This is a genomic window from Helicobacter pylori (assembly GCF_015904775.1).
GTDB lineage: Bacteria > Campylobacterota > Campylobacteria > Campylobacterales > Helicobacteraceae > Helicobacter > Helicobacter pylori_DM.
In genome coordinates this window covers 1-41,765 of sequence record NZ_JADZNC010000013.1, presented here as the reverse complement: position 1 = coordinate 41,765, position 41,765 = coordinate 1, and the positions used below count along the sequence as shown (strand labels likewise).

The 41,765-nt window shown below is 36.4% G+C and carries 40 protein-coding genes and 2 pseudogenes; 32 read left to right on the top strand and 10 right to left on the bottom strand.

The window, feature by feature from the left end; all coding sequences use genetic code 11:
* A partial coding sequence (locus tag I6852_RS06585) for a DUF1542 domain-containing protein (protein WP_231626150.1) occupies positions 1–613 on the top strand: 613 nt, incomplete at its 5' end.
* Positions 614–828: 215 nt separating this feature from the next.
* Here I6852_RS06585 and I6852_RS06580 read toward each other — a convergent pair.
* The 3 genes from I6852_RS06580 to I6852_RS06570 all read right to left on the bottom strand — a co-directional run bounded on the left by I6852_RS06580 (position 829) and on the right by I6852_RS06570 (position 3,276).
* Entirely contained in the window at positions 829–1,965 is a 1,137-nt protein-coding gene (locus I6852_RS06580; RefSeq protein ID WP_000462009.1) for a potassium channel family protein, read from the bottom strand.
* Between the two features lie 186 nt (positions 1,966–2,151).
* On the bottom strand, positions 2,152–2,340 hold the full coding sequence (rpmB, locus tag I6852_RS06575) for a 50S ribosomal protein L28 (RefSeq protein ID WP_001119000.1): 189 nt from the start codon (positions 2,338–2,340) through the stop codon (positions 2,152–2,154).
* A 99-nt stretch (positions 2,341–2,439) separates the two neighbouring features.
* Positions 2,440–3,276 (bottom strand): HpaA family protein, encoded by an 837-nt coding sequence (locus I6852_RS06570; RefSeq protein ID WP_197291851.1) that lies wholly within the window; start codon positions 3,274–3,276, stop codon positions 2,440–2,442.
* Between the two features lie 128 nt (positions 3,277–3,404).
* Between I6852_RS06570 and mraY the strand changes: the two genes are divergently transcribed.
* Together mraY and murD are read left to right on the top strand one after the other, a co-directional pair.
* A complete protein-coding gene (gene mraY / locus I6852_RS06565; RefSeq protein WP_120958523.1) occupies positions 3,405–4,466 on the top strand; it encodes a phospho-N-acetylmuramoyl-pentapeptide-transferase in 1,062 nt (353 codons plus the stop codon).
* Complete coding sequence (gene murD, locus I6852_RS06560; protein ID WP_197291850.1) at positions 4,467–5,735, top strand: UDP-N-acetylmuramoyl-L-alanine--D-glutamate ligase; 1,269 nt, start codon at positions 4,467–4,469, stop codon at positions 5,733–5,735.
* Here murD and I6852_RS06555 read toward each other — a convergent pair.
* Both I6852_RS06555 and ybgC read right to left on the bottom strand, forming a co-directional pair.
* Positions 5,732–5,992, bottom strand: coding sequence for an HP0495 family protein (locus tag I6852_RS06555; RefSeq protein WP_197291849.1), 261 nt, complete (start codon positions 5,990–5,992; stop codon positions 5,732–5,734). The two genes, murD and I6852_RS06555, sit on opposite strands and share 4 nt — an antisense overlap.
* Positions 5,982–6,383 (bottom strand): acyl-CoA thioesterase YbgC, encoded by a 402-nt coding sequence (gene ybgC / locus I6852_RS06550; protein ID WP_001203796.1) that lies wholly within the window; start codon positions 6,381–6,383, stop codon positions 5,982–5,984. Before ybgC ends, I6852_RS06555 begins: the two co-directional genes overlap by 11 nt.
* 230 nt (positions 6,384–6,613) lie before the next feature.
* Between ybgC and I6852_RS06545 the strand changes: the two genes are divergently transcribed.
* The 18 genes and pseudogenes from I6852_RS06545 (at position 6,614) to cagG (ending at position 27,312) form a co-directional block, all read left to right on the top strand.
* Positions 6,614–7,942: a sodium-dependent transporter gene (locus tag I6852_RS06545; RefSeq protein WP_077654791.1), complete on the top strand. Its 1,329-nt coding sequence runs from the start codon at positions 6,614–6,616 to the stop codon at positions 7,940–7,942.
* A 10-nt stretch (positions 7,943–7,952) separates the two neighbouring features.
* Entirely contained in the window at positions 7,953–9,281 is a 1,329-nt protein-coding gene (locus tag I6852_RS06540) for a sodium-dependent transporter (protein ID WP_197291848.1), read from the top strand.
* 14 nt (positions 9,282–9,295) lie between these two features.
* A complete protein-coding gene (locus tag I6852_RS06535) occupies positions 9,296–10,360 on the top strand; it encodes a phospholipase A (RefSeq protein ID WP_197291847.1) in 1,065 nt (354 codons plus the stop codon).
* Positions 10,361–10,415: 55 nt separating this feature from the next.
* Positions 10,416–11,540: a DNA polymerase III subunit beta gene (gene dnaN / locus I6852_RS06530; RefSeq protein ID WP_197291846.1), complete on the top strand. Its 1,125-nt coding sequence runs from the start codon at positions 10,416–10,418 to the stop codon at positions 11,538–11,540.
* 12 nt (positions 11,541–11,552) lie between these two features.
* Positions 11,553–13,874 carry a DNA topoisomerase (ATP-hydrolyzing) subunit B gene (gene gyrB, locus I6852_RS06525; RefSeq protein WP_197291845.1) on the top strand — a complete coding sequence of 774 codons (2,322 nt, stop codon included), beginning with the start codon at positions 11,553–11,555 and terminating at the stop codon, positions 13,872–13,874.
* A 45-nt stretch (positions 13,875–13,919) separates the two neighbouring features.
* Positions 13,920–14,912, top strand: a complete 993-nt coding sequence (locus I6852_RS06520) for an adenine methyltransferase (RefSeq protein ID WP_197291852.1) — start codon at positions 13,920–13,922, stop codon at positions 14,910–14,912.
* A 421-nt stretch (positions 14,913–15,333) separates the two neighbouring features.
* Positions 15,334–15,649: pseudogene (locus I6852_RS08040) on the top strand (R.Pab1 family restriction endonuclease).
* A 215-nt stretch (positions 15,650–15,864) separates the two neighbouring features.
* The gene (csd3, locus tag I6852_RS06510; protein ID WP_197291844.1) at positions 15,865–17,085 is read left to right on the top strand and encodes a peptidoglycan DD-metalloendopeptidase Csd3; all 1,221 of its coding nucleotides are present in this window, start codon (positions 15,865–15,867) and stop codon (positions 17,083–17,085) included.
* A complete protein-coding gene (locus I6852_RS06505) occupies positions 17,085–17,723 on the top strand; it encodes an NUDIX hydrolase (protein WP_197291843.1) in 639 nt (212 codons plus the stop codon). The genes csd3 and I6852_RS06505 overlap by 1 nt, the downstream gene beginning before the upstream one ends.
* A 10-nt stretch (positions 17,724–17,733) precedes the next feature.
* On the top strand, positions 17,734–19,092 hold the full coding sequence (pgbA, locus tag I6852_RS06500; protein WP_197291842.1) for a plasminogen-binding protein PgbA: 1,359 nt from the start codon (positions 17,734–17,736) through the stop codon (positions 19,090–19,092).
* Position 19,093: 1 nt separating this feature from the next.
* Complete coding sequence (glcD, locus tag I6852_RS06495; RefSeq protein ID WP_197291841.1) at positions 19,094–20,473, top strand: glycolate oxidase subunit GlcD; 1,380 nt, start codon at positions 19,094–19,096, stop codon at positions 20,471–20,473.
* Between the two features lie 21 nt (positions 20,474–20,494).
* The gene (gene dapB, locus I6852_RS06490; RefSeq protein WP_197291840.1) at positions 20,495–21,259 is read left to right on the top strand and encodes a 4-hydroxy-tetrahydrodipicolinate reductase; all 765 of its coding nucleotides are present in this window, start codon (positions 20,495–20,497) and stop codon (positions 21,257–21,259) included.
* A 458-nt stretch (positions 21,260–21,717) separates the two neighbouring features.
* Positions 21,718–21,945 carry a cag pathogenicity island protein B gene (gene cagB / locus I6852_RS06485; RefSeq protein ID WP_140479629.1) on the top strand — a complete coding sequence of 76 codons (228 nt, stop codon included), beginning with the start codon at positions 21,718–21,720 and terminating at the stop codon, positions 21,943–21,945.
* Between the two features lie 143 nt (positions 21,946–22,088).
* Positions 22,089–22,436: a cag pathogenicity island type IV secretion system protein CagC gene (gene cagC / locus I6852_RS06480; protein WP_197291839.1), complete on the top strand. Its 348-nt coding sequence runs from the start codon at positions 22,089–22,091 to the stop codon at positions 22,434–22,436.
* Position 22,437: 1 nt separating this feature from the next.
* Positions 22,438–23,061, top strand: coding sequence for a cag pathogenicity island type IV secretion system protein CagD (gene cagD / locus I6852_RS06475; protein ID WP_187884699.1), 624 nt, complete (start codon positions 22,438–22,440; stop codon positions 23,059–23,061).
* 8 nt (positions 23,062–23,069) lie between these two features.
* Entirely contained in the window at positions 23,070–26,021 is a 2,952-nt protein-coding gene (gene cagE / locus I6852_RS06470) for a cag pathogenicity island type IV secretion system ATPase CagE (RefSeq protein ID WP_197291838.1), read from the top strand.
* 1 nt (position 26,022) lies between these two features.
* Positions 26,023–26,829 carry a type IV secretion system chaperone CagF gene (gene cagF / locus I6852_RS06465; RefSeq protein WP_197291837.1) on the top strand — a complete coding sequence of 269 codons (807 nt, stop codon included), beginning with the start codon at positions 26,023–26,025 and terminating at the stop codon, positions 26,827–26,829.
* A 54-nt stretch (positions 26,830–26,883) separates the two neighbouring features.
* Complete coding sequence (gene cagG / locus I6852_RS06460; protein ID WP_197291836.1) at positions 26,884–27,312, top strand: cag pathogenicity island type IV secretion system translocation protein CagG; 429 nt, start codon at positions 26,884–26,886, stop codon at positions 27,310–27,312.
* Here cagG and I6852_RS08225 read toward each other — a convergent pair whose 3' ends face one another.
* Positions 27,313–27,510 (bottom strand): hypothetical protein, encoded by a 198-nt coding sequence (locus I6852_RS08225; RefSeq protein ID WP_001865862.1) that lies wholly within the window; start codon positions 27,508–27,510, stop codon positions 27,313–27,315.
* Here I6852_RS08225 and I6852_RS06455 point away from each other — a divergent pair.
* From I6852_RS06455 to cagL, 3 genes are read left to right on the top strand one after another with little or no spacing between them, the layout of a single operon-like run.
* The gene (locus tag I6852_RS06455; protein WP_033601444.1) at positions 27,497–28,441 is read left to right on the top strand and encodes a hypothetical protein; all 945 of its coding nucleotides are present in this window, start codon (positions 27,497–27,499) and stop codon (positions 28,439–28,441) included. The two genes, I6852_RS08225 and I6852_RS06455, sit on opposite strands and share 14 nt — an antisense overlap.
* Before the next feature lie 10 nt (positions 28,442–28,451).
* The gene (cagI, locus tag I6852_RS06450; protein ID WP_197291835.1) at positions 28,452–29,597 is read left to right on the top strand and encodes a cag pathogenicity island type IV secretion system translocation protein CagI; all 1,146 of its coding nucleotides are present in this window, start codon (positions 28,452–28,454) and stop codon (positions 29,595–29,597) included.
* A complete protein-coding gene (gene cagL / locus I6852_RS06445) occupies positions 29,594–30,307 on the top strand; it encodes a cag pathogenicity island VirB5 family T4SS-associated adhesin CagL (protein WP_165525738.1) in 714 nt (237 codons plus the stop codon). The genes cagI and cagL overlap by 4 nt, the downstream gene beginning before the upstream one ends.
* 80 nt (positions 30,308–30,387) lie before the next feature.
* Here cagL and cagN read toward each other — a convergent pair whose 3' ends face one another.
* Both cagN and cagM read right to left on the bottom strand, forming a co-directional pair.
* The gene (gene cagN, locus I6852_RS06440; protein WP_197291834.1) at positions 30,388–31,308 is read right to left on the bottom strand and encodes a cag pathogenicity island type IV secretion system protein CagN; all 921 of its coding nucleotides are present in this window, start codon (positions 31,306–31,308) and stop codon (positions 30,388–30,390) included.
* 14 nt (positions 31,309–31,322) lie between these two features.
* On the bottom strand, positions 31,323–32,453 hold the full coding sequence (gene cagM / locus I6852_RS06435; RefSeq protein WP_150199571.1) for a type IV secretion system apparatus protein CagM: 1,131 nt from the start codon (positions 32,451–32,453) through the stop codon (positions 31,323–31,325).
* Positions 32,454–32,887: 434 nt separating this feature from the next.
* Here cagM and cagP point away from each other — a divergent pair, with 434 nt between their 5' ends.
* The 4 genes from cagP (at position 32,888) to cagS (ending at position 35,064) form a co-directional block, all read left to right on the top strand.
* The gene (cagP, locus tag I6852_RS06430; RefSeq protein ID WP_000828387.1) at positions 32,888–33,232 is read left to right on the top strand and encodes a cag pathogenicity island protein CagP; all 345 of its coding nucleotides are present in this window, start codon (positions 32,888–32,890) and stop codon (positions 33,230–33,232) included.
* 310 nt (positions 33,233–33,542) lie between these two features.
* A complete protein-coding gene (locus tag I6852_RS08035) occupies positions 33,543–33,722 on the top strand; it encodes a hypothetical protein (RefSeq protein WP_078296781.1) in 180 nt (59 codons plus the stop codon).
* Positions 33,659–34,039 (top strand): cag pathogenicity island type IV secretion system protein CagQ, encoded by a 381-nt coding sequence (cagQ, locus tag I6852_RS06425; RefSeq protein WP_077387071.1) that lies wholly within the window; start codon positions 33,659–33,661, stop codon positions 34,037–34,039. Before I6852_RS08035 ends, cagQ begins: the two co-directional genes overlap by 64 nt.
* A 425-nt stretch (positions 34,040–34,464) precedes the next feature.
* Positions 34,465–35,064: a cag pathogenicity island protein CagS gene (cagS, locus tag I6852_RS06420; RefSeq protein WP_197291833.1), complete on the top strand. Its 600-nt coding sequence runs from the start codon at positions 34,465–34,467 to the stop codon at positions 35,062–35,064.
* Positions 35,065–35,263: 199 nt separating this feature from the next.
* Here cagS and cagT read toward each other — a convergent pair whose 3' ends face one another.
* Positions 35,264–36,106, bottom strand: coding sequence for a type IV secretion system apparatus protein CagT (cagT, locus tag I6852_RS06415; RefSeq protein WP_150245032.1), 843 nt, complete (start codon positions 36,104–36,106; stop codon positions 35,264–35,266).
* Positions 36,107–36,141: 35 nt separating this feature from the next.
* Positions 36,142–36,798, bottom strand: a complete 657-nt coding sequence (gene cagU, locus I6852_RS06410; RefSeq protein WP_001925951.1) for a cag pathogenicity island translocation protein CagU — start codon at positions 36,796–36,798, stop codon at positions 36,142–36,144.
* Between the two features lie 380 nt (positions 36,799–37,178).
* On the opposite strand from cagU, the gene cagV reads away from it, so the two are divergent.
* The 4 genes and pseudogenes from cagV to I6852_RS06390 form a co-directional block, all read left to right on the top strand.
* Positions 37,179–37,937, top strand: a complete 759-nt coding sequence (gene cagV, locus I6852_RS06405; protein ID WP_079374337.1) for a cag pathogenicity island type IV secretion system protein CagV — start codon at positions 37,179–37,181, stop codon at positions 37,935–37,937.
* Positions 37,938–37,941: 4 nt separating this feature from the next.
* Positions 37,942–39,549, top strand: coding sequence for a cag pathogenicity island VirB6 family T4SS protein CagW (cagW, locus tag I6852_RS06400; RefSeq protein ID WP_197291832.1), 1,608 nt, complete (start codon positions 37,942–37,944; stop codon positions 39,547–39,549).
* A 51-nt stretch (positions 39,550–39,600) separates the two neighbouring features.
* On the top strand, positions 39,601–41,169 hold the full coding sequence (gene cagX, locus I6852_RS06395; RefSeq protein WP_197291831.1) for a type IV secretion system apparatus protein CagX: 1,569 nt from the start codon (positions 39,601–39,603) through the stop codon (positions 41,167–41,169).
* Positions 41,170–41,183: 14 nt separating this feature from the next.
* A pseudogene (locus tag I6852_RS06390) lies at positions 41,184–41,765 on the top strand (cag pathogenicity island protein); the annotation flags it as partial.

The window sequence follows — 41,765 nt, the reverse complement described above, 5'->3', positions numbered from 1 at the left end:
CTTTTTAAACCAAGCGAAAGAAAGCGCTACAAATCAAATTAACACCAACAAAACCGCAAGCCTTGAAGCAATAACACTTGCTAAAGAAAGCGCACAGGCGCAAATAAACACGAATAAACAAGAAGCTTTAAACAATATCACGCAAGAAAAGCAACAAGCCACAAGCGAGATAACCGAAGCGAAAAAAACCGCATTTAACGAACTTTTAGAAACCCTAAAGCCGAAGTTTAGCGGCTTGTTTGTGGGCGCGTATTATATTCGCAATGTGATCTATATCCAAGGTGGATGGGAGCAGAAAGTTAAGGATTTGAGCGATTACACGCTAGAAAAAAGCAAAAAATACGAAATAGAGGTATTTTTTCAATTTGTGAGCGCGAAAATTGTAGAAAAAGATCCAGTTTTTGGACTGAAAACGAACGAAGGCTTTTTAAAAGAAAGCATTCAAAAATTCACGCATAAGTATGTATCGCAGATTTATTATACAAAGCTTTTAGTGGAGAGCGTGAGCGGTATTTTAAGTTTGTATCATGGCTATTTTTACGGCAATATCAATTATTTCAATGAAACGATTATAACGATTATATCAACAAAGAGGGCTTTAAAAAGGTTATAATTAACTCTCATTGAGAGCGTATGGGTGTGAGAAAAATAAGCCTCAAATCCGTTTAAATCTTGGATCGGTTCTCATTAAACATGAATAGCTAAAACTTTTTGACTAACGCCAAGCTCTTTGCTATTAATTATAAAAAATGTTTTTAGCATTTTAGATTTTATTATCCATATTCGATGAGAGCCAAGCTTTTTTATTTTATAAAAAGGCTGTATCAATCACAATGAAATGTAATCCACTTCTTTGGGTCTTTGATGGTTAGCGATGAGTTGCTTACAGGTCGCAACGCCTTCTGAAGTGCCAACCATTAATAGCTTGGATTCGCTTGCAATGATTGTTTCTCCATCGGGCATGGGGATGTATTTGCCATCTTTTTGAGTGATACCAATCACAAACGCTTTAGCGATCTCTCTAAAATGGGCTTCTTTTAATTTCCTTAACACAAGCCAGCTGGTTTTAGGGACAATCACTTCCTCTAAGTCTAAAAGCGTGTCTTTTTTATTGATAAAACGCTCTAAGATATTTTCCATATCCGGACGCACCGCCATAGCACTCACTCTCTGCGCCATGAGTTTTGTGGGGGAAACCACCATATCAGCCCCTAATTTTTTTAATTTTTCTAAGCCTTCATCGCTATGCGCGCTCGCAATGATGTAGTAAGGTTTGCGTTTTAATTCCTTTTCAAACAAGCGCACGCTCACCATTAACGCCACATTCACCGGTAAAATCTTAGACAACGCCACAACGCCCCTAGCGCTGCTTAAGTGGGTTTTTAGCATGGCTAAATTGGTGTGCGGATCGCCTATGATATAGTAGGGGTATTTGTGCTTAATGGCTTCTTCTTCAAAACTAGGGTCATTATCCACAACCACAAAAGGGATTTGAGCGGAGCGGAACTGCTTGCTCAATTCAATGGTGTATTCGTTGTGGTAACAAATCACGTAATGATCCTTAAGGCGTGCGATTTTATAAATCATACCTTTCTCCTTAATCAATCTGGTAAGCGTGCCTTTATTGACCACGCTAACTAAAATAGCCACGCTAAAGGCAATAATTCCTGCCCCAAAAAACATTAAAATGGAAGTTAAAAAAATACTTATAGGCCCAAACTGGCTTTCATTTAAAGCGCCAAACCCTGTGGCTGTCATGGTGTAAGTCGTTTGGAAGAAAGCTTGCATAAGGCTATAATTTTCTAGGGCGAAGTATCCCAGAGTGCCTAAAAGCACAAGCAATTGGATTAAAATAAGCGGGAGTCTAAAGACCTTAAATTGTTCATAGATTTCAGAATTTAAATTGACTTCTGGCTGATTTTCATCGTCTTTTTTGATTTTAAAAAATTTCAACTTTTCAAACAAAACCAATTCCTAGATCAAAATAAATTCTTTTGAAAGCGTTTGCCTCTAAATCTAATCAAAACGCTAAACCTAATCTAGGCCGTGTTTTAATCTCAAAAAGAAGTTTAGTTTTAAGGGGAGTTTTAAAAAGGTTATCAAAAACATCAAAACCACCCCTACAATCAAAACGGACAGAAATTCTAAAAACTAAGCCCCTTTACGCATGGTTCTTAAAGTGGAAGCAGCCACCTTAATACGTTTAGTCGTGCCATCGTCTAATTGGATCTTAATCGATCGCAAGTTAGGGAGTAAGCGGCGTTTGTTTTTGTTGTTCGCATGACTGACATGATTGCCTACCATAGGCCCTTTAAAAGTTAAAGCGCATCTTTTTGCCATTGTGTATCCTTAAATATTGAAATAAACTTTGCATTATACTTAAAATAGCCTTTAAAAAGACTGATTTTAAGGCTAATTTTTAAATGGTTCGTTTAAGAACTACTTTTTTTGAGGCATAGAACTTTTAAAGCCTTTCATTCTATCAATAGCGTCTCTGTATTTGGCGATATTTTCTTCTGTAAGTTCTGTTACAGCTTTTCTCATGACAACCGCATACATTCTGTTTAAAATCTTATGTATCGCGTCTTCTTTATTCTTTTCCAAATCTTCATGGATAATGCTGTTTGAAGAATTAAGCCCTCCAGAATTACTATGTTTGTAAGTATAAGTCATTGCCTGAAAAGTTCCCACTTCCACAGCAAAATTATGAACTACACGATTGCTTTCTGGCTCATAAAAATTGAACCATACAGAGCCTGAGCTTTGATCCACTAGCGTGTCTAAATTAGGATTATTGGGATCTTTTAAATTCATTTTCAAATCTTCTAAGATCCCTACCCACCCTTTCAAATCCAAAACGGAAAAAATCTTTCTCTTATCTTGCGCGTTCAAAGCTTTTTCATCTTGAAAACGCAACACTTGATAGCCTCTTTTTTCAAAAATAGTTTGGATTTGATTGACTAAAGCGTCTTGAAACTTATCAATATAGGGTTTTAGATTATCGCTCACTTGAATGCGTGGCATTAAAATACCTACAACATGATGGTTTTGTGGGGCTTGAACAATATGTATCGGATAATTAAAATCTAGCGGCGTAACATATTCAGAGCTTGTTTGTATTCTTTCATGAGTTTGAACTTGATTTTTGGCGTCATTTGGTGTTTTTGTCTCAGCGCTTGGATTCATCGCACAACCGATTAACACGCTTGAAAGCCCTAAAGCCACTAACATTTTAGAATAAATTCTAACTTTTTTAAAAATAAGCGAACGCTCCATAAAAGATTCCTAAAAATTAAAATAAACCCCAATCATACCTTATCCATGCTATTTTTAAGTAAATCAATTTGCGCTACAATTTTCTTTTTTCTAAATTTCAAGCATGCATGGCGATTTTAGGGGATTTTATGCTCTATTCTTTACTATATGGCTATTTTAATATCAATCTTTTCCAATACTTGACTTTTAGAGCAGGGTTAGGGTTTTTCATAGCCTTTTTCCTCACGCTTTTTTTAATGCCTAAATTCATTCTATGGGCCAAGGCTAAAAAGGCTAACCAGCCCATTTCTAGCTTCGTGCCAAGCCACCAGAATAAAAAGGATACCCCTACGATGGGGGGGATTGTGTTTGTTTTTGCAACCATTGTTGCGAGCGTGTTGTGCGCGTCTTTGGGCAATCTTTATGTGTTGTTAGGGATAATCGTGTTAGTGGGTTTTAGTTTTGTGGGTTTTAGAGACGATTACACTAAAATCAACCAACAAAGCAATGCCGGGATGAGCGCGAAAATGAAATTTGGCATGCTGTTTGTCCTTTCGCTTGTGGTGTCTGTTTTATTGAGCCTTAAAGGGTTAGACACTTTTTTATACGCGCCTTTTTTGAAAAACCCTTTGTTTGAAATGCCCACGATGTTAGCGGTTGGTTTTTGGGTGTTGGTTTTTTTATCTACGAGCAATGCGGTGAATTTAACCGATGGGTTAGACGGCTTAGCGAGCGTGCCTAGCATTTTCACCCTTTTAAGCCTTTCTATCTTTGTGTATGTGGCAGGGAATGCGGAATTTTCTAAATACTTGCTCTATCCTAAAGTCATAGATGTGGGGGAATTGTTTGTTGTCTCGCTGGCGTTAGTGGGATCGCTCTTTGGCTTTTTGTGGTATAACTGCAACCCAGCAAGCGTGTTTATGGGCGATAGCGGGAGTTTGGCTTTAGGAGGGTTTATCGCTTATAACGCTATTGTTTCGCATAATGAAATCTTACTCGTTTTAATGGGATCTATTTTTGTAATAGAAACTCTGTCTGTGATCTTGCAAGTAGGGAGTTATAAAACCCGTAAAAAACGCCTTTTTTTAATGGCGCCCATCCATCATCATTTTGAGCAAAAGGGTTGGGCAGAAAATAAGGTGATCGTGCGTTTTTGGATCATTTCTATGCTGAGTAATTTAGTCGCTCTTTTAAGCTTGAAGGTGCGTTAAATGAAAATCTCTTTATTGGGGCATGGCAAAACCACTCTAGCCTTAGGGCGTTTTTTTAGAAAAAACCATAACGAAGTCAAATTTTTTGATGATAAATTCTCTTCATTTCATAAGGATAGAGAGGGTTTTCTTTGCTACCCTAGTAAGGATTTCAACCCTAATGATTCCCAACTAGAGATAGTTAGCCCTGGCATTAGTTTCACGCACCCTTTAGTGATAAAAGCCAAGCATTTAGTGAGCGAATACGATTATATTGATAGCTTGTTTGATTCTGTTTTTACGCCTACGATGATAAGTATTAGCGGCACTAATGGTAAAACCACCACGACAGAAATGCTCACCATGCTTTTAGAAGATTTTAAGGCTGTGAGTGGGGGGAATATCGGCACGCCCTTGATTGAATTGTTTGAAAAGCAATCGCCCTTGTGGGTGTTAGAAACAAGCTCCTTTTCTTTGCATTACACCAATAAGGCTTACCCTTTAATCTACTTGCTCATCAATGTGGAAGCTGATCATTTGACTTGGCATTGCAATTTTGAAAATTATTTGAACGCTAAACTCAAGGTTTTAACATTGATGCCTAAAACTTCGCTCGCTATCCTCCCTTTAAAATTCAAAGAACACCCCATTATTCAAAACTCGCAAGCGCAAAAAATCTTTTTTGATCACAGCGAAGAGATTTTAAAACATTTAGAAATCCCTTCTAACGCCCTTTTTTTTAAGGGAGCGTTTTTATTAGACGCGGCTTTAGCCCTTTTAGTTTATGAGCAATTTTTAAAAATGAAGAATTTAAAATGGCAAGATTATAGAGAAAACGCCCTTAAAAGACTGAACGCTTTTAAAATCGGCTCGCATAAAATGGAGGAATTTAGGGATAAAGAAGGGCGTTTGTGGGTAGATGACAGCAAGGCCACGAACATTGATGCCACCTTACAAGCCCTAAAAACCTTTAAAAACCAAAAAATCCATTTGATTTTAGGGGGCGATATTAAAGGGGTCAATTTAACCCCCCTTTTTGAAGAGTTTAAAAACTATAAAATAAGCCTTTATGCCATAGGATCAAGCGCTTCTATCATCCAAGCTTTAGCGTTAGAATTTAATGTTTCTTGTCGGGTTTGTTTGGAGTTAGAAAAAGCGGTTCAAGAAATTAAAAGCGTTTTATCGCAAAATGAAATCGCTTTGCTTTCGCCTAGTGCAGCCAGTTTGGATCAATTTTCTTCGTATAAAGAAAGGGGTGAAAAATTTAAAGCGTTTGTTTTAAAAGATTAAAGCGCATGTGCTACAACATCTAATTGTGAAATTTTTTGAAAAATCTCGTTCCGTTCTGCTTCGTTTGAAACTTCCATAGAAACATTAAAGCTATAAAATTTAGCGTTTTTAGAAGTGTTTTTGAATTCCAATTTAAAGGGGCGTTGGTAGGTTTCTAAAAGTTCTTTTAACATGCTTGTATCGTTAGTGGTCATAATCACCCTATAATCCCAAAAGCAAGGGTAAATAATGGTGGGTTTTTTTGAATCAGACGGCATTGAACAGCTCCTTAAACAATTTAGGAATGGCAATAGGGCTGTATGTAGAGCGATTGACAAAGCCAAACTTGATTTCTGAAGCAAAGACTTTAAAAGGCTTCATAGGCTCTAAAGAAGCGTTTTGGATACAATAAATTTCTTGAAAAAGCACCACAAAAACCTTTCTTAATTCTTTAATTTGCGTTCTTATCTCTAAGACTTGTCCTAAACTCGCAGGGGTGAAAAAATCCGCTTTGATAGAGCGGATGACAAACACGCCTTCTTCATTTTCGGGCAAGACATTTTGTTTAAAAAAAAACTCGCTCCTAGCCCTTTCGCAATATTTCAAATAATTCGCATGATAGACCACGCCTTCAGAGTCGGTATCTTCGTAATATACCCTACAGCGCATTAATTCCCCTTACTTAAATAATGAAATTTTCTTAAAATTATACAATATGTAACTTAACTATAGTATAATCTAGGGGCGTTGCTCTATATTTTTTAGGTATTTTTAAAGTGGGTTTTTTCTTAAATCTTAAGATCTCTAAAGATTTCAAAAAATTAATACAGCAATAGTTGGACGATTAAGGACATAGCTCTTTAATTTTAATCATTCACAAGGAGTTTGGTAGTTAAGATATGGGTAATCATTTTTCTAAATTAGGATTTGTTTTAGCGGCTTTAGGGAGCGCGATAGGTTTAGGGCATATTTGGCGCTTTCCTTACATGACTGGGGTGAGCGGTGGGGGTGCTTTTGTTTTATTGTTTTTATTTTTATCCTTAAGCGTTGGCGCGGCGATGTTTATCGCTGAAATGCTATTAGGACAAAGCACGCAAAAAAATGTAATAGAAGCCTTTAAAGAGCTTGACCTTAACCCCAAAAAACGCTGGAAATACGCAGGGCTTTTGCTTATTTCTGGGCCTTTAATACTGACTTTTTATGGCACTATTTTAGGTTGGGTGCTTTATTATTTGGTGAGTGTTAGTTTTAATTTGCCTAACAATATCCAAGAATCTGAACAAATTTTTACTCAAACTTTGCAGTCTATAAGGTTACAATCCATTGGGCTTTTTAGCGTTTTATTCATAACCGGATGGATTGTTTCTAGGGGGATTAAAGAAGGGATTGAAAAACTCAATCTAGTCTTAATGCCCTTACTCTTTGCCACTTTTTTTGGTTTGCTTTTCTATGCGATGAGCATGGATTCTTTTTCTAAAGCTTTCCATTTCATGTTTGATTTCAAGCCAAAAGATTTGACTTCTCAAGTGTTCACTTATTCCTTGGGTCAGGTTTTCTTTTCTTTGAGCATCGGTTTAGGGATCAATATCACTTACGCTGCGGTTACGGATAAAACGCAGAATTTGCTTAAAAGCACTATTTGGGTGGTTTTATCAGGGATTTTAATTTCTCTTGTGGCAGGGCTTATGATTTTCACTTTTGTGTTTGAATATGGGGCGAATGTCTCACAAGGCACAGGGTTAATTTTCACTTCTTTACCGGTGGTTTTTGGCCAAATGGGAGCGATAGGCGTTCTTGTTTCGATTCTTTTCTTGCTCGCGCTCGCTTTTGCTGGCATCACTTCTACGGTGGCTTTATTAGAGCCAAGCGTGATGTATCTTACCGAGAGGTATCAATACTCTCGTTTTAAGGTTACTTGGGGTCTTGTAGCGCTAATTTTTATCGTAGGCGTGGTGTTGATTTTCTCGCTCCATAAGGATTATAAAGATTACCTCACTTTCTTTGAAAAAAGTCTTTTTGATTGGTTGGATTTTGCATCAAGCACCATTATCATGCCTTTAGGCGGGATGGCAACCTTTATTTTTATGGGCTGGGTTTTGAAAAAAGAAAAATTGCGTCTTTTAAGCACGCACTTTTTAGGCCCTAAATTGTTTGCAACTTGGTATTTCTTGCTTAAATACATCACCCCTTTAATTGTGTTTTCTATTTGGTTGAGCAAGATTTATTAAAATATTTGGCATGGGAAAATTTTCTAAATTAGGCTTTATTTTAGCCACTTTGGGTAGCTCTATCGGTTTAGGGCATATTTGGCGCTTTCCTTATATGGTAGGCCATAATGGGGGGAGTGCGTTTGTGCTTTTATATCTGGTGCTAACCTTGAGTTTAGGCATTGCTATGCTTTTAGTAGAAATGCTGATTGGGAATTTAGGTAAAAAAGATGTTGTTTCTAATTATCAAATCTTAGATCCTAAAAGGAAAAGATATTACCCTTTCACTTCTTTTTTTATTTTAGGCGGTCCTCTCATTCTATCCTTTTATGCGGTGGTGTTAGGCTGGGTGCTTTACTATCTTTTTGTAGTAACTTTTGATTTGCCTAAAGATTTAGAGCAAGCCAAAATGCAATTTAGCATGCTCCAAAATGGAAGTTTGATCTGGCCTGTTATTGGCTTTAGCGCATGCTTATTGCCGACGATATGGTTTGTTTCTAGGGGGATTGAAGAGGGGATTGAAAAATTAAATGTCGTGCTGATGCCCTTATTATTTGTGATTTTCATAGGGCTTTTAATCTATGCGATGACTTTAGAAAGCATGCCTAAAGCTTTGCACTTTTTGTTTAATTTTGAGATTCAAAAGATTGATTTTAAGGTTGTTATGGACGCTTTAGGGCAGATGTTTTTTTCTTTGAGTTTGGGGGTAGGCACGATTATTACTTATTCAGCTTTTACGCCCAAAAAAGAAAATCTATTCAAAAGCTCTCTATTTATTGTTTTACCGGGTATTTTAATCTCTCTCATTGCCGGTGTGATGATTTTCACCTTTGTGTTTGAATACCATGCAGATGTGTCTCAAGGGCCAGGGCTTGTTTTTATTTCCTTGCCTTTGACTTTCGCTAAAATGGGAATAAGCGGGCAGATCGTTTCGCTTTTTTTCTTTATGGCGCTTGTTTTTGCTGGGATCACTTCTACGGTTTCTTTGATAGAGCCTTTAGCGCTTTATCTCATCAATCGTTTTAATTTCTCGCGCCTTCAAGCGTCGCTATGGATAGGGATTGTTGTGTATGTTTTGGGCGTTTTAGTCATTCTTTCTATGAATGAACGATACGCTAAGTTTTTGAGTTTTGCTCATAAGAGCGTGTTTGGGTGGCTGGATTTCATCACTTCTTCATTTTTAATGCCTTTGGGAGGCTTGTTTTCAGTCTTGTTTGTAGGATGGATTTTAAATAAAAAGCGCTCTTTTTTAGCCACGAAGCATTTCTTTAATATAAACGCCTTTAAAGCGTGGCATTTTAGCGTTCGTTTTATCGCGCCTATAGTGATTTTAGCGATTTTCATCTTGCAATTTAAGTGAAATAAGGATGCTTGATGAAAAGCATTTTGCTCTTTATGATTTTTGTAGTTTGTCAGTTAGAAAGCAAAAAAATTTCACAAGATAATTTTAAGGTGGATTATAACTACTATTTGCGCAAACAGGATTTGCACATCATTAAAACGCAAAACGATTTGTCCAATGCCTGGTATCTCCCTCCACAAAAAGCCCCCAAAGAACATTCTTGGGTGGATTTTGCTAAAAAATATTTAAACATGATGGATTATCTAGGCACTTATTTTCTGCCTTTTTATCATAGTTTCACCCCCATTTTTCAATGGTACCACCCCAATATCAACTCCTACCAACGCAATGAGTTTAAGTTCCAAATTAGTTTTAGAGTGCCTGTATTTAGGCATATTCTTTGGACTAAAGGCACGCTTTATTTGGCTTATACCCAAACTAACTGGTTTCAAATTTACAATGACCCCCAATCCGCCCCCATGCGAATGATGAATTTCATGCCTGAACTCATTTATGTTTATCCTATCAATTTTAAACCTTTTGGGGGTAAAATAGGGAATTTTTCTGAGATTTGGATAGGTTGGCAACACATTTCTAATGGCGTGGGGGGTGCACAATGTTATCAGCCTTTTAAAGAAGGCAATCCTGAAAACCAGTTTCCAGGAGGGCCTGTAATCGTTAAAGATTATAACGGGCAAAAAGACGTGCGCTGGGGGGGGTGTCGCTCGGTGAGCGCGGGGCAACGCCCTGTGTTTCGTTTGGTGTGGGAAAAGGGAGGCCTAAAAATCATGGTCGCTTATTGGCCCTATGTCCCTTATGATCAATCCAACCCTAATTTGATTGATTACATGGGGTATGGTAACGCTAAAATTGATTACAGGAGAGGGCGCCATCATTTTGAATTGCAACTTTATGATATTTTCACGCAATACTGGCGTTATGATCGCTGGCATGGGGCTTTCCGCTTAGGCTATACCTATCGCATTAACCCTTTTGTAGGGATTTATGCGCAATGGTTTAATGGCTATGGCGATGGCTTGTATGAATACGATGTTTTTTCCAATCGTATAGGGGTAGGAATACGCTTAAACCCTTAAAAAAGCGTTCTTTTATGCTATAATAAGACTAAAAATTCAAGGGGATTATTCAATTATGAAAATCAGTGTTAGTAAAAACGATTTAGAAAACACTTTGCGCTACTTGCAAGCTTTTTTGGATAAAAAGGACGCTTCTTCTATCGCTTCACACATCCATTTAGAAGTCATTAAAGAAAAGCTTTTTTTGAAAGCGAGCGATTCCGATATTGGGCTAAAAAGCTATATTTCTACGCAATCTACCGATAAAGAGGGCGTTGGCACGATCAATGGGAAGAAGTTTTTAGACATTATTTCATGTTTAAAAGACTCTAATATTGTTTTAGAAACTAAAGATGATAGCTTGGTGATCAAACAAAATAAAAGCTCTTTCAAACTCCCCATGTTTGACGCTGATGAGTTCCCTGAATTCCCTGTTATAGATCCCAAAGTGAGTTTGGAAGTCAATGCCCCCTTTTTAATAGATGCGTTTAAAAAGATCGCTCCTGTGATTGAGCAAACTAGCCATAAAAGGGAATTAGCCGGTATTTTAATGCAATTTGATCAAAAACATCAAACCCTTTCAGTAGTAGGCACGGATACCAAACGACTTTCTTACACGCAGTTAGAAAAAATCTCTATCCATTCCACTGAAGAAGACATCTCTTGTATTTTACCTAAAAGGGCTTTATTAGAAATCCTTAAGCTTTTTTATGAAAATTTCAGTTTTAAAAGCGATGGCATGTTAGCGGTGGTTGAAAACGAAACGCACACTTTTTTCACCAAGCTCATTGATGGGAATTACCCTGACTATCAAAAAATCCTCCCTAAAGAATACACTTCTTCTTTCACTTTAGGCAAGGAAGAATTTAAAGAGAGCATTAAGTTATGCAGTTCTTTAAGCTCCACCATTAAACTCACTTTAGAAAAAAACAACGCTTTGTTTGAATCTTTGGATTCTGAGCATAGCGAAACGGCTAGAACCTCTGTTGAGATTGAAAAAGGTTTGGATATTGAAAAAGCCTTTCATTTGGGCGTGAACGCTAAATTTTTCCTTGAAGCCTTAAACGCTTTAGGGACAACGCAATTTGTTTTAAAATGCAATGAACCTTCTTCGCCTTTTTTGATCCAAGAGTCTCTTGATGAAAAGCAAAGCCACTTGAGCGCTAAAATTTCTACTTTGATGATGCCAATCACATTATAAAGGCTTGATTGAATGCAAAATTACCAGAGCCATAGTATTAAGGTTTTAAAAGGCTTAGAGGGGGTTAGGAAACGCCCTGGAATGTATATTGGCGATACCAATGTGGGTGGGTTGCACCACATGGTGTATGAAGTCGTAGATAACGCTGTAGATGAGAGCATGGCGGGTTTTTGCGATACAATTAATATCACTTTGACTGAGGAGGGGTCATGCATTGTAGAAGATAACGGGCGAGGCATTCCTGTAGATATTCACCCCACGGAAAAAATCCCCGCTTGCACCGTGGTTTTAACGATTTTGCATGCGGGGGGTAAGTTTGATAATGATACTTATAAAGTTTCAGGCGGTTTGCATGGCGTGGGCGTTTCGGTTGTGAACGCTTTGAGCAAACGCTTGATTATGACCATTAAAAAAGAGGGTCAAATCTACCGCCAAGAGTTTGAAAAGGGTATCCCCATTAGCGAGCTTGAAATCATTGGCAAAACCAAAAGCGCTAAGGAAAGCGGCACGACTATTGAATTTTTCCCTGATGAAAGCGTGATGGAAGTCGTTGAATTTCAAGCGGGTATTTTGCAAAAGCGCTTCAAAGAAATGGCGTATCTTAACGACGGCTTAAAAATTTCCTTCAAAGAAGAAAAAACCCAACTGCAAGAGACTTATTTCTATGAAGACGGCTTGAAACAATTCGTTAAAGACAGCGCTAAAAAAGAATTACTCACCCCCATTATTTCATTTAAAAGCATGGATGAAGAAACGCGCACTTCTATAGAAGTCGCTTTGGCGTATGCTGATGATTACAATGAAAACACTTTAAGCTTTGTGAATAACATTAAAACTTCTGAGGGCGGCACGCATGAGGCAGGCTTTAAAATGGGCTTGTCTAAGGCGATTTTACAATACATTGACAATAACATTAAAACCAAAGAGTCGCGCCCCATCTCTGAAGACATTAAAGAGGGGTTGATCGCTGTTGTGAGCTTGAAAATGAGTGAGCCGTTATTTGAAGGGCAGACTAAATCCAAACTCGGTAGCTCGTATGCGCGCGCGTTGGTTTCAAAATTAGTCTATGACAAAATCCATCAATTTTTAGAAGAAAACCCTAACGAAGCCAAAATCATTGCCAATAAAGCCCTACTAGCTGCAAAGGCTAGAGAAGCCAGTAAGAAAGCCAGAGAGCTTACAAGGAAAAAAGATAATTTGAGTGTCGGCACTTTGCCTGGAAAATTAGCCGATTGCCAGAGCAAAGACCCTTTAGAGAGTGAAATCTTTTTAGTGGAGGGCGATAGCGCAGGCGGGAGCGCTAAACAAGGGCGCGATAGGGTTTTTCAAGCGATTTTGCCCTTAAAAGGTAAGATTTTAAATGTGGAAAAAAGCCATTTGTCAAAAATCCTAAAATCAGAAGAAATTAAAAACATGATCACGGCTTTTGGGTGCGGCATTCAAGAGAGTTTTGATATAGAAAGATTGCGCTATCATAAAATCATTATCATGACCGATGCTGATGTGGATGGGAGCCATATCCAAACCTTGCTGATGACTTTTTTCTATCGTTATTTACGCCCGCTGATTGAACAAGGGCATGTTTATATCGCTCAAGCCCCTCTTTATAAATACAAGAAAGGCAAAACAGAAATTTATCTTAAAGACGGCGTCGCTTTGGATCATTTTTTAATTGAGCATGGCATCAATTCGGTGGATATTGAAGGGATTGGCAAGAACGATTTGATGAATTTGTTAAAAGTGGCGCGCCATTACCGCTACGCGCTTTTGGAATTAGAAAAACGCTACAATTTGCTAGAAATTTTACGCTTTCTCATTGAAACTAAGGACGCCTTAAGCCTTGATATGAAAGTTTTAGAAAAAAGCATTTTAGAAAAATTAGAGGGCTTGAATTATCAGATCTTACGCTCTTTTGCTACTGAAGAAAGCTTGCATTTGCACACGCAAACCCCTAAAGGCTTGGTGGAATTTAATTTAGATGACAATCTCTTTAAAGAAGTGTTGTTTGAAGAAGCGCATTACACTTACCAAAAGCTTATGGAGTATAATTTAGATTTCTTAGAAAATAAGGATATTTTGGCGTTTTTAGAAGAAGTGGAAAACCACGCTAAAAAGGGAGCGAATATCCAGCGCTATAAGGGACTGGGCGAGATGAACCCTAATGATTTATGGGAAACGACCATGCATAAAGAAAACCGCAGCTTAATCAAACTCAAAATTGAAGATTTAGAAAAAACCGATGCAGTCTTTTCGCTTTGCATGGGCGATGAAGTAGAGCCTAGAAGAGCCTTTATCCAAGCGCATGCTAAAGATGTGAAACAGCTAGATGTGTAAGGGGTTTTGATTAGAACCCCTAAACATTTAACCAAGCAAGAGAGCGTGAATTTAGGGGCTTACTACACGCCCCCTTATTTAGTGGATTGTGCTTACTTGCTTTTAAAAAAGCATGTTGGTATTGAAGACTACACGCTTTTAGACACCGCATGTGGCAATAAAGAGTTTTTAAAACTCCAACACCCTAAAAAAATAGGAGCGGATATTGACCCCAAGTGTGGTGCTTTAATGATAAATGCTCTAGCCAATCCTAAAAGAGAAAATTATGGCGTTAGCCAAGATGAGCCTTTAATCATCGTGGGCAATCCCCCCTATAACGATAGAACTTCTTTTGCCAAACAAAAATTAAAAGATAAAAACTTTCATTTTGAGATAGACAACGATTTGAAATCCCGAGATTTAGGGATAAGTTTTTTAAAATCTTTTGCAATTTTAAAGCCGGCGTTTATTTGCGTGCTACACCCTTTATCTTATCTCATCAAAGAAGCTAATTTTAAGCAATTAAAGCTATTTAAGGATCATTACAGGCTTTTAGACGCTTTGGTTGTTTCTTCTAAATCTTTCACTAAAAGTAACGAATTTCCTATTGTGATAGCTTTATATGAGCGAGGGCGAATGGACTATGCAGAGATTAGGCGTTTTGTTTTTCCAACTGATTGCGATACGACGCTATGCTTAAACGATTTTGACTATATAGCCAACTATGTGGATAAATACCCTAACGCTAAAAAGGTTGGGGCATGCGTGGGCTATTTTTTCCCCATGCGAGACATCAACGCTCTCAAACGCAACAAAACTTTTTTAAACGCGCCAAGCGCTAATGCGGTGTATATCAGTCAAGATAAATTGATTTATTACCAATATATCCATCATTTTAAGGAAATCGCCCCTAAAATCCCTTATTATTTTGGTAATTTGGATATTATTATTGATCATTTTGCTTTTTTAGAAATTAAAGACGCTTTTTTAAAAGATAAACGAGCGCGTTTAGAATATTTTAAAAAATTGTTTCAAGGACACCCTTGTGAATTTGATTAAGATTGATAATAATAAAAAAGTAATTGGGGTTTCTGTTCCTTTAACTTCAATTTCAGGCAAAGTGCGTGTGAAAATCAGACATGCCTTTAGCGATTATGGTATTTCAACAGCGACTAGAAAAATCCCTTTTAGCTTAAAACATTATGTAGAGTGGCAAATCGGTTATGATGTCCCCATTAAAGATAAAGAAAAATTTGAGCTCACTATTTTAAAAGATGAAAAATATCATTTTTTAGGGGCTAATAATAAAGTAAAAACTCTTTATGAATTGAGCGAAATAATTGATTACGCTAAGCAATTAAATTTAATCAGTTTAGAAAATTTAGAAAATACTTTAAAATATTTAGAAAAACAAAAACAATTTATAGAAGATAATTTCACGATTACAAGAGAAAGATTTAGATCGCATCAATTTGGTGGCATGGATTTTGAACTTTCACGCATTTCTTATCCTTTACTCATTCATTCTTTTAATGATAATCAATTGAGTGAAATCGTTATTAGAGAGCAACAATATGGCTCTAAAACCCATGCTGTATTTTTGCTTTTCTATTTTGGAGTTAAAAACCGCTACCCCCTTATTAAATAGAACCGCTACACTCAAAGAACATGCTTTTTTAACTATCCATAAAACCAACGCTCTTATGTTTTTAGAAATGCTTAAAATTTTTGGACTTTTAAGTCAAGTGCACCATAACGATGTGTTAAAGATTTTAGAAAAAATACTTCAAAATTAACTGATAATACGGATTGATTAGAAAGGGAATGAATATCCAACGCTATAAAGGTCTAGGTGGGATAAAACCATCTATGAGAAACCACCATGCATCAATAAAACGCACTTCATAAAGCTATAAAAACAAGGTTAGGCTTTAAACTTGTATCGTTTTTCTTTAATGGCTTATGTTATACTAATAAAATACAGATTCAATTGAAGGCATTAAACGACTGCATGGTATTTTTTCATAAGAAAATTATTTTAAATTTTATCTATTTTTTAATGGTTGCTTTTTTATTCCATTTATCCTATGGGGTTCTTTTAAAAGCCGATGAAATGGCTAAAAAGCAAACTTTATTGGTGGGTGAAAGGCTTGTGTGGGATAAGCTCACGCTGTTAGGGTTTTTAGAAAAAAACCATATCCCTCAAAAACTCTACTACAATTTGAGTTCTCAGGATAAAGAATTGAGTGCTGAAATCCAAAGCAATGTTACCTATTACACTTTAAGAGATGCTAACAACACGCTCATTCAAGCCCTTATCCCTATAAGCCAGGATTTGCAAATCCATATTTATAAAAAAGGGGAGGATTATTTTTTAGACTTTATCCCTATTATCTTCACTCGTAAAGAAAAAACTTTGCTTCTTTCTTTACAAACTTCGCCCTATCAAGATATTGTCAAAGCCACCAATGACCCCCTTTTAGCCAACCAATTGATGAACGCGTATAAAAAAAGCGTGCCTTTTAAACGCCTAGCAAAAAACGATAAAATCGCTATCGTTTATACAAGAGATTATCGTGTGGGGCAAGCGTTTGGCCAACCAACCATTAAAATAGCCATGATTAGCTCTCGTTTGCACCAATACTATCTCTTTTCCCATTCAAACGGGCGTTATTACGATTCAAAAGCGCAAGAAGTGGCAGGGTTTTTATTAGAAACACCGGTGAAATACACCCGCATTTCTTCGCCTTTTTCGTATGGGAGGTTCCATCCTGTCTTAAAAGTCAAACGGCCTCATTACGGCGTGGATTATGCGGCTAAACATGGCAGTTTGATCCATTCTGCTTCAGATGGTCGTGTGGGTTTTATAGGGGTTAAGGTGGGGTATGGGAATGTGGTTGAAATCCATTTGAATGAATTGCGCTTGGTGTATGCTCACATGAGTGCGTTTGCTAAGGGGTTGAAAAAAGGATCATTCGTTAAAAAAGGGCAAATCATAGGAAGAGTGGGGAGCACCGGTTTAAGCACCGGGCCGCATTTACATTTTGGCGTGTATAAAAACTCCCGCCCGATTAATCCTTTAGGCTATATCCGCACCGCTAAAAGCAAATTACACGGCAAGCAAAGAGAGGTTTTTTTAGAAAAAGCTCAGCATTCTAAGCAAAAATTAGAAGAACTTTTGAAAACCCATTCTTTTGAAAAAAATTCATTTTATCTTTTAGAGGGTTTTTAATGTCTTATTTTAAGAATGCTTTCAATCAAAAATCTTTAATAGATGATTCCAGTGTGTATTTAGAGCCTTGTTCTAGCTCTAATTTCATAGAATTAAAACGCATGCATTATAATGAAGAGAATACTAAGAAAACATGGGATATTATTAAGTCTTTAGACAGCGTGGCGGTTTTACTCTATGAAAAAGAATCCGATTGCTTTGTGATTGTGAAACAATTCCGCCCAGCCATTTATGCGCGCCATTTTCATTTTAAGCGCGATCAAGATCAAACTATTGATGGATACACTTATGAATTGTGCGCGGGGCTTGTGGATAAAGCTAATAAGAGTTTAGAAGAAATCGTTTGCGAAGAAGCGCTAGAAGAATGCGGTTATCAAATTAGCCCTAAAAATTTAGAAACAATAGGCCAATTTTATAGCGCGACCGGGTTGAGCGGGAGTTTGCAAACGCTCTATTACGCTGAAGTGCATAAGAATTTGAAAGTTTCAAAGGGTGGGGGGATTGATACAGAAAAGATTGAAGTGCTGTTTTTAGAGCGATCAAAAGCTCTTGATTTTATAATGGATTTTCAATACGCTAAAACCACCGGATTGTCTTTAGCCATTTTATGGCATTTAAAAAAGTTTAAAAACGTTTAAAAGGAATTTTATGTTAAGGCTTTTGATAGGACTTCTTCTAATGAGTTTTATAAGCTTGCAATCAGCCTCTTGGCAAGAACCCTTAAGAGTGAGTATAGAATTTGTGGATTTGCCTAAAAAAATCATTCGTTTTCCGGCTCATGATTTGCAAGTGGGGGAGTTTGGTTTTGTCGTTACTAAACTTTCAGATTATGAAATCGTTAATTCTGAAGTGGTCATTATTGCCGTTGAAAATGGAGTCGCAACGGCTAAATTCAGAGCGTTTGAGTCTATGAAACAAAGGCATTTACCCACTCCAAGAATGGTCGCTAGAAAGGGCGATTTAGTCTATTTTAGGCAATTCAACAACCAAGCGTTTTTAATCGCTCCTAATGATGAACTCTATGAGCAAATCAGAGCAACTAATACTGATATTAATTTTATTAGTTCTGATTTGTTGGTTACTTTTTTGAACGGGTTTGACCCAAAAATCGCTAATTTAAGAAAAGCGTGCAATGTTTATAGCGTGGGGGTGATTTATATTGTAACCACGAACACGCTCAATATTTTAAGCTGTGAGAGTTTTGAAATTTTAGAAAAAAGAGAGCTGGATACAAGCGGCGTTACTAAAACTTCCACGCCGTTTTTTTCTAGGGTTGAGGGCATTGATGCAGGCACGCTAGGGAAACTTTTTTCAGGCAGTCAATCTAAAAATTACTTCGCTTACTATGACGCTTTAGTGAAAAAAGAAAAACGCAAAGAAGTGAGGATTAAAAAGAGGGAAGGAAAGATTGATTCTAGAGAAATTAAACGAGAAATCAAGCAAGAGGCCATTAAAGAGCCTAAAAAAGCCAATCAAGGCACAGAAAACGCTCCTACTTTAGAAGAGAAAAACTACCAAAAAGCAGAGCGCAAACTTGATACTAAAGAAGAAAGGCGCTATTTAAGAGATGAAAGGAAAAAAGCCAAAGCCACCAAAAAGGCTATGGGATTTGAAGAAAGAGAAAAAGAGCATGATGAAAGAGACGAAAAAGAGACTGAAGGAAGAAGAAAAGCTTTAGAAATGGATAAAAGCGATAAAAAAGAAGAAAGAGTCAAACCCAAAGAAAATGAGCAAGAAATCAAGCAAGAAGCCATTAAAGAGCCAAGTAATGGAAATAACGCCACCCAACAAGGCGAAAACAAAAATGCTCCTAAAGAGAACAAGGCTCAAAAAGAAGAGAAAAAACCAAATTCTAAAGAAGAAAAACGCCGCTTGAAAGAAGAAAAGAAAAAAGCCAAAGCCGAACAAAGAGCGAGAGAATTTGAACAAAGAGCGAGAGAGCATCAAGAAAGAGATGAAAAAGAGCTTGAAGAGCGAAGAAAGGTGCTAGAAGCGGGTAAAAAATAACATGTTAGACCAACAACACATTAAATATTTTAAAAACCTAGTAGGGGGAGAGGATTTTTTCACTGATTTAGCGCATTTGAACGCTTATTGCTATGACGCTACCAAAGAAAGGCATTTGCCTAGCGGCGTGATTTTTCCTAAAAACGAGCGAGAAATCAGCCAGATTTTAAAATATTGCAACGAGCATCGCATCATCGTTGTGCCTAGGGGGGCTGGGAGCGGTTTTACAGGGGGGGCGTTGAGCGTGAGTGGGGGGCTAGTTTTAAGCGTAGAAAAGCATTTGGATAAGATTTTAGAGATTGACACTAAAAATTTGATCGCTAGAGTAGAACCGGGCGTGATTAACAAGCATTTCCAAAACGAAGTGGAAAAATTGGATTTATTCTACCCCCCAGATCCAGCGAGTGAGAGTCAAAGCACTTTGGGGGGGAATGTCGCTGAAAATGCCGGTGGCATGCGCGCGGCTAAATACGGCATCACTAAAGATTATGTCATGGCTTTAAGGGTGGTTTTAGCGAATGGTGAAATCATAAGGGCAGGCAAAAAAACGATCAAAGATGTCGCCGGCTTTAATATTGCAGGGCTGATGATCGCTAGTGAGGGGTGTTTGGGCGTGATTTCTGAAATCACTTTAAAGCTTTTAGCCAAACCGCCCCTAAAACAAAGCGCAATGGGGGTTTTTAACCATATTGAAGACGCCATGAATGCTGTTTATAAGACAATGAGTAGTGGCGTTACGCCTGTAGCGATGGAATTTTTGGATAATTTGAGCATCAAAGCGGTTGAAGAGAGATTTTCTAAAGGCTTACCCAAAGACGCTGGAGCGATACTCATCACTCAAGTGGATGGTGTGGTTAAAGAGCAGATTGCATGGCAACTCAATGAGATAGAAAAGCATTTTAAAGCCAATGGTTGCGTGGGTTTTAAGATTGCTCAAAACGAACAAGAAGAGCAGGATTTATGGTTTTCAAGGCGTAACGCTTCCCAAAGCATTAGCGTTTATGGCAAAAAGAAATTGAATGAAGATGTAACCGTTCCTAGGGCAAGTTTGCCGAGTTTGTTGCAAGAAGTCGCCAAAATCAGCCAAAAATACGGCTTTAAAATCCCTTGCTTTGGGCATACGGGCGATGGCAATGTGCATGTGAATATCATGCTAGAAGATCCTAAAAGGGATTTAGAAAAAGGCCATAAGGCTATGGAAGAGATTTTTCAGGCCGCTATTAGTTTGGAGGGGACTTTAAGCGGGGAGCATGGTATAGGCTTGTCTAAAGCCAAATTCATGCCTTTAGCGTTTAATCATAGTGAAATGGAGCTTTTTAGGAATATTAAAAAAGCCCTTGATCCTAATAATATTTTAAACCCTTTTAAAATGGGGTTGTAAGATTTAAAGCAAGGAAAACGCATGAAAATCGGTGTTTATGGGGCGAGCGGTCGTATAGGGAAACTGCTCTTAGAAGAATTAAAAGGGGGGTATAAGGGATTAGTGCTGTCTAGCGTGTTTGTCAGGCAAAAATGCGAAACGGATTTCAGCTCTTTTTCGCACGCCCCTTTAGTAACCAACGATTTAAAAGCGTTTGTGAGGGCATGCGAATGCGTGATTGATTTTTCTTTACCTAAAGGCCTGGATCATTTGCTAGAGGCTCTTTTAGAATGCCCTAAAATTTTAGTTTCTGGCACAACCGGTTTAGAAAAAGAAACGCTAGAAAAAATGCAACAATTAGCCTTAAAAGCGCCGCTTTTGCACGCGCACAACATGTCTATAGGGATCATGATGCTCAACCAATTAGCCTTTTTAACTTCTTTGAAATTAAAAGATGCGGATATTGAAATTATAGAAACGCACCACAATCTCAAAAAAGACGCCCCGAGCGGTACGGCGTTGAGTTTGTATGAAACTTGCGCTAAGGCTAGGGGGTATGATGAAAAAAGCGCCCTCATCACTCACAGAGAAGGTTTGCGCTCTAAAGAAAGCATTGGTATAGCCGCTGTAAGGGGGGGCGATGTCGCTGGGAAGCACACGATAGGGTTTTATTTAGAGGGCGAATACATAGAGCTTAGCCATACGGCGACTAACCGCTCTATTTTTGCTAAAGGGGCTTTAGAAGTGGCCCTGTGGCTTAAAGATAAAGCCGCTAAAAAATATGAAATTAGCGAAATGTTTGGTTGAATGCTTGGGCTTTTTTGTATAGATGATCACGCTTCTATAATGAAATCACCGCCCTTTATTAGCTTTATTAAAGGGTTTTTACTGCTATAAGGCTTGCATTAAAAGGGTTTGTTTTGTAAGGATTGATCTTGCCTTGGGTTAGTAACATATTTGGCATTTTTTCATTAATATTGAAAAAAGCCCGATCGTTGCAGGCGTCTAAAGGCTAGGACGATTCACATTTTTACCCACAATTAACAAAAATTTGCTAAAATAGGCAAATTTTAATAAGAACAAGAAATAAGAAATGAGCCTTTTTGAAGAAATCAAATGCAACGCTAAAGATGGTTGGAGAAATGGTTGGAGAAATAATTGGAAACAAGGTGAGTGCATGAAGCGTTCTAAAAATGGTTTGGTTTGTGTGTGCCATACTAGTATGTATTTGTAATTAAGCGTTTGTGATCCACATGGGAAACAAAATGGAAAACAAATCAATAGGACAGATTTTCAAAGAGAGTCTCAAAAAAAGTTTCTTTAGTGGTCTATGGAGTTGCTTAAAATGGAGCTTTATTCTCACTCTAGTCAGCTTGGGTTTGTTTTTGCTTGTTTTTAGGTTTCAACCTGAGACGATTAAAAAATACATCAAAGATCCTAAAGATCTACAATTCTACAACGACTTGAGAAAGAAAAATGGTTGGGACAAGTAGGTTTATTGTTCCTAAATCATGTCAGTTGCCAAACAAAAGCGTCGGTTTTGATTTAAATTATAAAGTAGCGCTTGTATGAATAGTATAAAAATACTTTTTTTTTGATATACTCAAACGATTGATTTCAATTTGAAAGGAAACGCATGAAATTTTTTACAAGAATCACTGACAGCTACAAGAAAGTTATAGTAACTTTAGGGCTAGTGGTAACAACCAATCCTTTAATGGCGGTTACCAGTCCTGCAACAGGCGTCACTGAGACTAAAAGTTTGGTTATTCAGATCATTTCTGTTCTAGCGATCGTAGGTGGTTGCGCTCTAGGGGTCAAAGGCATAGCGGATATTTGGAAAATCTCTGATGACATCAAAAGAGGTCAGGCGACTGTTTTTGCTTACGCGCAACCCATAGCTATGTTAGCGGTTGCAGGTGGCATTATCTATTTGAGCACTAAGTTTGGCTTCAATATTGGCGAAAGTGGAGGAGCTAGCTAAATTGATCAACAATAATAGTAATAAAAAACTAAGAGGCTTTTTTTTGAAAGTTCTCTTAAGTTTTGTTGTTTTCAGTTCGTATGGGTCAGCCAATGATGATAATCAAGCCAAAAAAGAAGCACTAGAAAAAGAAAAAAACACTCCCAATGGGCTTGTTTATACGAATTTAGATTTTGATAGTTTTAAAGCGACTATCAAAAATTTGAAAGACAAGAAAGTAACTTTCAAAGAAGTCAATCCCGATATTATCAAAGATGAAGTTTTTGACTTCGTGATTGTCAATAGAGTCCTTAAAAAAATAAAAGATTTGAAGCATTACGATCCCATTATTGAAAAAATCTTTGATGAAAAGGGTAAGGAAATGGGATTGAATGTAGAATTGCAGATCAATCCTGAAGTGAAAGACTTTTTTACTTTCAAAAGCATCAGCACGACCAACAAACAACGCTGCTTTCTGTCATTGCGCGGAGAAACAAGAGAAATTTTATGCGATGATAAGCTATATAATGTTTTATTGGCCGTATTCAATTCTTATGATCCTAATGATCTTTTGAAACATATTAGCACCGTAGAGTCTCTCAAAAAAATCTTTTATACGATTACATGTGAAGCGGTGTATCTATAAAGAGAGGGGTGTTTGTGGCAAGCAAGCAGGCTGATGAACAAAAAAAGCTAGTTATAGAGCAAGAGGTTCAAAAGCGGCAGTTTCAAAAAATAGAAGAACTTAAAACAGACATGCAAAAAGGTATTAATCCCTTTTTTAAAGTCTTGTTTGATGGGGGGAATAGGTTGTTTGGTTTCCCTGAAACTTTTATTTATTCCTCCATATTTATATTGTTTGTAACCATTGTATTGTCTGTTATTCTTTTTCAAGCCTATGAACCTGTTTTGATTGTAGCGATTGTTATTGTGCTTGTAGCTCTTGGATTCAAGAAAGATTACAGGCTTTATCAAAGAATGGAGCGAGCGATGAAATTTAAAAAACCTTTTTTGTTTAAGGGCGTGAAAAACAAAGCGTTCATGAGCATTTTTTCCATGAAGCCTAGTAAAGAAATGGCTAATGACATCCACTTAAATCCAAACAGAGAAGACAGACTTGTGAGTGCTGCAAACTCCTATTTGGCGAATAACTATGAATGTTTTTTAGATGATGGGGTGATCCTTACTAACAACTATTCTCTTTTAGGTACAATCAAATTGGGGGGTATTGATTTTTTAACCACTTCCAAAAAAGATCTCATAGAGTTACACGCTTCTATTTATAGCGTTTTTAGGAATTTTGTTACCCCTGAATTCAAATTTTATTTTCACACTATTAAAAAGAAAATCGTTATTGATGAAACCAATAGGGACTATAGTCTTGCTTTTTCTAATGATTTCATGCGAGCCTATAATGAGAAACAAAAGAGAGAAAGTTTTTATGATATTAGTTTTTATCTCACCATAGAGCAAGATTTATTAGACACTCTCAATGAACCCGTTATGAATAAAAAGCATTTTGCAGATAATAATTTTGAAGAGTTTCAAAGGATTATTAGAGCCAAGCTTGAAAACTTCAAGGATAGGATAGAGCTCATAGAAGAGCTATTGAGTAAATACCACCCCACTAGATTGAAAGAATACACCAAAGATGGGGTTGTTTACTCCAAACAATGCGAGTTTTACAATTTTCTTGTGGGAATGAATGAAGCCCCTTTTATTTGCAACAGAAAAGACTTGTATCTCAAGGAAAAAATGCATGGTGGGGTGAAAGAAGTTTATTTTGCCAATAAGCATGGAAAAATCTTAAATGACGATTTGAGTGAAAAATATTTTAGTGCTATTGAGATCAGTGAATACGCCCCTAAATCACAGAGCGATTTGTTTGATAAAATCAACGCTCTAGACAGCGAATTCATCTTTATGCATGCTTATTCGCCTAAAAACTCACAGGTTTTAAAGGACAAACTAGCTTTCACCTCTAGAAGGATTATTATTAGTGGAGGCTCCAAAGAGCAAGGCATGACTTTAGGTTGCTTGAGCGAGTTAGTGGGTAATGGTGATATTACGCTAGGCAGTTATGGTAATTCTTTAGTGCTGTTTGCTGATAGCTTTGAAAAAATGAAACAAAGCGTTAAGGAATGCGTCTCTAGTCTTAACGCTAAAGGTTTTTTAGCCAACGCAGCGACTTTCTCTATGGAAAATTACTTTTTTGCCAAACATTGCTCTTTTATCACGCTTCCTTTTATTTTTGATGTAACTTCTAATAATTTTGCTGATTTCATCGCTATGAGGGCTATGAGTTTTGATGGCAATCAAGACAATAACGCTTGGGGCAATAGTGTGATGACGCTAAAAAGCGAGATCAATTCGCCTTTTTATCTGAACTTCCACATGCCCACTGATTTTGGTTCAGCTTCAGCAGGACACACTTTGATACTTGGCTCAACCGGTTCAGGTAAGACAGTGTTTATGTCAATGACCTTAAACGCTATGGGACAATTTGCCTATAATTTTCCTGCTAATGTCAGTAAAGACAAGCAAAAGCTCACTATGGTCTATATGGATAAAGATTATGGCGCTTATGGGAATATTGTCGCAATGGGTGGGGAGTATGTCAAGATTGAGTTAGGGACAGATACAGGATTAAATCCTTTTGCTTGGGCGGCTTGTGTGCAAAAAACAGATGCAACAATGGAACAAAAACAAACAGCTATTTCTGTTGTCAAAGAGCTTGTGAAAAACTTAGCAACTAAAAGCGATGAAAAAGATGAAAATGGCAACAGCATCTCTTTTAGCCTAGCAGATTCTAATACGCTTGCAGCGGCAGTAACCAACCTTATCACAGGAGATATGAACCTAGATTATCCCATCACTCAACTTATTAATGCTTTTGGAAAAGACCACAACGATCCTAATGGGCTTGTCGCGCGATTAGCGCCTTTTTGCAAATCAACCAATGGTGAATTTCAATGGCTTTTTGACAATAAAGCAACAGATCGCTTAGATTTTTCAAAAACGATTATTGGCGTTGATGGGTCAAGTTTCTTAGACAATAATGATGTTTCGCCCTTTATTTGTTTTTACCTTTTCGCTCGTATCCAAGAAGCAATGGATGGGCGTAGATTTGTCTTAGATATTGATGAAGCTTGGAAATATTTAGGCGATCCAAAGGTCGCTTATTTTGTAAGAGACATGCTAAAAACTGCAAGGAAAAGAAACGCTATTGTCAGGCTTGCGACTCAAAGCATCACTGATCTTTTGGCTTGCCCTATTGCTGATACGATTAGAGAACAATGCCCTACAAAGATTTTTTTGAGAAACGATGGGGGCAATCTTTCTGATTACCAAAGATTAGCCAATGTTACAGAAAAAGAATTTGAAATCATCACTAAGGGGCTGGATAGGAAAATTCTCTACAAACAAGATGGAAGCCCTAGCGTTATCGCTAGTTTTAATTTGAGAGGCATTCCTAAAGAATATTTGAAAATTTTATCTACAGATACTGTATTTGTCAAAGAAATTGACAAGATTATCCAAAACCATAGTATCATAGATAAATATCAGGCCTTGAGGCAAATGTATCAACAAATAGAGGAGTATTAAAATGAAACAAAATTTGCGTGAACAAAAATTATTGAAAATTTTAGAAAATGATGTCTTGACGATTTTGGATAGTTTTTCTAATTATCTTTTTGAACTGAGAGAAGAGTTGGACTTCATAGAAGAAGAAATGGAAGGTGAAATCACCGAACAAAACCTTACTACTCTTTATGATTTTTCTAATTTCTTAGAAGACCATGTCAATGTGTTTTATGAGGATGTTTTGAATATAGATGATATCAAAACAGAACACCTTTATTCAGGTCTCATAGATAGTCTTAACGCTAATCTTCACTTTGTCAAGTCATTTCTCAGTAATCAGGATTTAGACTTCCGCTTTTTTAAAGAAATAAACGAAGGGCAAAATCCCCAAAAAACATTATCAAGATTAATTCCTCTTCAAAGTGGGAAAAATGATGCAAACTCGTTTAAAGCCAATAATTCTTTTGTCTCATTAGTTTATGTTTATACTTTCTTCATGCTAGAAACTATCATGCAGTCGTATAGGATTCTCAGATTACTAGAAAAACCTATCAATAACAACATAAGCGAGGACATGCAGAGCGATATAGAGAATTTTTTTGTTCAAGCAAATTTTTTAGAATACTATGTTCAGAACAAAATATACCCAACCAATCATGCCTATGACTTCACGCATTTGATCATGGACTCCATTATTCCTAATTGGATTCAAACTGATATGAGCGTTGAAGCTAAAAAGAAAGAGCTTTTTGAAAAATATTTTCAAAACATTGATGAAGTAACAAACAAAATGCTCGATCAAGAAAATCAAAACAAAAACAGCGATTGAGTGGTGTTAATGCGCTAGAATAATGCTAAAAATAAGAATAAAGGAGTTAAAAGTATGAAAACGAATTTTTATAAAATTAAATTACTATTTGCTTGGTGTCTTATCATTGGCATGTTTAGCGCTCCGCTTAACGCTGACCAAAACACTGATATAAAAGATATTAGTCCTGAAGATATGGCGCTAAATAGCGTAGGGCTTGTTTCTAGAGATCAGCTAAAAATAGAGATCCCTAAAGAAACCCTAGAGCAAAAAGTGGCCATACTCAATGACTATAATGATAAGAATGTTAATATCAAGTTTGACGACATAAGTTTAGGGAGTTTCCAACCTAATGATAATCTAGGTATCAATGCGATGTGGGGCATTCAAAATCTTCTCATGAGCCAAATGATGGGCGATTACGGTCCAAACAATCCTTTCATGTATGGCTATGCGCCAACATACTCAGATTCATCGTTTTTACCACCGATCTTAGGGTATTAACTAGGGGGGTATTAACATGGCAGGTACACAAGCTATATATGAATCATCTTCTGCAGGATTCTTATCGGAAATTTCCTCAATCATCTCAAGCACAAGTGGTGTTGCAGGGCCATTTGCAGGAATAGTAGCGGGTGCTATGACAGCAGCGATTATTCCTATTGTTGTGGGATTTACTAATCCGCAAATGACCGCTATCATGACTCAATACAATCAGAGCATCGCTGAAGCCGTAAGCATGCCTATGAAAGCCGCTAACCAACAATACAACCAATTGTATCAGGGTTTTAACGATCAAAGCATGGCTGTTGGGAACAATATCTTAAATATTAGCAAATTAACAGGGGAATTTAATGCGCAAGGCAACACGCAAGGTGCGCAAATTAGTGCTGTTAATAGTCAGATTGCAAGCATTTTAGCGAGTAACACCACCCCTAAAAATCCTAGCGCTATTGAAGCTTATGCGACGAATCAAATCGCTGTTCCTAGCGTGCCAACAACGGTTGAAATGATGAGCGGTATCTTAGGCAATATTACAAGCGCAGCACCAAAATACGCCCTAGCTCTACAAGAACAACTGCGTTCTCAAGCAAGTAACAGCTCAATGAATGATACAGCCGATTCCCTTGATAGCTGTACCGCTTTAGGTGCGCTTGTTGGCTCATCAAAAGTGTTTTTTAGTTGCATGCAAATTTCTATGACGCCCATGAGTGTTTCTATGCCCACTGTTTATGCCAAATACCAAGCGTTAGCCACTAATGCCCTAACTTCAGGCGTTAATCCTATGACCACCCCTGCATGCCCTATTGGGGACAAGGTTCTTGCCGTTTATTGCTATGCTGAAAAAGTAGCAGAAATTTTGAGAGAATACTATATAGAATTTGTGAAAAACAATACCAATTTGTTGCAGAACGCTTCTCAAATGATACTTAATCAATCAGGATTAGCTACTAGCACCTATGACACTCAAGCGATTTCTAACATAAGCTCGCTATATAATTACAATATAGTAGCGAATAAATCTTTTTTGAAATCGCATTTGACTTATCTTGATTACATCAAAGACAAGCTTAAGGGGCAAAAAGATAGCTACTTAACAGAAAGGGTGCAAACTAAAATAATCGTGAAGTGAGGAAAGAGATGTGAAATGTTTTTTAAACATATTTTCTTTCTTGACTTTTTGTGGTTTGTCTCTGAATGGTGCAGAGGTAGTAATGACGCTTGAACCTGCCTTAAAAGCCATTCAAGCGGATGCACAAGCCAAACAAAAAACCGCTCAAGCCGAATTAAAAGCCATAGAGGCTCAATCTAATGCCAAAGAAAAAGCCATTCAAGCGCAAATAGAGGGAGAATTGAGAACTCAGCTTGCAACCATGAGCGCTATGTTAAAAGGGGCTAATGGCGTTATTAATGGTGTCAATGGCATGACAGGGGGGTTTTTTGCAGGTTCAGACATCTTGCTTGGCGTCATGGAAGGGTATTCAAGCACGCTTAGTGCATTGGGGGGGAATGTCAAAATGATCGTGGAAAAACAAAAAATTAATACCCAAACAGAAATCCAAAACATGCAAATCGCGCTCCAAAAAAATAACGAAATAATCAAGCTCAAAATGAACCAGCAAAACGCTCTCTTAGAAGCGTTAAAAAACAGCTTTGAACCGAGCGTTACTCTAAAAACACAAATGGAAATGCTTTCTCAAGCTTTAGGAAGTTCTTCTGATAACGCTAAATACATCGCTTACAATACGATTGGTATCAAGGCGTTTGAAGAAACCTTAAAAGGTTTTGAAACATGGTTGAAAGAGGCTATGCAAAAAGCGACCCTTATTGACTATAATTCCTTAACAGGTCAGGCTTTGTTTCAAAGCGCCATCTATGCACCTGCTCTTAGTTTTTTTTCAAGCATGGGCGCACCATTTGGAATCATTGAAACATTCACTCTAGCGCCCACAAAATGCCCCTATCTTGATGGGCTAAAAATTTCAGCATGCCTTATGGAACAGGTTATTCAGAATTACAGAATGATTGTAGCCCTTATTCAAAATAAACTGAGTAATGCAGATTTTCAAAATATCGCTTATTTGAATGGGATCAATGGAGAAATCAAAACCTTAAAAGGATCAGTAGATTTGAACGCACTCATAGAAGCTGCTATCTTAAACGCAGAAAATCATTTAAACTATATAGAAAATCTTGAAAAAAAAGCCGATCTTTGGGAAGAACAACTGAAATTAGAGAGAGAAACGACAGCAAGAAACATTGCTAACTCTAAAGTTATTGTCAAATGAAAACACTCGTGAAAAATACCCTATTTTCTTTTTTGCTATTGTCTGTTTTGATGGCAGAAGATATAACAAGCGGCTTAAAGCAACTGGATAGCACCTACCAAGAGACCAACCAACAAGCGCTCAAAAACTTAGATGAGATTTTTTCAACCACTAGCCCTAGCGCTAATGATAAAATGGGTGAAGAAGATGCTCTAAACATCAAAAAAGCGGCCATGGCTTTGAGAGGAGATTTAGCGTTATTGAAAGCCAATTTTGAAGCGAATGAGTTATTTTTCATCTCAGAAGATGTGATTTTTAAGACTTATATGTCTAGCCCTGAACTTTTATTAACCTATATGAAAATCAATCCCTTAGACCAAAAGACTGCTGAGCAGCAATGCGGAATATCCGATAAAATTTTAGTTCTTTATTGTGAGGGGAAGCTGAAAATCGAGCAAGAAAAACAAAATATAAGAGAGCGTTTAGAAACTTCCCTAAAGACGTATCAGAGCAACATTGGAGGTACAGCTTCTTTAATCACTGCTTCACAGACGCTTGTAGAAAGCCTAAAGAATAAAAATTTCATCAAAGGAATCAGAAAGCTTATGTTAGCTCACAACAAGGTCTTTTTAAATTATTTAGAGGAGTTGGACGCATTAGAAAGATCCCTAGAACAAAGCAAGCGACAATACCTACAAGAAAGGCAATCAAGTAAGATCATTGTCAAATGATTTTCTGAGATGACAAGCTATGATTTCTCATTTTTGGAATTTGTTTCTCTAGTTGTTTTTTGAGCTAATAATTTGGATCGCTATTTTTTTCCATGAGCGATGCTTTGTTCTATTTGATTAATGACGCTATTGGGCAGTTCGGATTTAGAGCGATTGTTTGAGAATGTTGCATCTTTTGCTTCATTTTCTTTTGTATCAGTAGCTCCAAACTCACTTGCATTTGTAGTATCTTGGTAGTTATTTTCTTGCTCCATTTCTTTTTTTCTATTCTCACAAATAGCACACGAAGCTATAAGAAAGGTTCTATTGTTGCTGTTATTAAGAGCGAGTTTTAAACCACTCAAGTGTTGTCTAGAAAACTTGTTATTTTCTGTCTCTATTTCTTGAATTTTTTCTAATAAGGGGGCAAGAATTTTTTGATCCTTGATGTCTTTGATCAAACACTTTCTTAACCCATCATAATCGTTGCTTGAAATAATACACTCATTGATAATGATTTCAATTTCAGGCGTTCTCCACTCATCAGGCACAAGCGGAGCAGCAGGTTTTACAAAAGCTTCATTCACCTTATTGATCATCTCATCAAAGTTATCATCTTTATTAGATTTGGTTTCAGTGGAAGAATTGCTATTAGGGTTGTCATTCAAAGGGTTAGCGTTAATTTCGTTTAATTCTTGTAATCCTTTGTGCTTAGCCGCTTTTTTTTGAACAGAAGAGTTGTTCTTTTTTTCAAACGCTTCAATATTCTTTTGAATTTGCTCTGCTCTCGCCCTATCATTTCGTAATTTTTCCCTCAAAGCGTTAGTGGCGAATTCTTTTTCCTCTTTTGTAACTTCTTTGTCGTCATGTCTTTGATAGAGTGTTTTGATTTTTTTAAAGCCTAAAGCCACCAATTTTTTGTATTCACTCGGTAACAATGCTGTATTGATAGCGTTTAAGCCCCCATAAACAACTAAAGAATAAAGAGCGACAGAACCTAGTTTTTTGAAGATGCTTTTCAAGAGTGTCTCCTTTCCTATTCAAAGGGATTATTCTTGGCAACATTGTTTCGGTATGCAGAAACCACTGTTTTGAAGAAATTAAATATCTTGTAGTGTTCTTTTTGCATAGTTGTTTTGTCGCTCATCATAGGATCGCTATCTACGAAAATATTGTATTCATTAGTCTTTTTTAATATAGATTTTTTGGATTGGGTATCAAAATTGAAGCTGTCTAAAACCAACAAACACAATTTTTGTTTTTGTGCGAAACTCAATTTTTGATTGGTAAAATTTTTAGTCAGAGTATTCAATTCCACATCATCTTTGACATTTTTCAACAAGTTAGAAAAAGCCTCATAGCCCCTTAAGTATTTCTCATTGATCTTATCAATTGCCATGCTAAACGCTAAGCGTTCCGAGTTAAAAATAAGCGTGTTGGTGGCTTTTTGAGCAATATCTTTTGCTTTGGAGTCAAATTTGTTTCTTTCAAGCTGCAAGTAATAATCTATATTATCCAATTCTTTCCTGCTCAATAGATTAGAAATGTTATTGGAATATTCTTCAATCGCTTGCTTGTAAGATAAAGCTAATCGGCTCGCTTTTTTGTTTTGTTCTTCATCTAAAGAAAACACACCCATTTGAAGCAAAGCCTGAGCCTTATCTTTAGTGGTAGCGGTAGTTTTTTTAAAAATACTGCTCGTTTTCACCTGGGGGTAGTAATAACTCAAACGCTCCTTATCTTCTTTGGTGAATGTTTCTTGGTTTAAAACATAGGCATAAGGGTTAGGAAGAAGTTTCTTATAGAGAGGGTTATCTTTTAAGGCTTGCTCTAGATCACCATAAGCCTTTGACTTAGCAGTAAGGATTTTACCTCTTGTCTCTTTCTCTAGAGCCTCTTTTTCTTTTTTGTATTTGTTTTCTAAATCTAAAAGAACTTTAGCTCTGTAATCCACAAGCTCTTTGATTTTTTGTTTTCTAAAAACCAAGTCTTCTAAGAAATCATGCGTATTGTTTAAGAGCTTCTTGCGAGCCTTAAGAGCGTCTTCTTTTGCAGCCACTTCTTCTTGTTCTTTTTTTATCTCGTTGAAAAATGAACCAAACTGCTCCACATTAGCCGACAAAACTCCAAACACAACCAACGAGCTAAAAACGATTTTTGCAAGCATCTTATAGTTTTTGTAACCTTAAATTTTCAAAAAATATCAATATATTCTACCACAATTTCCACAAAACTATGGATTAAAATTTTTCCATATCCAAAAGGTAAGTAAAATCTAGGTCTTATAGTGTTATGTTTTGCTTGCTCATATGTGGCTTGTTGGTATTTTTTAAGTTTCTCTTAAGGTTATTTTTATACAATGGGCTTGTGTTTTTTGGATAGAAACTCCTTTATTCCTTGATAGGTTTTTTCTGTTCTTTGTTTGACATTAAATAAACAAATCGTTGGTTTGTGTTATATCACATGTTAGTATCAGCATAGTAGGGTATTCTTTGGGATTTTGAGCTAGATTAAGGTGGTTTTGTAAAATACTTATTATTTCCTATGCTCCTTTGCTCCTTTATAGGTTCACCGCCTTGAACTAGTTCTTTCAAAACCAAAATGAAACGACCGATTAGCAAATTGAAACAAAACTTTTTACAATTCAAACATTCTTTCAACAAACATTTAGATAAGTACAGCCTTTATTATAGGCTGTTCAATATCAGTTCTATCGTTATAGGTTTTTTAATAGCGCTTTTTTCTTATGGGGCAGGGGTGATTTTAGTTTATCCAATATTATTCTTGTTTGCTCTTATAATAAAACCTAGCTTTTTTTATTACACTACTTATCTTTTGCTACTCGTTTCTCTCAGCATAATAAGCAAATACTATCTCCTAAGCCACGCAAATTTCACAATGAAGCTAATCATGCTTATGACTCAATGGCAAAATTGGTTCTTATGATTCGTTCAAAAATTTCTCAAGACTTGATTTAGAGAAATTTCTTTATTTCCAAACATTAGCATAAAACCTTACTGACTAAAAACTAAAATCTTTTTAAGTGCATACCCAAAGCTAACTTATTTGAAAAAACCAATCTATTTTTGGTATTCAAATCCTAAAACCCCATGATTTTAAATTTAAAGGAGCGTTTTTTAAAAATAATTCTGCATCTAGTGTGTTAGTAATTTGTTTTTGATATGGTGGTGGTTTTCCAAATTAATATTGAGAAAAATTTGCTATAATTAGGAGATAAAAACAAAAAGGATATGGCTTGTTTGGTGGCAAAATATTTGATTTGTTTGCGATTGGTGGTTGCTTACCGCTTGATTTCATGAGTAATCTTAGATTCAAGAATTTTCTTAGTAGTTTTAGGTATGCTATTGTGAAATGCTTCCTACTAAAACACGCATTAGAGATCCGAACAAGCAAGAACTTACACAACCAAAAATAAAAGGACTGATCATGGGAAAAATTTTAGCTTCTTTGTTGGGTGGCGGAACAAATCTTTTTACAGGTTTATCCAGTGATTTGTTTTCTATGATATTAAATTTTTTGTTCTTTCTGATGTTAATGATGGGACTTAATGAAGCATTAGGGAAAAAATTTAACTTGCCTATGGACAATATCAAGAATTTTATGGCAGAAGTGCTGAAGAATGGATTCGATAGTATCAAAAACATGGGATCTGCTTTGGTTGGTAATGGTTTTGGTAGCAACAAATCAGACAAAACCACTAATAAAATGAGTGTCTCTCAAGTAAGACTCTAGTGGTGTATTAACTATCTAAAGATGAAATTTTTTCATCTTTCACGCAGAGCTTTGTTTGATCAACAAGGCAATAGATTACTAGCTGAACATTATGATTTTATTACTTAAGACTCCTTTTTGAAAATGAGTTATCTTGACTCTTTATTTTAGTTGTAACGCATTCTTACAACTTATCTTGCTTTAACATTAAAACTTTTTTAAATCGGTTTTTAGGGCTATTTGTGAAAGCGTTTTTTGTAGGTTTTGAAAAATAGATATAAGAGTGATTGAAACAATATCTTATGGTTAAAAAATGGTTTCTTGCTCTTTGAATTATGACCGCTCTGAAATTTTCACACAACAGATATTGTATAATTTTAATATAAAACTTTACGATTTGAACAATCTAAAGAGAAACAAAATCCATTGAAGGGATCAAGAACGATATGAGTAATAACATGCGAAAACTCTTCTCAATGATTGCTGACTCAAAAGATAAGAAAGAAAAACTTATTGAGAGTTTGCAGGAGAACGAACTTTTAAACACTGATGAAAAAAAGAAAATCATAGATCAAATAAAAACCATGCATGATTTTTTCAAGCAGATGCATACAAACAAGGGAGCGTTAGATAAGGTTCTAAGAAATTACATGAAAGATTATCGCGCTGTTATCAAAAGCATTGGTGTTGATAAGTTTAAAAAGGTTTATCGATTGCTTGAGAGTGAGACTATGGAGCTGTTGCATGCGATTGCAGAGAATCCTAATTTCTTATTCTCTAAATTTGATCGATCAATTCTTGGAATATTTCTGCCTTTCTTCAGTAAGCCCATCATGTTCAAGATGAGTATTAGAGAAATGGACTCGCAAATAGAATTGTATGATACTAAGCTCCCACTATTGAAATTGTTTGTGATGACAGATGAAGAAATGAATTTCTATGCTAATCTAAAAACCATTGAACAATATAACGACTATGTTAGGGATTTGCTGATGAAATTTGATCTTGAAAAATACATGGAAGAAAAAGGAGTGCAAAATGCTTGATGTGGAAAACGAACAAAAAATCTCGGTGTAACTAACAAAATTCAGTTTGAAAAATATTTGTCTTGGGCAGAGACAGAATTAAAAAATGATGAGCTTTAAAAAGATTACCTACCTAATCGCCTTACCTATCAAGTAAGGCTAACGCCCATTGGCGTTGCTCTCTACCCTTAGAAAAATCTATTTTCTCCTTTTCTTTCAATCACTTACCACTGAGCAAACTTCTGATTTGATTGCGTAAGTATTCATTCTCTCTTTCTTCTTGCAGCTTCTCCCTAACTTCTTCCTCTCTGGCTTGCATGTTCAAGTTGCCATTCTTAAAAATCTCAGAACTAATCACATTCTGCCTCATTTGATAACCTGCACGATTACTCAATGTTTCTAAAATTTCTCGTTGGTTATTTTTCCTAGTGGTATATTCTTGTTCCTTGTCTTGTAAGAGAGTTTTGTAATACTGATTGATTTTTTCTAGCTGAGCTTTTTCTCTTGCCACTTCATTGATCACTTGCTTGTTGTTTGCTCCACTCACATCATAGCCATGCAAGTTTTTTGTGTTAGCTCCTAGCATTGGCTGACTCCCTTGCAACACATCAAAGGTCTGTGGTTGTTCTTTGTTGTTAGGATTATCATTGTAGTTACTCGCTATCATCACCACACCTTTTTGATTCAAAGTAGGCTGCAAGTAAAAATCAATGTCAGATCTTGCTCCATTAGCTTGGAAGTAATTCTTGTATTGAAGGATCTTATTGGCATCGCCTATGAGCGTAATCTTTTTAGAATGATGAACAAGTTTGAAAGTTAGTACAACTTGTTTATTATCCAACAAATAGTCCTTGTAATTTGGCAACTTCACTTGCACCATGAATGGTGTGTCTTTGAGTTTGTCATTTAAGGGGATCTCACTATACTTTTCTATCAGTTCATTATACACAGGCGTATAAACATGGTTCTTTTGTTTCACCACTTTTTTCGCATAGTTACTGCACGCGCTTAAAATTAAGCACAGAATTGTCGCACCGATTAAAACACTTGCTCTCAGTTTCATTGTTGTTTCTCCTTATCGCTCTCGTTTCATTAGTTTCATTCTGCACCGCCTTGTTTCTTTGAAGTGAAAAGACCATTGATAAAATTTTTTATACCAATAACCTTAATAACTTTATAAATCAAATAGCCCATACCTATAAAGCAAATGTTTTTCAAAACAAAAAGTACCTTATCGTTAGTGCTACCAATTCCTAAGATATATAGTTCATAAATCGATCTAATTGTTTCTAATCCAAAAAACAAAACCGCACCCACACCGAAAGCATAGTAAAAATACTGAAGTTTTAATTTTGTTTTTAGACTTTCCACTAGCTCTGTGTTTTTGCTAGTTCTTAAAAATACAAAATAGATTGCAAACAAAACAAATATCCCACCCATACACAATCCTAACAGATGCTCTAGTCCCCCTATATATCCTAAGAATGAATGAGCGTATGCTTCCATTATTCTCTGTTTGGCTTGTCCTATCTGCATCAGAAGTTCATACCTTTTTTCTTGCGGTAGCTTTTCTATTTCTATTAGGATATTTTTCAACTCTTCTTGATTCTTTAAAGCTTCGTGAAATCTTTGTTCCCCTAAACTCCCTTTGGGATATAACGAGTCTAGCAAATTTAAGAGATCGTTGCTCTGTGAGTTGCTAGGTGGTGGGGCGTTTAGCGGATTGGATCCATGATGCTCTGTTGTATCGTTCATGAAACTCCTTTCAAGAATTAAATTGAGAACTTATTTTGATATTATACCATTCTCTCTCTGAGTTGCGATTGTCTCATCTCTTTGAATTAAGTGCTTCTAAAATTTCATCACTGAGTTACGACTGTTTGCTCATCGCTCTTACTTTTTGAGTTGCATCGTGTTTCATCTTGCTTCTTGTTTGAAACAATTCGCTGCTTACATTGATTATCAAGGAATCTTTGTTCAATGCCTTATCCAAAAAGGTTTTTGTTAAAGGTTTTTCAAATACATAGTTTTTACAGAAATTTTGCTATAATTAGTGTTATTTTAAGGAGTTTTTAATGAAAAATCTCTCAAGTTTTACAACCAACAAACCAATAATTAAACAATAAAGTTGTCGCATGTTAGGGAAAAAAAACGAAGAAGTCTTGATTGATGAAAATTTGGTTGGGGGTGTGATAGCCCTTGATAGATTGGCAAAACTCAATAAGGCCAATAGGACTTTCAAAAGGGCTTTTTATCTCTCTATGGCACTCAATGTCGCCGCTGTAACGAGTATTGTGATGATGATGCCTTTGAAGAAAACGGATATATTTGTTTATGGCATTGATCGATACACAGGAGAATTTAAAATTGTCAAACGATCCGATGCTAGGCAAATTGTCAATTCTGAAGCTGTTGTGGATAGCGCAACTTCAAAATTTGTTTCATTGCTGTTTGGTTATAGCAAAAATTCTTTGAGGGATCGCAAGGATCAACTGATGCAATATTGCGATGTGAGTTTCCAAACCCAAGCAATGAGAATGTTCAATGAAAATATCAGACAATTCGTAGATAAAGTCCGAGCAGAAGCTATCATTAGCTCTAACATACAAAGAGAAAAAGTCAAAAATAGTCCCTTAACGAGATTAACATTTTTCATTACCATCAAAATCACACCCGATACGATGGAAAATTATGAATATATCACTAAAAAACAAGTAACTATTTATTATGATTTTGCTAGAGGTAACTCTTCTCAAGAAAATCTTATCATCAATCCTTTTGGCTTCAAAGTGTTTGACATTCAAATCACGGATTTACAAAACGAACAGACAGTAAGCGAAATTTTGAGAAAGATTAAAGAAGTGGAAGTGAAAAATAAGACATTAGAGAAATAAGAGCATGTTTAATCTTAAAAGGACTTTTTTAATAACGATCATGAGTTTTTTTCTCATTGTTCCTAATTGGTTGAAAGCTATTGATTTGCCCATTGTTTCAAATCTCAAAATTTACCAAACAGTTTATTGCATGCTGATACCGAGTTATGTTTTAACCAACAAAAGTTTTGCAGATATTTTGACAGGCTATACATCTATTGGTGCATCAGGGAGTGGAAAGAGTTCAGGACAGGGTGTGATCGAAGCGCTTAGCACACCATTAGCCACAAGTTTAGCCGCTAGCAATCTGGTGAAATATTTGAACACTTTAGGTCCTTTATGGGGATCGGCGTGGGCAAGTGTTGCTACAGCTATACAAGGTTTTGCTCTAACGCCATCAAGTGGCTGTAATTTTGGTTGGAACGCATTGGTAAATAAAAACATAGATGTATCCATGGATAGCGTGCTAGACAATTTGAGCAACAAGATTCAGAATTTTACCAAAGGCGGTGTTGAGGACAATGTGAAAGGCAATATTCTTTTGCAAATAATTGGCTCAATAACCGCTCAAGCTTCTACTAATATTACAGCTGATGGTTTAATTTGGCTGATCGGTAAAGAATTCACTGCAAATAAACTGCAAAACAACACTACAGCCATGCTTGCTTTTGCCGCATTAGAATCTGTTGTCAAAGGAGCGGACGCTGCTGTTCTTCCTGCCTATGGTGTAGTCAATCTGCCTGATATTATCATAGGGCAAGGGTCATATCTTGATTTTGTTTCTTACCTAATTTATATTGTTTTTGGGATTTTTGTTTTCATTTCTTTTATGAAATTGAGAGATATTTCAAGTAACATTCAGATTAACATAGGTTTTGAATACATGCGATTTGTTGGGGGGACATTATTCAAAATGGCGATGGTCTCTTTTATCGCCTATGCAGGTTTTGGTTATCTTTATAAAATCTCTTATTCTATTTATTTTGGTTTAGCAGGTGCTTTTGGGCTGAATCAAGTTCTTTTTTGGGCTTTAGATTTAGTGCTGAATTACACTGTTAATTCAATTTTACCTGCGGTAAGAGCTGTTTTTTCTAATGTTGGTAACAACGCTCCTAGTTTGTTACAAGGCTTGCAAGTGGCAGGTATTTCTTTATTCGCCATTTTTATGCAAGTAACTATCATTATGAGAATAAGCACTGTGGTTGTGAAACCTTTGATAGCGGGGGCTTTTAGCGGTATTGTGTTCCCTATTGCGGTATGTTTGATCGTGCTAGATTGGTTCAAAGATTCTATGAAAAACATATTGATATGGTTTATTAATAATTTGTTTATCTTGGTTCTAGCTATTCCTATTTTGCTCTTTGGTGTTTTGGCATTATTGGCATTCAATTTGACCATAACGCCCTCTGTTGCTATACAAAACATCAATCAAGGGGGACTAGGTATCGATTCAACTATTGCGAGTTTGATCACTCTATTTATTTTAAAAGGTTTCATAGAGACGATTATTGAGAGTGTCAATGCGATCGTTAATACCATTTTCAGCTCTGTCTCTATGGATGGCAGCAGGATGGATAGAGAAAGAGATGCCTTAATGGTAGGAAGAGTTGGTGGATCTATGTTTAAAGGCTAGCCGCTATATTCTTGTGTTAAAATTACAAATATTTTTTAAGAGGAATTGTTGATGGAGCAGGCATTTTTTAAAAAAATTGTTGGCTGTTTCTGTCTTGGTTATTTATTTTTATCTAGCGTAATAGAAGCAGCAGCACCTGACATTAAAAATTTTAATCGTGGCAGGGTGAAAGTGGTGAATAAGAAGATTGCTTATTTGGGAGATGAAAAACCTATCACGATTTGGACTTCATTAGACAATGTTACTGTGATTCAACTTGAAAAAGATGAAACTATTTCTTACATCACAACAGGTTTCAATAAAGGTTGGAGTATTGTGCCTAATTCTAATCATATATTCATTCAACCTAAATCGGTAAAAAGTAATCTCATGTTTGAAAAAGAAGCAGTGAATTTTGCCCTAATGACAAGAGATTACCAAGAATTTTTAAAAACAAAAAAACTTATCGTAGATACGCCTGACCCTAAAGAATTAGAAGAACAAAAAAAAGCTCTAGAAAAAGAAAAAGAAGCTAAAGAACAAGCGCAAAAAGCGCAAAAAGATAAAAGAGAAAAAAGAAAAGAAGAGCGTGCAAAAAATAGAGCCAATTTAGAAAATCTCACTAACGCTATGAGTAACCCACAAAATTTGAGCAATAACAAAAATCTTAGCGAATTGATCAAGCAACAACGAGAAAATGAATTAGACCAAATGGAACGACTAGAGGACATGCAAGAGCAGGCTCAAGCTAATGCACTCAAACAAATTGAAGAACTCAACAAGAAACAAGCTGAAGAGACAATCAAGCAAAGAGCCAAGGATAAAATCAGTATTAAGACAGATAAGCCTCAAAAAAGCCCTGAGGATAACTCCATAGAATTATCTCCTAGCGATAGCGCTTGGAGAACTAATCTTGTTGTGCGGACTAATAAAGCCTTGTATCAATTCATTTTGAGAATAGCCCAAAAAGACAATTTTGCTTCAGCGTATCTAACAGTCAAATTAGAATACCCACAAAGACACGAAGTTTCTAGCGTTATTGAAGAGGAGCTAAAAAAGAGGGAAGAAGCAAAGAGGCAGAGAGAATTGATCAAGCAAGAAAATCTTAACACCACAGCCTACATTAATAGAGTAATGATGGCGAGCAATGAACAGATTATCAACAAAGAAAAAATAAGAGAAGAAAAACAAAAAATTATCTTAGATCAAGCAAAGGCGCTAGAGACTCAATATGTGCATAATGCGTTAAAAAGAAACCCTGTGCCTAGAAACTACAATTACTACCAAGCGCCTGAAAAACGCTCTAAACATATTATGCCCTCTGAAATTTTTGATGATGGCACATTCACTTATTTTGGTTTCAAAAACATCACTCTCCAACCTGCTATTTTTGTGGTTCAACCTGATGGGAAATTGAGCATGACTGATGCTGCCATTGATCCTAACATGACCAATTCAGGATTGAGATGGTATAGAGTTAATGAAATTGCAGAAAAGTTTAAGCTCATTAAAGACAAAGCCCTTGTAACAGTGATCAATAAAGGCTATGGGAAAAATCCATTGACAAAAAATTACAATATCAAAAATTATGGTGAATTGGAGCGTGTGATTAAAAAGCTCCCTCTTGTCAGAGATAAATAAAAAGGCGTTAAGACATGAATGAAGAAAACGATAAACTTGAAACTTCTAAAAAAGCCCAACAAGATTCACCCAAAGATTCATCTAATGAAGAAGCAACAGAAGCCAATCATTTTGAAGATTCTTTAAAAGAAGAAAGCTCAGACAATCATCTTGACAACCCCACAGAAACTAAGAGCAATTTTGATGAAGACAAGCTAGAAGAAACCCAAACTCAAATAGATTCTGGAGGTAATGAAACTTCAGAATCTAGCAATGGCAGTCTAGCAGACAAGTTATTCAAGAAAGCCAGAAAATTAGTTGATGATAAAAGACCTTTCACTCAGCAAAAGAGTTTAGATGAAGAAACCCAAGAACTGAACGAAGAAGACGATCAAGAAAATAATGGGTATCAAGAAGAAACTCAAACGGGCTTAATTGATGATGAAACTTCTAAAAAAACCCAACAAGATTCACCCCAAGATTTATCCAGTGAAGAAGCAACAGAGGTCAATCATTTTGAAGATCTTTTAAAAGAATCCAAAGAAAGCTCAGACAATCATCTTGACAACCCCACAGAAACTAAGAGCAATTTTGATGAAGACAAGCTAGAAGAAACC

What these genes read in the sequence shown, in the direction of transcription:
- dapB (WP_197291840.1), top strand. Translation starts at nt 20,495, where the DNA reads ATGAAAATCGGTGTTTATGGGGCGAGCGGTCGTATAGGGAAACTGCTC.
- cagQ (WP_077387071.1), top strand. Translation starts at nt 33,659, where the DNA reads ATGCTTCCTACTAAAACACGCATTAGAGATCCGAACAAGCAAGAACTT.
- cagX (WP_197291831.1), top strand. Translation starts at nt 39,601, where the DNA reads ATGGAGCAGGCATTTTTTAAAAAAATTGTTGGCTGTTTCTGTCTTGGT.
- ybgC (WP_001203796.1), bottom strand. Translation starts at nt 6,383, where the DNA reads ATGCGCTGTAGGGTATATTACGAAGATACCGACTCTGAAGGCGTGGTC.
- csd3 (WP_197291844.1), top strand. Translation starts at nt 15,865, where the DNA reads ATGGTATTTTTTCATAAGAAAATTATTTTAAATTTTATCTATTTTTTA.
- murD (WP_197291850.1), top strand. Translation starts at nt 4,467, where the DNA reads ATGAAAATCTCTTTATTGGGGCATGGCAAAACCACTCTAGCCTTAGGG.
- glcD (WP_197291841.1), top strand. Translation starts at nt 19,094, where the DNA reads ATGTTAGACCAACAACACATTAAATATTTTAAAAACCTAGTAGGGGGA.
- cagF (WP_197291837.1), top strand. Translation starts at nt 26,023, where the DNA reads ATGAAACAAAATTTGCGTGAACAAAAATTATTGAAAATTTTAGAAAAT.
- mraY (WP_120958523.1), top strand. Translation starts at nt 3,405, where the DNA reads ATGCTCTATTCTTTACTATATGGCTATTTTAATATCAATCTTTTCCAA.
- cagG (WP_197291836.1), top strand. Translation starts at nt 26,884, where the DNA reads ATGAAAACGAATTTTTATAAAATTAAATTACTATTTGCTTGGTGTCTT.
- gyrB (WP_197291845.1), top strand. Translation starts at nt 11,553, where the DNA reads ATGCAAAATTACCAGAGCCATAGTATTAAGGTTTTAAAAGGCTTAGAG.
- cagM (WP_150199571.1), bottom strand. Translation starts at nt 32,453, where the DNA reads ATGCTTGCAAAAATCGTTTTTAGCTCGTTGGTTGTGTTTGGAGTTTTG.
- cagS (WP_197291833.1), top strand. Translation starts at nt 34,465, where the DNA reads ATGAGTAATAACATGCGAAAACTCTTCTCAATGATTGCTGACTCAAAA.
- cagU (WP_001925951.1), bottom strand. Translation starts at nt 36,798, where the DNA reads ATGAACGATACAACAGAGCATCATGGATCCAATCCGCTAAACGCCCCA.
- cagB (WP_140479629.1), top strand. Translation starts at nt 21,718, where the DNA reads ATGGAAAACAAATCAATAGGACAGATTTTCAAAGAGAGTCTCAAAAAA.
- I6852_RS06540 (WP_197291848.1), top strand. Translation starts at nt 7,953, where the DNA reads ATGGGAAAATTTTCTAAATTAGGCTTTATTTTAGCCACTTTGGGTAGC.
- cagT (WP_150245032.1), bottom strand. Translation starts at nt 36,106, where the DNA reads ATGAAACTGAGAGCAAGTGTTTTAATCGGTGCGACAATTCTGTGCTTA.
- cagC (WP_197291839.1), top strand. Translation starts at nt 22,089, where the DNA reads ATGAAATTTTTTACAAGAATCACTGACAGCTACAAGAAAGTTATAGTA.
- I6852_RS08225 (WP_001865862.1), bottom strand. Translation starts at nt 27,510, where the DNA reads ATGATAGCGGTCATTTGCGGATTAGTAAATCCCACAACAATAGGAATA.
- I6852_RS06545 (WP_077654791.1), top strand. Translation starts at nt 6,614, where the DNA reads ATGGGTAATCATTTTTCTAAATTAGGATTTGTTTTAGCGGCTTTAGGG.
- I6852_RS06455 (WP_033601444.1), top strand. Translation starts at nt 27,497, where the DNA reads ATGACCGCTATCATGACTCAATACAATCAGAGCATCGCTGAAGCCGTA.
- I6852_RS06555 (WP_197291849.1), bottom strand. Translation starts at nt 5,992, where the DNA reads ATGCCGTCTGATTCAAAAAAACCCACCATTATTTACCCTTGCTTTTGG.
- cagW (WP_197291832.1), top strand. Translation starts at nt 37,942, where the DNA reads ATGTTTAATCTTAAAAGGACTTTTTTAATAACGATCATGAGTTTTTTT.
- I6852_RS06505 (WP_197291843.1), top strand. Translation starts at nt 17,085, where the DNA reads ATGTCTTATTTTAAGAATGCTTTCAATCAAAAATCTTTAATAGATGAT.
- cagV (WP_079374337.1), top strand. Translation starts at nt 37,179, where the DNA reads ATGTTAGGGAAAAAAAACGAAGAAGTCTTGATTGATGAAAATTTGGTT.
- rpmB (WP_001119000.1), bottom strand. Translation starts at nt 2,340, where the DNA reads ATGGCAAAAAGATGCGCTTTAACTTTTAAAGGGCCTATGGTAGGCAAT.
- pgbA (WP_197291842.1), top strand. Translation starts at nt 17,734, where the DNA reads ATGTTAAGGCTTTTGATAGGACTTCTTCTAATGAGTTTTATAAGCTTG.
- cagL (WP_165525738.1), top strand. Translation starts at nt 29,594, where the DNA reads ATGAAAACACTCGTGAAAAATACCCTATTTTCTTTTTTGCTATTGTCT.
- cagP (WP_000828387.1), top strand. Translation starts at nt 32,888, where the DNA reads ATGAAACGACCGATTAGCAAATTGAAACAAAACTTTTTACAATTCAAA.
- dnaN (WP_197291846.1), top strand. Translation starts at nt 10,416, where the DNA reads ATGAAAATCAGTGTTAGTAAAAACGATTTAGAAAACACTTTGCGCTAC.
- I6852_RS06570 (WP_197291851.1), bottom strand. Translation starts at nt 3,276, where the DNA reads ATGGAGCGTTCGCTTATTTTTAAAAAAGTTAGAATTTATTCTAAAATG.
- I6852_RS06535 (WP_197291847.1), top strand. Translation starts at nt 9,296, where the DNA reads ATGAAAAGCATTTTGCTCTTTATGATTTTTGTAGTTTGTCAGTTAGAA.